Origin of the sequence: Maledivibacter halophilus, from assembly GCF_900167445.1 — a bacterium.
In the GTDB taxonomy this organism is placed as follows: domain Bacteria; phylum Bacillota; class Clostridia; order Peptostreptococcales; family Caminicellaceae; genus Maledivibacter; species Maledivibacter halophilus.
On record NZ_FUZT01000020.1, the window covers coordinates 1 to 57,671 of the forward strand.

Sequence of the window (57,671 nt, forward strand, 5' to 3'; positions counted from 1 at the left end):
AAGAGCAAACTAGACAAAGCAGAAATGACTCAAAGTATGTCTAGAGTATCTCGTTGTATAGATAATGGCCCAATGGAAGCATTTTGGGGGATGTTAAAATCAGAAATGTATTATCTAAAAAAATTTAATTCTTATGAAGAGTTAGAATCTGCAATTATTGATTATATAAAGTATTACAACAATCACCGTTATCAGAAGAGACTTGAATGTATGACACCAATAGAATACCGAAAGCATATTTTAAAACAAGCATCATAAAAAATGACATCAACCATAATTAAATGATTGATGTCATAGTGATTTTTATTTTTTCCACTGTCTACTTGACAGGGGCATGTTCAATACTATGGGGCTTTTAAAATTTTATTAATAAAAAACACAAAAAAGATACATCTTCAACAAAAAAAAGATATATTCATTCATTATAATAACAATTGAAGAAACATAAAAAATAAAAAAAGGAGATGGTATCAATGAAAAAATTAGTAACAGGTGTTTTATTAGGAGCTACGCTAATTGCGTCTACAGCTATGAGCTTTGCAGCAGAGGATCAAAATGTAAAAGTGAAAGGGGAAGAGGTAATACCTGCTATTAAAATAGAAAGACCAAAGAATATGAAAGCTATTTTCTCAGATAATTCAAAAGATGTAATTATAGATCTTACATATGGTAATGAAGCCATAGAATTTGATGAAAATTTTACACAAATCAATTTAGAAGGTTCGAAAGATAAAGCTATCGAAATAAAGGATGGATCGGAAATTATAGAATTTCAAGGAAGTGATTTAGATAAAATAGAAGGAAAATTTTTAAAAATTGATGCTGCAGAAATTGTTCCAGCGAATTAAAAGTAAATAAAATAATTGAATAATTTTAATTTTTATGATTTTGATGCTAAAAATTAAAAACTAAAACAAAAGGATTGATAAAAAAGAGGAATTTTGGAAAAGAAATTTCTCTTTTTTATCTTAGAAAATTGCATAATTGCATTTTTAAAAAAATTATATAATATAGATATTCCAGTAAAACAATTAATTTATACATATCAAAAATCCTTAGAAGCACTGGATATTTTGATACGTATAAATTAAGTTTTACTATGGGAAATCTATATAGATATTTCAGCAAAACAGTTAATTTATACATTCCTTCACTATATGTGAATTTAAGTTTATTGAATCATCAAATCATAAAATATATAATAAAAATAATATATGGGAAAAACGAGGAGATGAATTTATGGGTTATTCTATATTAGTTATAGAAGATGAGGAAAATATTCGAAAAATAATATCGGACTATTTTAAAGCAGAGAATTATAATGTTATAGAGGCCTGTGATGGTAAGGAAGGAATTGAAAAATTTGGAAAAGAAAAGGTGGATTTAATTATTCTTGATATAATGATGCCTAAATTAGATGGATGGACGGTATGTAGAAGAATACGAAAACAGTCTCAGGTTCCTATCATTATGTTAACTGCAAGAACAGAAGAGGATGATGAATTAATGGGATTTGAGCTAAAGGCAGATGATTATGTGAAAAAACCCTTTAGCCCTGCTGTATTAGTGGCAAGGGCGAAGCTATTATTGATGAGAAAAAAGAATGTCATAAAGGAAAAAGAAGGAATAATGAAAAAACAGGGCTTAAAAGTGGATAAATTGGCAAGGGAGGTTTATATAGATCAGGAGAGGGTTGAATTAACTCCTAAGGAATTTGATATATTATGCTATCTAATGAATCATGAGGGAATGGTTTTTTCAAGGGATCAAATTTTAAATAGTATATGGGACTATGATTTTATAGGAGATACAAGGGTTGTAGATAATCATATTAAAAAACTTCGAAAGGCATTAAAGGATAAATCTTATTTTATACGAACAGTTTTTGGAGTAGGATATAAATTTGAGGTGAAGTAATGAAGAAAAATAAAATTTTTATAAAGCTCTTTGCAATGACAGCGGGAGTAGTAATAATTCTTTTACTCATACAATTTGTTGTTCAGTATTTTTGGTTAGAAGAATTTTATGTTTATAATAAGAAAAAAACTATAGGTAATGATTTGATTACATTAAAAAAGAAAATAGAAGAAAATTTAGTAGGTCGAGAAAAAATAGAGGAGTTTTTAAATAGGTATTCTATAGAAAATGATGTGTTTATTGGCATTTTTGATCGTCAAGGTATGCCTCAATATGGGCTTAGTGGAGAAGATAGTCTTTCATATATCCAAATGAAGGATGATAAGACTGGAGTATATAAAATTTATATGGATGCTTTTTCTAGGAATGATGAACTTATAAAGGCATTGAAGATAGATAAGAGTGTTAATGTAAAGGGTTTGCTTAGGGATTCTGGGCAAAAAGAAGTATATCCACAAAGCGTTATTGTAGAAAATCGAGAATTTTCAGTACAAAATTATAAAGAGATTCCTATAGAAAGTGAAATAATAATAGATGATCCAGAGGGAAATGATCTAATAGCTATGGAAGATATTGAAGACTTTGCAGTAACTATAGAAATAGTAGAGGCGGAAGATATTAATTTAAATGGTTCTATTGTAGATATGAATTTAATAAGTAAAGAGAATTATGGTACCTACTATAGAAGAGAACAATTGCTACAGGAAACTTTTTTATTTTTAGGACAAGAGAAAAATTTAAATATTATTTTTAAAGATAATAAAATTATGAATTATATAAAAATAGACCCTTTCACTGGAATAAAAAATATTATCTTTGTACAGCCCATCCTTGTTAGAAACAATGAACCTATGTTCATGTTTGCAGTAAGCTCCCTTCAGCCTATTGAAAAAACAACAGAAATTATGGAAACTTATTTTATATTTGTGTTGATTACAGCAATGATTTTAGCAATTATTGCAGCTTATTTCTATTCGAAAAAGATTACTGCACCACTGATACATCTAAATGGTATAACTAAAAACCTGGCAAAACTGGATTTTTCTCAAAACTGTAAAGTAGAAACAAATGATGAGATAGAGGATTTGGCTGAAAATATTAATAGTATGTCTGAAAAATTAAAAAAGACTTTGAAGGAATTAAAAAAATCCAATGAAAAATTGAAAGAAGATATTTTATTTAAGGAAAAAATAGAAGAGTTTCGAAAAAGATTTATAGCCGATGCATCCCATGAATTAAAAACTCCTCTGACGGTTATTAAGGGTATTTGTGAAGGTGTAGAAGATGGAATTTATGATTATAAAGATAAGGAGCATTTTAAGAATATTTTAAGGGAAATTAATGATATGAGTCAATTAGTATATGATTTATTAGGAATTTCAAAATTAGAGGCAGATGAAGTGCCATTTAAGAAAGATGTTTTTCAATTATGTGATGTAGTATTGAAAGTTCATAATAAATTAAAACCAATTTTAGAAAATAAGAATTTAGAAGTTGAATTGGATCTAACAGAAGATTTTGTATTGGGAGATGAGGATAAAATTGAAAGGGTTATAGGAAATCTTTACTATAATGCTATTCAATACACACCTGAAAATGGAGAAATAAATATTTATATCCATACAATTGAAAATAAATCTTATTTTAATATAGAAAATAAACCAGCTAAAATTCCTAAAGATGATTTAATGAAAATATGGGAGCCCTTTTATCGTGTAGAAAAATCAAGAAACAAAGCCCTAGGAGGATCGGGATTGGGACTTTATATGGTAAAGGAAATTTTAGATAGGCATAGCAGCCAATATGGTATAGAAAATACTGATGTAGGTGTAAAAGCTTATTTTTCCTTGGAAATTAAAATGGATGATGATGAAGAATGGAGTTGGGACAGAGGGAAAATATATAGATGAGGAAATTGCATAATTCTAATTTGGCAAAATTGCATAATATATATGGTATGGCTTTGGAGATTCCAAAACTATATGTCATAGATAGTTTTTGCAGAAGGTAATTATGCAATTTGCTAAGATGATGAAAAAGAAAATAAATGTAGAAAAAAATCGACAAATAAATTTTTTTGTCGATTTTTTTTATATTAAATATTCCTCTAGGACATAGTAAATAAGAGAAGAACTTTAAATTTTCAAATTGTTTCAAAGTAAAGTGAAGTGATTTAAACTGGTATTTGATTAAGTAAAATGCTAATTTAATATTAGGAGTTATAAAGTATATATTATTTAGCTATAGGTTAAGTGTGCAAATGGTGAGATGAGTGAATGATATAGGAGGATAATTGATGGTTTGTATAAATTCAAGGCAGATTGATATTATTGAATGGCTTATAAAAGAGTATAAACCAATTACTATAAAAAAGATGGCATCAAACTATAAAGTTAGTACAAGGACCATTCGCTATGATCTTGAACTGATTGAAAGTTGGTTAAGTGAAAATAAAGCAACCTTAGTTAAGGTACCTAAAAAGGGAATGAAGTTAAAGGCTCTTTGTGAGAGAGATGTTTTATTGGGGAAATTACATTTCTTATCAGTAGAGAATAGGGTGCTTTCCGATAAAGAAAGAATCAAATATATTGTACTGGAACTATTAATGAGTAGTGCACCTCTAACTATAGAAAACTTAAGTGATAAGCTATTTTTAAGTAAAAATACAATTATTAAAACATTAAAGGGTACAAAAAGATATCTTAAAGAATACAGCCTTCAATTGTCTAAAAGTACAAAGGGTGGTTTCTGTATTGAAGGCAGGGAAGAAAATATCCGAAAACTTCAATTATCTATATTTTTAGATATCTTAGATAGTGAGAATATCTCTAAAATTCTAAGGGAAGAGATAGATTATAGAAATATAAATGATTTAATACTTAATTATAATAGCTTTATTAAAATAGATGATATGAAAAGGTTATCCGATTGTTTGATAAATATTGAAGAAGAATACAATTATTTTTTCACTGATGTAGATTTTATTAAATTAATCTTTTATTTAGTAATAATGATCAATAGACGAAAAAGAGGTAATATCATAGGAAAAACAAGCAATTTATTGGAAGGGACTATTGAATATAGTATAGCAAAACGTTTGACCAATAGAATATACCGTAATCCCGTGGGGGTTGAAGATGGAGAGATAAATGAGCTGGCAAAGTATATAATTGAATCTAAGTCATTTAATACTATCAATGAGCTTAAGGAATTATCCGTCGATGAAATTGCCGATAAGAAAACGATTGACAGTACAAAGAGACTAATATCTTATATTGAGGAAGCAATTAATATTGATATAAAAGATGATGCACAATTGTTTAATGGATTAGTTTTACATTTAAAAAGTGCTATAGCTAGAATTCAAAATAATTCTCAAATAAAAAATATCTATACAGATGAGATTAAAACCAATTATCCATTTGTATATCAAGTGGTAAAAGAAACTATAGAAAAGATGTGGGATGTTTTTGGTGATAATGTAAGCGACAATGAAATTGCTTTTATAGCATTACATGTTCGTGCTGCCTATGAGAGGATTAGCGAAAAATCATCAAGGTATACAGCATTATTAATATGTACTGAGGGGATTTCCTTCTTAAGTATTTTATCTACTAAAATAAAAAAAGAAATATCTAATTTGGATTTAATAGAAACCTGTTCAATACATGATTATCAAAACTTTAAAAAGGATATTGACTTTATTATTTCTACAACTCCCCTTAATGTTAATGAAACCGATGTTGTAACAGTCAGTCCTTTTATGAGTAATGATGATATATATAAGATAAACCAACTTATAATACAATTAAACAAATTTAAAGTTATTTATAAATATAGCTATGAGAATAAAGAAAGGAAGATGCTTATGTTGAAGGACGTTCTAAAGAAGGGATCTATTAAGCTTCAAGTTAAAGCAGATGATTGGGAGGAAGCAATTAAAAAAGCTGGGGATATTTTAGTGGAAGAAGATAAAATTGAGAACTTATATGTTGATAATATGATTCAATCTGTTAAGGATTTAGGACCATATATTGTAATTATGCCTGGTATAGCCTTTGCCCATGCAAGACCTGATGAAACAGTGAAAGAGACTTGTATGAGTATGATTACATTAAATAAACCAGTAAAGTTTGGAAGTAAAGAAAATGACCCCGTAAGCATTGTCTTTGCATTTGGTGCCAATAATGAAGAATCACATTTAAAGGCCCTTCAGGATCTAGCGAAATTTTTATCAGTGGAGAAAAATTTTCAGATGCTTATTAATTCTACTGATATTGATGATATATATAAAAGAATTATTAATGAATAATTGAAAAAATGGAGGAATGAAAATGTCAAAACAATTAAAGGTTTTAGCTGTATGTGGATTTGGAGTGGGAACGAGTTTGCTTTTGAAAATGAATATTGCCGATGTGCTAAGAGAGAATGGAATAGACGCTGAAACAGAAAATGCAGATATTACAACAGCGGCCTCCTGTTCAGCGGATATAATTTTTACATCTAATGAACTTTATGATCAACTTGTTAGCAAAGTGGACATCCCTTTAGTAAAAATCAACAATTTTATGGACAAAAATGAAATAGAAGAAAAGGGTATGGATGCTATTAAAAAATTACTTTAAAGGTTTTAGTCTGAACTATTTTAATGAATAAAACCTAATGCCTAAGGGTTTTAGGTTTTGTTATAAATATTACACTAGGAGGAGTTATATGGGAATTATTAGTTACTTAACCAACAATATTTTTAAACAACCACCAATTCTATTAGGGTTAATAGCCTTAGTTGGCCTGTTAGTCCAGAGAAAGAACTTCAGTGACATAATTAAGGGTACCTTTAAGACGATTATCGGAGTTATCGTATTATTTAAAGGTGTGAATATTATTAGTTCAGCAATTTCACCATTAGCAGGGGCGTTTTCAACACTGTATGCTCTACCTAAGGGAAATCAATTTGATCCAAATGCATGGGTAAATTTCATTGGATCCTATGGTAGTGAAATCGGTATAGTAATTCTTTTCGCATTTATAATTAACCTAATCGTAGCAAGAATAACACCAGTGAAGAACATATTCTTAACAGGACATATATTCTTTTGGATGTCTTATATATTCGTGGCAGTAGGCGTTGAATCAGGATTATCGGGAACAGGATTAATTATATTTGCAACCATATTTTTATCAATCTATATAATAGTAACACCAGCTTTGATGAGACCTTTAGTAAAGAAAGTAACTGGAACTGATCAATTTACCGTAGGTCATTCTACTACTATATTCTGTTTTATAGGAGCTGGAATAGGAAAATTATTAGGTAATAAGGAAAATTCCACAGAAGACTTAAAGGTACCAAAATATCTAGACTTCTTTAAGGAAACTACAATTGCAACATCATTGATCTTATTTTTCACCTATATAATTGTAGGTTTAATTATAGGAAGTGAAGCTAGACAAGCTGTCTTTGGTGGAGCCGTAGGAACAATAGGAACTATAGGCGGTATGAAATATGATTTATTTAGTTTCAGCTTAATGGCAGGACTAACCTTCGGAGCAGGTCTTACAGTATTATTAGCCGGTGTTCGTTTAATGCTTGGAGAAATAGTTCCAGCCTTTAAGGGGATATCTGATAAATTAATACCAAATTCAGTTCCTGCATTGGATGTGCCAATGATATTTCCCTATGCACCAAATGCATTAACAATAGGGTTCTTGGCAAGCATGGTTACCAGTATATTAACAATAGTAATAATGGCATCAGCGGGAGCTATGACCTATGCAATAATTCCCCTTACAGTGGCTTGTTTCTTTGATATTGCTCCAAGTGCAATTATTGCAAATGCCTATGGGGGACGTCGAGGTGCAGTAATTGCCAGCGCCATAAATGGTATAGCTATGGTTTTATTAGTTAGTTTTGCAATGCCAGTCATATTCAATACAGTAGCAGGATTTAATCAAGCCTTTGGTGGTAATGACTTTTCATTATGGGCAATAATAGGGTCATTATTTTCTAAGATGTTTTAATTGATATCAATATAAAAATATGACATACACCTGGTGTGTGTCATATTTTTAGCAAAATTTGTGGAGGTGCAGTATGAAATTTGGAATACACTTATCAACTTTTACAAGGGAATGGTCAGAAGATCTATTGCAATATATACCTGTTGTAAAGGAATATGGCTATGATGGAGTGGAAATTCCATTAATGTCGCCGGATGAATTAGATTTGATAAAGATAAAAAAATTATTAAATCAATATAAGCTTCAATGCACCTGTGGAACTGGAATGAATCCCCAGAGGGATATATCATCGGCAAATTGGGAAATTAGACAAAATGGTATAGAACATCTAAAAAAATGTATTAATATATCCAGTGAATTAAATAGTGATTGTCTGGCAGGAGTTCTTTATGCTCCCTGGGGGCAATTAAAAATGAGAAGTAAGGCAAAGGACGATATAAAAAGAAGCTTAGATGCTTTAAATGAAATAGGTAGATACGCAGATGAGAAAGGCGTGGTACTTGCAATTGAGATTTTAAATCGATATGAATCTTATTTTATGAATACAGTTAGGGAAGGAAAGGAATATCTTAAAAAAATTAATAATGATAATATTAAGCTTCATTTTGACACATTTCACTCTAATATAGAGGAAAAGAATATATATCAGGCTATAGTTGAAGGTGGTAAAGATATTTATCATATTCACTTTTGTGAGAATGACAGAGGAATACCGGGTAGTGGAAGCATAAACTGGGAAGAAGTTAAAAGAGGTATAAATGATATCGCCTATGATAGATGGATTATTTTAGAAAATTTCGTTATGCCTGAATGTGGTGTAGGTAGAGACGTTTATATATGGAGAGAAATAGAGAAAAGTGGCAGTAATGCAGCTGAAAAGGGAATAAAATTTATGAAAAATCTCTTTGGGGAGGTATAAGGAAATGCTAAATTCAAATCAAGTTAAAGAAATGCTCATAGATATTGCAGATATGTATATAGAGAAAAAGGAAGAATTATCAAAATATGATGCAGTAATAGGTGATGGTGACCATGGAATTACTATGGCAAGGGGAGCCAAAGCTGCAAAGGAAAAATTGATTAATACAGAGGAAGGAACATGCAGAGATTATTTTAAATTATATGGAAGAACATTAGTCTCTACTATAGGAGGTGCCATGGGGCCATTATTTGGTTCAATTTTCCTAGAGCTATCTAAAGCATGTAAGGGTAATGAAACCTTTGGTATAAATGAATTATCTATTGGGATATCAGAAGCTGAAAAGAAAGTATGCGATTTAGGTGGAGCAAAGGTTGGAGATAAAACTATGGTTGATGCTTTGCATCCTACTGCAGAAGCTTTAATGGAAGCTAAGAAAAATGAAGATGATTTACAAAAAGCTTTAAAGAAGGCAGTAGAGGCGGCAAAGCTTGGGGTTCAATCTACAATCCCATTGGTGGCTAAAAGGGGACGTTCCAAGTATCTTCAAGAAAAGGCTATTGGTCATCAAGATGCTGGAGCCACATCAATTTATTATTTAATTAAAGAAATAGACAGATACCTAGGTAATAAGGGGAGTGATAAAAGTGAAATCTAAGAAATTTATTAATGATCCAGATAATATAGTTGAAGATACAATAGAAGGGTTTATAAACGCCTATGGAGATAGAATAAAAAAACTTTCTAATAGTGATGTAATTATAAGAAAAAACTTAGAAAAGGGTAAGGTTGGTTTAGTCATAGGTAATGGCTCGGGACATGAGCCGGCTTGTATTGGATTTGTAGGCAAGAATATGCTAACTGCCAATGGTTATGGTGGCATATTTGCAGCACCAGGCCCCGATACATTATACGATGCCATAGAGGCAGCAGACACAGGGGAAGGGGTATGTGTTTTAATTTCCAATCATGCTGGGGATGTAATAAATTCTAAAATGGCAATAGATATGGCTCAGGATGATGATATAAATTGTGAGGGTGTAATTTTGTATGATGATATAGCTTCATCGCCTAAGGGACAGGAAGAAGAAAGAAGAGGTACAGCAGGAACCCTATTTAGTTATAAAATTGTAGGCTCCTATGCTGAAGAAGGTCACAGCTTAGAAAAGGTAGTAAAAATGGCAAAGAAGGTTAGGGATAATACGAGAACCTTAACTGTTGCAACGGTACCAGGAACATCTCCTATAACCGGTTATAAAATGTTTGAAATAGATGATGATGAAATAGAAATAGGGATGGGAGTACATGGAGAAGCTGCTGCCCATACAATGAAGATTTCCACAGCAGAAGAAATTGCAAAGGTTATGTGTGAAAGATTAATAGAGGACAAGCCCTATTTAGAAGGGGATGAAATTACTGTAATAGTTAATGGATGTGGACAAACCACTTATATGGAGCTCCTTATTTTCTATAATGAAGTCCAGAAAATTCTTAATGAGAAGGGTATAAAAATTTATAAGCCAGCCATTGGAAATTTTATTACAACTCAAGAGATGGGTGGAATAGCCCTTGGATTTTGTAAACTAGATGATGAAATGAAAAAAATGTGGGCAAAGGAAACTGATGCACCGGGATTTAATATATAGATAACCATAGAATAAGTAGGTGAATATATGAAATTAAATACAATGAAGGCTTTATTGGATGATGCAGAAAAGAAGAAGGCAGGTATTGCTGCAATCAATATCAGTAATATGGAAACTATTAATGCCGTTATGGAAGCAGCGTCGGTGGCTGAGTTTCCAGTTATACTTCAAATTGCACCAATCCAATTGAAGGTACAAAGAATTTCTTACAGAGAAATATTCAAAATAGTGGCAATATTGGGAAAAAAGTTTAATATTGAAACAGCTCTTCATTTAGATCATGCTGAAAAAATAGAAGAATGTATAAAGGCCATAGATGCAGGATTTACCTCCGTGATGTACGATGGGTCAAGTATATCCCTAGAGGAAAATATGGAAAATTCTAGTAAAGTTGTATCCTATGCTAAGGATAGGGGTGTAAGCGTTGAAGCAGAGCTTGGCAGGGTTGCAGGAGCAGAAGGACAGGAAGAAAATTTCCTTAAAGGTCTGATGACAGATCCAAAGCTTGCAGGATCTTTTGTAAAGGAAACTGGTATTGATTCCTTGGCAGTATCAATAGGAAATGCCCATGGTCATTATAAATATGAACCAAAGCTTGATTTTCAAAGATTAGAAGAAATAAATAAAGAGGCAAAGATTCCATTGGTATTACATGGAGGTACTGGTATTCCAGATAAGGATATAAGAAAGGCTATAAAACTGGGAATTAGAAAAATTAATTTTTTTACAGAAATAGATCGTGAGTTTGTTCAGGGCTTTATAGATGCATATAGGGAAAATGAAAATATATATATGATGAATGGTCAAGATGCAGGACAAAATAGGATGTTAAAAAAAGCAATAGAAAAAATTAAGCTTTGCAGAGGTTACTAAAAGGAGGCAAACTATGAAAATCGGATTATTATCATTTGGCTTTCCTAATTTTAGATACGATATTGCCCAAGATTATTTAAATAGTTCAATAAAAAAATTAAGAAGCAAGAAATATAATCTTGTGTACAAAGATACTGTTCTGATTGAAGAAGGGGCAATTGAAAATGGATTAAATGAAATAAGAAAAGAAAATGTGGATTTATTGATTATTCAATGTGGCACCTATTCCCTTGGAAGTGCCATGACAAAGGTAATTGAGTTATTTAGAGAAACACCTTTACTATTATGGGGATTTAGGGAGCCCTACCTTAAGGACTATAGGGGACTGCCCCTAAACTCACTATGTGGATTAAATATGTATGGAAGCTTTTTAAAGAAAGCAGAGAAAAAGTATAGCTATGTATATGGAGATATAGATGAGGATAGGGTTTATGAAAAAATAGATAGAGTAATAAAGGCTATTGAAGTTAAGACAAAATTAAACAAAAGTAAGTTTTGCATAATTGGTGGAAGGGTTCCAGGATTTTACTTATCAAATGTTGATGAACTTCAATTTAGATTTAAAATAGGCCCGGAAATAAAATATTATTCTATAGCAAGTCTTTTAAAGGATGCAGATGAAATAAATGATAAAAGGGTGGAAGAAGAGGTTAAGAAAATTAAAAGTGAAGCAGAGATTAAAACAACCAATGAAATGCTGGAAAAATCCGCTAGAATCTATTTGGCAATAAAGGATTTTAAAGAGGCAAATAAAATAGATGCCTTTACTATAAAATGTTGGCCTGAATTTCAATCCTTATATAATTGCAGTGTATGTGGTGTTGTGTCTAGATTAAACAATAAAGGAATTATGACTTCCTGTGAAGGGGATGTAACAGGATTGGCTACAATGTATATCCAGTATCTAATTACAAATAAACCAAGTTTCTTTGTTGATTTGGTTAATGTCAATGATAAAGGAATTGCCAAGGTATGGCACTGTGGTCCAGCCCCAATATCCCTTGCTAAGGATAGTTGCAGAGCAAAATATATTGAGCACCCAACTATTAAAAATGGAATAGGGTTTGCAACTGAATTCAAAATGAAGCAAGGAAGATTAGTAATGTTAAAGCTTAAAGAAGATAAGGATGGATACGCTTTATTTATGGCTAAGGGTACAGGTATTGAAGAAGACAGAGAGTTAGTTGCTAATCAAGCAGATATAAAATTTGATATACCAGCAGAAAAAGTTATAGATACCATAATGGATAATGGGATAGAGCATCATTATGCCATTGCTTATGATGATATAGAAAAGGAATTGATGGAAGTATGTAAATGGATGGATATAGAGGTACTAAAAAACTAAGAAGGGAGATAATATGAGACAACAAGATAGAATTATTTATGCAGCTGGATATTATCCACTAATGCAGGAAAAACAGGATTGGAAAAAAGATTTAAGATTAATGAAGGAATCGGGCATTCAATTAATAAGAACAGCTGAATTATTTAATACTTGGGATCGTATTGAGCCAGAAAAAGGAAAATTTAAATTTGAGTTTTTAGATGAATTCTTTGACCTATGTCAGGAGTATGGTATGAAGATACTATTAGGGACAGGTACAGCAGCACCGCCATACTGGATTCATAAGGAATATCCAGATTCTAATATATTAAATAATCATGGAGAACAATATCCTAACAATGTGTCGTATACATGGGCATGTATTGATCATAAGGGATATTTAGAAGAAAGTGAAAGATATATAAATACATTAGTAAATCGTTATAAGGATCATCCAGCCCTTTATGCATATCAAATCCATAATGAAATAGGATTTCCCTTTATGCCATTAAAGGATGGAGATATAGATATTTACTGCTATTGTGAGCATACTCAAAAAAAATATAGAAAATGGTTAAAAGAAAAATATCAGTCCTTGGATGCATTAAATTATGCCTATAGATGGGGCGCTACAAATACATGCCATACTACATGGGATGAAATCGAACCTCCAAGGACTAAGCCTACAAGCTGGTCAAGTGTAACGAGATGGCTGGATTGGAGATTGTTTTCAATGGAGAACTACGTGGATTTTGTAAGCTGGCAGAACAAGCTTATTAAAAAGATAGATTCTAAGCATCCAACATCTACAAATATATTCTTCTTAAAATCCCAAGACCCACTGGGAGTTTTAACAGCCCTTGACCAGTTTGAAATGGCAAAGGTTGTAGATCATATAGGTTATGATTTATACCCCGGTAGTGGAAATAAATTAGAGTCAAAACCAGAGTTTGCATCTATGTTTTTAGATATGTCAACAAGTACAGCAAAACCCCTTGAAAAAGATTACTGGCTTCTTGAAACGGAAAGTGGCCCAATTAATGGATGGGTAATGGGGCCCAGTAGAAATGTTAAAGGATTTGATTTAGTTAGAAATGTCTTTGAAGCTATAGCCCACGATGCTAAATTAACACTATATCAAGGATGGAGACAATGGGATTTTCAACCCCTCCATTGGGGTGGTATTGTAGATTTGGACGGCAATCCTACTGAGCGAACAAAGGCAGCAGAAAAAATCGGTTCAATATTAAATAAATATGGCGAAGAAATATTTGATGCAAAGAATCCTGTAGGAGAAGTGGCAATCCTTATATCAAAGGAAAATGCTATAGTTCTTAATGGTATGGGTCAGGAAAAATATCTTTTAGAAGCGATGCGGGGAGCATATAGAGTATTTTGGGAAAAGGGGTATATGGTGGATTTTATAACCCCTGATCAATTTAAAAGCGGCTATGCCAATAAATATAAAGCTGTTTATATGCCTTTAATGGCAGTTATAGATGAAGATTTAAGTAAGGATTTAGAAAAATATGTACAACAAGGTGGTATATTAATTGGAACACCAAGATGCGGAATGTTAGGTAAAAATGGATGGTATAATCATCAAATTCCATGTTTTAATTTATCCCATGTATTTGGCTTAAAAGTAGAAGGTGTCTATGCCAATACAAAACCCAATGTAACATTTAACTCTAAAAACTATTCTGGTATTTGGCATAGGGAGACATTGTCCATAAATTCCGATACTGCTAAAGTCTTAGCAAGATTTAATGATGATACACCGGCAGTCACACTTAATTCATATGGTAAGGGATATGGATTATACTTTGGAACCCATGGAGATGCTGCTTATTTAAAGGAACAATCTTATTTACTATGGGATGTAATCGATAATGTACTATTAGACCACGGAGTAGAACCAAAGCTGCAATTGGAATATACAAATAGAAAATATAAAGAGGTTGATGGTCACTATTTAGAAGGAGATAAGAGGGGCTATATATTTATAACAAACTATGTTACTGAGAATCATCCTAATTTCTTTATAGATGGTAAGAAAAATGTAAGGATATCTTTAAAGGAAAATAGAAAGTTTACTAAAGCTGTAGACCTGATAAATGGTGATATATACCCAATAAATTGTGAAGATGGAAAATTAAAATGTAATGTTACTATAAATAAAAATGAAGTCTTATTACTGAAAATAACATAGATAATTGGGGGCAATTAAATGAAGAATATTGAAGATATTAAATGCTTCGTGCTAGATATGGATGGGACCTTTTATCTAGGAAATGAATTAATAGATGGCTCACTGGATTTTCTAGAAACATTAAAATCTCAAAAAAAAGAGTTTTTATTTTTGACAAATAATTCATCTAAAAATAAATATGCATATGTTGACAAGCTTAAAAATTTAGGCTTAGAGATTGATGCAGATCGTGTATTTACATCGGGGGAAGCAACAACTATATATTTAAATAAGGAAAAACCCGGTGCAAAGGTGTTTTTATTAGGAACAAAGCTTCTTGAAGAAGAATTTATTAAATCTGGATTTAAATTGATTAAGGACAGAAGTGAAGACCCTGATTTTGTAGTTCTTGGTTTTGATACTACATTGACCTATGACAAGTTGTGGACTGCCTGTGACTTTATAAGGGAGGGGGTTGAATATATTGCCACTCATCCTGATTTCAATTGTCCCTTGGAAGATTCTAAATTTATGCCCGATGCCGGGGCTATGATAGAGTTTATAGAGGCATCAACAGATAAAAGACCCTATATTGTAGGAAAGCCTAATAGAACAATAATAGATTCCCTATGTGAAAAGTATGGTTACAAAAAAGAGGATGTGGCTATGGTTGGCGATAGACTGTATACCGATATAAAAACAGGGGAAAATGCAGGTATTACTTCTATATTAGTATTATCCGGTGAAACTACCATTGATAGTTATAATAATTCAAAAATAAATGCCGACTATGTATATCCTTCATTAAAGGAGATAAATGAAGAACTAATGGCTAGGGGTTAAGGAGGTAAACCATGAAGGAATTTCAATTTTTTCTTAATACATTAATTGATTTTGGCTGTGGAAAAATTAAAAATTTGTGTAATTATATAAAAGAATATAATAGTAAGAAGGTTGTTATTGTAACAGATAAAAACTTACAGGATATTGGTCTTATTGAACCTATTATTGATGAACTAAAAAAGTTTAATATTCAATATAGTATTTTTAATAGGGTTGAGCCTAATCCTGAGATTCATATAATTGATGAAGGAGCATCCTTTGTAAAGGAAGATTCCTGCGATATGATTATTGCCCTTGGTGGAGGAAGTAGTATAGATACTGCTAAGGGGATTGCTCTTATGGCAGTTAATGAAGGAAGTGTATCTGACTATTTAGATGGAAGAGGAGAAAATAAGAAGAAAATAGTAAATAAGCCTTTGCCCTTAATAGCAATACCTACTACATCGGGAACGGGGTCGGAGGTATCAATCTATTCGGTTATAACAGATGAAAATACAAGAATAAAGGATTCTTTAACTAGCCCTTTACTATATCCTAAGGCAGCAATTGTGGATCCTCAGCTGACCTTAAAATTACCCCCAAGGGTTACAGCCCATACTGGATTAGATGTATTAGGTCATGCCTTGGAAGCATATACTTCATCAATTCAAAATCCATTAACAAATGTATGGGCCTTAGAAGCAATTAAACTTGTATTTGAAAATTTACCAAAGGCTTGTAATGAAGGAACTAAAAAGTCAAGGGAAAATATGGCCTTTGCATCGGTGATGGCAGGTAGTGCTATGAGTCATTGTGGAGGAACTATACCCCATGGATTGGGATGTCCTTTATCTGGACATTGTGATTTACCCCATGGTTTAACGGTAGGAATACTTCAGATTCCAATGATTGAATATAATAAAGAGGTATTAAAGGATAAGCTTTATAGGGTAGTAAAGTATATAAATCCAAATATAGAAATCACAGAAGAAAATGCAGCAGATAAACTTATAGAAATGATAAAAGACTTATTTACAAAGATAAATGTTAAGGAAATATTAGATGAAAAGGAAATCAATAAAGAAACTATTGAAGCAATGATAAAAGATGCAGAAATTCATGGTTGTACTGGCTTAAATCCACTTCCTTTAAACTACGAAGATATAAAAGAGATTTATGAAAAAATTATTAAATAAAGTATTAGATTGAGTAGAGGAGAGCCATAATCAAAGGGAAATTCCCTATAGTTGTGGCTTTCTTCATTTTAAATAGGAGGTATAGTTTTGTTTGATATTACAATAATAGGTGCTGGAATTATAGGATGTAATATAGCTAGAGAATTAGCTAGATATAAGCTTAATATTTGTGTTATTGAGAAAAAAAGTGATATTGCCGAGGGAACAACAAAGGCAAATAGTGCCATAGTCCACGCAGGACATGATCCAGAGCCAGAGACTTTAATGGGACAGTTAAATGCAAGGGGAAATGCAATGTTTGACAAATTATCCCAGGAACTGGATTTTCCCTTTAAAAGAAATGGATCCTTGGTTTTATGCTTTGATGAAGATGATATAGATAAATTAAAGGAGCTTAAAGAAAGAGGAGAAAAAAACAAGGTTCCGGGATTAAAAATACTAAATAGAGAAGAAGTTCTTAAAATGGAGCCAAATGTAAAGGATAATGTGGTGGTAGCTCTTTATGCTCCTACAGGCGGTATAGTATGCCCTTATGAAATGACCGTTGCTTTAGCAGAAAATGCCCATAGTAACGGGGTAGAGTTCTATTTTGACAATGGTGTAGTGGATATAGTAAAGGAAGATGGTTATTTTACTCTTGTAACAGATAAGAATAAATATGATACAAGGATGATTATAAATGCGGCGGGAGTATATGCAGATGATATAAATAATATGGTAAGTGAAAATAGAATCCATATTATACCAAGGAAAGGTGAATATTGTTTATTTGATAAAGCTGCGGGAGATATGATTAAAAGCACTTTATTTCAACTTCCAACTAAACTAGGCAAGGGTGTACTTATAACCCCAACGGTGGATGGAAATCTCTTAATTGGACCTAATACAGTTGAGATTGAAGATAAGGAAGATGTTCTAACGACTAAGGAAGGTCTGGATGAAATTTTGACTAAAGCAAAAAAATCAATTAAGGAAATACCAATGAAACAGCTTATTACTTCATTTGCTGGATTAAGGGCCCATAGGCCTGAGCATGATTTTTTAATTGGTGAGGCTGAGGATGTTCCTAATTTTATTAATGCTGCTGGTATGGAATCACCGGGATTATCATGTGCTCCTACTGTTGCTGAGATGATAGTTGATATAGTTAAAGAGAGATTAAATCCATCGGACAATACAGAGTTTAATCCCATAAGAAAAGGAATACCTAGATTTAGGGAAATGGATAATGAAGAAAGAAAAGAGCTTATTAATAAGGATTCAAGATATGGAAGAGTAATTTGTAGATGTGAAACAGTTACTGAAGGTGAAATTGTTAATGCTATAAAAAGACCATTGGGAGCAAGGACTCTAGATGGGGTTAAGAGGAGAACAAGGGCTGGGATGGGTCGATGTCAGTCGGGATTTTGTTCAACTAAGATAGTTGAAATACTTTCAAGAGAGCTTAATATTTCTCCAATGGAGGTTACTAAATATGGCAGAGATTCACAGATCCTTATAAGCAGAAATAAAAGAATTAAGTAAATAGATTGGAGGGGATATTATGGAAAATTACGATATAGTTATAATTGGTGGAGGCCCAGCAGGATTAGCAGCAGCAATAAAAGCTAGGGAAGAAGGTATAGAAAACCTAGTAGTATTAGAAAGGGATGATGTTCTTGGAGGAATTTTAAATCAATGTATCCATAATGGTTTTGGCCTTCATACCTTTAAAGAGGAGCTAACAGGTCCAGAGTATGCAGGAAGATTTATAGATAAAGTTAATGAAATGGACATCCCCTATAAATTAAATACTATGGTTATTGATATAAATAAGGATAAAGTTATAACAGCCGTTAATTCAGAGGATGGAATTATTGAAATAAGGGCAAAGTCTATTATATTGGCTATGGGATGTAGAGAAAGACCAAGGGGAGCAATAAATATTCCTGGAATTAGGGGAGCAGGCATATATACGGCTGGAGCTGCTCAAAAGTTTGTAAATATTGATGGATATATGCCTGGCAAAGAGGTTGTTATCCTAGGCTCAGGGGATATAGGTCTTATTATGGCCAGAAGAATGACATTGGAAGGGGCAAAGGTTAAAGCTGTTGTGGAATTAATGCCCTATTCCGGTGGGTTAAAGAGAAATATTGTTCAGTGCTTAGATGATTTTGATATACCCCTTAAACTTTCCCATACCATTATAGATATTGCAGGTAAGGATAGGGTTGAAGGTGTAACTATTGCTAAGGTCGATGGTAATAGAAAACCAATAAAGGGTACTGAGGAATATATAGATTGTGATACCCTTCTTTTATCGGTAGGGCTGATACCAGAGAATGACCTTTCTAAAAATATAGATATTCAATTATCCAATATAACAGGTGGGCCAATAGTTAATGAAAGCCTGCAAACTAATATAGATGGTGTATTTGCTTGTGGAAATGTTCTTCATGTCCATGATCTTGTTGATTATGTAACAACGGAAAGCTATAATGCAGGGAAAAAAGCTGCAAGATATATAAGGGGAGAGATCTTTGACAATAGAGATAGCATAGAGATTAAGGCTGTAGAGGGAGTAAGATATACTGTTCCCAAATATATTAATTTTGATAATATTGAAGATGTATTTGAACTTAGGTTTAGAGTAGGAGATGTATATAAAGATAGTTATATTTCTGTTTACTTTGATGATGTAAGGGAAGTTCATAGGAAGAAAAAAATAATGACTCCCGGTGAAATGGAGACTGTTATATTAACTAAAAAAATCCTTGAAAAATACCCTAACTGCTCAGAAATAACAGTTAAGATTGAAAAAGAATAAATAGAAGGGAGAGAACACAATGGGTGAAAAAAGAGAAATAATATGTATAGGGTGTCCAATGGGATGTGAATTAACTGTTAAAATTGAAGATAAGGAAGTAATCGAAGTAACGGGAAACTTCTGTAAAAGAGGAGAAATATATGCTGAAAAGGAATGTACAAATCCAACTCGTATCGTAACTACAACGGTATATGTGGATGGAGGAAGTATAGATGTAGTGCCTATTAAAACAGAGGATGATGTCCCCCAAAATAAAGTTTTTGAAATAATCACTGCTTTAAAAGAAATTGTAGTTAAGGCACCGGTTAAGACCCGAGATATAATTGTAGAAAATGTTGCAAATACGGGAGTAAATATTATAGCTACAAGGGATGTTCCAGCAAAATAGAGTATATATTGATAAATCAGCATATAAAATAAAATTATGGATGGAATATTAAAAAATAGAGGATTAAATATTCCATCTGTAACAAATTTTCAAGTTTTACTTTCTAATTATAAGACAAGGCTACTTAGCAGTTTGAAGCTTGGGATTTTTTAGCTGTATATCTCCTGATTTCATGAGTGCATATTTAGTAATAGCAGGTCCTATTAGCTCGTATACAATGGTTGCTCCAAGTATAATAGTTCTTACCTTAGCTCCTACCTCAGGAAAATCTAATTGGGCGGTCATGGATAATCCTATTGCCACACCTGCTTGGGGGATTAAAGTAAGTCCTAAATAGTTTTGCACTTTTTTAGGCATATTTGATAATTTACAACCTAAATACGCTCCAAGGACTTTTCCAGCTACTCTAGCTATAATATATCCTATCCCTAATAAACCTACATATTTCATCAATCTTATGTCTAACTCTACTCCAGCTAATGTGAAAAACATAATATAAATAGGTGGGGTAAAGGAGTCAGTAATGGTTATAACCTTCATATTATTAGGAGAAATATTACTGATTACTGCACCAATAGTCATACATAAAAGAAGGGTAGATATATTTAAGAAATTTGCGATACCTATGGACAGACAAATAGTTGCAATTACAATACTCAGCAGTTCATCTCTACCCTTTGCTTTTCGTGAAACCAATGTTAATACAAATCCTATAACAATTCCTAAAACTAAAGCGGCTCCAATTTCCCAAATTGGAGTCAATAATCCACTGGTTAGAGAAAAACCATTGATACTGTTAGATACTTGCTTTGCTATAGATACTACGATCCCAAAAACTATAATGCCTATGGCATCATCTATGGCTACCACAGGTAATAATGTGTCAACTAGTTTTCCCTTGGCCTTGTACTGCCTTATTACCATTATGGTTGCTGCCGGAGCTGTAGTGGCCGCAATGGATGCTAGAATAAGACTGAAGGATAAAGGTTGTTTAAATATTATAAACATAGTAACGAAAACCATTAAAACAGCACCTAGAGATTCTAGTAAAGTTATCAAGAACATGGATTTTCCAAGTTTTTTCATATATTCGATATTAAACTCGCTTCCTATGCTATATGCAATAAATCCCAATGCCATCTCTGAAATTATTAATAGCCCAGTAGAAATGTCCTTTGGGACTAAATTTAAAAAAGAAGGACCTATAATAATTCCTCCTAACAGATATCCGGTTACATAGGGCAAATTTAGCTTAGATATAATTCTAGCCATTATAATACCGGATATTAAGACAATTGATACGTAATATAAAGCATTCATTTTTAGATTCTCCTCTTGCCTTTATATTTATTTGTAATACAGTGAAACAATATCAAAGTTGGATTTATAAATCTTAAAAAATCGCAGAAGATCGATGTTTTAAAGTCTATAAATTAAATTTTAAGATTGTTTCACTATATATATAGATTTCCCATAGTAAAATTTAATTTATACGTATCAAAATATCCAGTGTTTCTAAGGATTTTTGAGATGTATAAATTAACTATTTTACTGGAATATCTATATAATTATTTCAACATACCTCCCTCTACATGGTTAACGGGTATGGTGAATAGAATTCCTATACCAGGTTCATTTATGTCTCCAACTTCTTTTTTTATACAATTGATGGCAGTATCAACCTGGCTATCCTTTAATACCACAAAAATTGTTTTATTAAAGGGGCGATTTTCATTTAAAATCATCCTTATAGAACCAAAGGCAGGTAAATTACTTGGCTCCGTATCGTTTAATACTCTAGCCATACCTATGCTGTCGATTATGGTGGCTCCCATTATACCTGAATTAATGAAATTTTCTAAAATAGATTCCAAACAGTCTTTTTTATTAATTACACATACAAGAACCTGCATAAATCCACCTTCCTTATATTATCTGAAAATATTATAATTTATGTAAATCATTGGATCAGATATCATTATAGCAGAGAAAAAATAAAAGTCAAATATATAGATTTCCCATAGTAAAACTTGATTTATACATATCAAAATATCCAATGCTTCTAAGGATTTTTGATATATATAAATTAACTATTTTACTGGAATATGTATAAGTATGATTTCTTATTCTTTATCATTAATGAAGGAAAATATAATTTTGTATTGAAGATATATGATATATTGTATTAGGTGGTGAGAATAGTGGAATTAAATAAGAAAATACTAAAATTTGGACTTGTGTTAATTACTTTATCATTAATTTTTACTGCAGGCTTTTCATTGATTTATAGTTTAGAAAAACCTGTATTTTTAAAGATGTATGTTGAAGAATATACATCTGGTGATGAAAATTTAAGTGTTTTAGAGAACTTTGAGGTTAGGTACATAACTAATATATCCGATAGTAGAAAAGTTATGGAAATTGAATTTGAAGAAGAACCTGATATTGAAGTTACTGTTTCACATTGGCCTAAGGGCGGCGGGATGTTTTCATTTTTCAATAATAATAACTATAATAATCAAAGTAGAGATATATATGGAAGATACGCCCTTAATACTATATATATTGATATGAATTTGAATAATATAGATAGAGAATTTAATGAAACCGAGCTTAACAATGCCAAAGTAAAATTTAATGATGGAAGCACTCTGGATATAAATTTGGGCAGAATAATAATATATAAGAATGAAAGAAAAAATGATTATATAGATTCTATAAGTTCCGGCAGTTCTTCCGATGGGACATCTAGTTTTGAGGGAAGGGTTACAAAAGCTATAAAACTATTAGAGGTTAAATCTCCATTATTAGAGGATTTAAAGGATTATTTTGATCTGTCTATAGGAGATACAGATTATAGGAAAGTTTCAGGAGTTAAATATGAAAAAGATAAATCTTTAGCTATAAATGCCAAATTTATAGCTCCAAAGGATATAGTTAGCAAATATACATTTTATGATATTAAGCCTAAATTATATTATGAAGATATAGAAGGAAATATATCATATACACGGATATATAATATCAATTACACTCCCTATGATTTTGATTTAAAAGGGATATTTAATTATTTAAGGGCAAGGGGGGAGATTTAGCATGTATAATGGATACAATAAGATATTTTGGGGGATTTTTATTGCAACCTTTAATATAAATTTAGGAGGCATTAAGATATTGCCTTCCTTTATAGGATTTATGATTATTTCAAGTGGGATAGCTTCTTTATATAAAGATACAAATATAGAGCTTTTTAAGACAGCAAGGGTTTTTGCAATTATTACTATTATTACAACTGGCATAGGAGAGCTCCAGGGATTTATTTCCATAGAAGCAATGAATTTTTTTCTATTCAATGAGTTTATGATAGTTCTAGATATTGTTATGGAGATGTTTATGTTTTATAAATGTATTGAAGGAACTATAGAATATCTAAAGATCAATAATCATTTGGATTTAGCCCAATCAAATACAAAGAAATTAAGATTTTATATAATAGTTTTAATAATAGGTATTATATTTTTAAATTTTGCTCTTGTATTTAATATAATTGTTTTGAATACTATAGTGGCTATTATGTTTATTATTTTACGAATATATTTGATGGTGTTGATTCGGGAAATAAGAAATATATTTGTTGAATAGTTAGAAACCAATAGAGAAATAAATGGAAAGTTTAATTTATTTCTAATACTATTTTTTAAATGAATTAGTTTGTAATGGAAGAGGAGTTTAGTATGAACAACATATCAAAACAAAGCAATATTATTTATTTTATAAGTAACAAATGCTCTCAAACTATAGGGGGAGTACAAACTATAATTCGGTTAATAGAAAAGGCAATGCCAGAGCAGAAATTTATAGAAAATGTTTTGATATACAATGAAAAGGATATAAAATTAAGTAAATTGCCAAATGTTGAGGTTGCAACAATTGAAAAAAAGTTAGCTGATAAGGTACAATATTACAAAACCATTATTATGGAGAAAAATGAAAATATATCTAAAAAATCAATTGTCCCGGGGTCAAAAATAATTGTATTTGGTGCACAAAAACTACTTTTATTAACTAAAAGGCAGCTGAGGGAAAATGAGATAATTATATTTCAGTCCGGTAAACCAGATGTAACTTTAGCATCAATGGGAAATACTAAAATACCAATTATTTTAAAGGATAGATTGAAATATATTGATAAGTTTCTATTCTTTACAAAATATGATAAAGAGGAAATTGAAAAAATCATAGAAAATTCAAATATTCATTGTACATATAAATCATATATTGTTCCTAATCCCTCAAAAACATCTAGGAATCAAATATGTAGATATACCAATAATGTAATGTACCTAGGTAGATTCGATATTCTCCAAAAGAATATAATGGAGTATATTGAAGTCGCTGACATAATATACCCGGAATATAAATTAAATGCATATGGATATGGAATAAGTGAAATCCTATTGAGATATTCAAAGGTGAATGTTAAAGGTATTATAGATGATATTACTGAAGTTGCAAAGGAAAATAGTGTATTATTGCTTCTATCCAATTCTGAAGGCTTTGGGAATGTCTTGGTTGAAGCCTTTTCAGTAGGTATGCCTGTAATTGTATATAATTCCTATCCAGCTGCTAAATCAATTGTTGCACCTGGCACAGGGAAATTAATACCCTATGGAGATATTGAAGGGGTAAAAAAAGCCATTAAAGAAATATTAAAAGATAAAAACACCTTTAAAAAATATTCTGATGCAGCTTTTAAGGCATCTAAAAAGTATGTTAAGGAAGATATTGTTGACAAGTATATTAAAGTAATAAAGGATGAGATATAATTTATTATTAAGGGGAGTTTTTTATGGCAGTTAAAAAAATATTGTTATTGGGAAATGAAGATTTATATAAAAAATCTGAGGAGATAAATAGAGCGGAAATAATAGAGGTAAAAGAAATAGCTAAGGATTTACATTATACATTAATGAATTTTAGAGAAAAATATAAAGTAGGAAGGGCCATAGCAGCTCCACAAATTGGATATTTCAAGAGACTGATATATATGAATATTAATGATAGGCCTACAATCTTTATTAATCCTAAATTACAATATTTAGATAATGAAATGATGGAAGTATGGGATGATTGTATGTCTTTTCCAAATTTATTAGTTAAAGTGAAAAGATATAAGAGAATAAAAATATATTATAAGGATTTAGATTGGAAGGATAATATATTGGAATTAGAAGGGGACCTTTCGGAGCTTTTGCAGCATGAATATGACCATTTAGATGGAATATTAGCGGTTTCTAAAGCAATAGACGGTAGGTCTTTTAAAATTAAGGATTCCTTGAATCAATAGCAATTGTAAATAAATTTAAAAAAATTTACCTCCTTTTATTGAACGTTATATTGCACATTGTGCATAATATATGATATAGTGTTTTATAATACAGTTTTTATATACAATATCATCATAGATTCTAAAAGGAGGTTATTTTATGTTTAATCTAGGTGCATTTTTATCTTATGTTTTTGTTGTATCCTTTACGCCGGGACCAAATAATATTATGTCTATGGCAAATGCTAGTAAAGTTGGTTATAAAAAAACACTAGATTTTATTTTAGGAGTTTGTACAGGATTTTTTATAATCATACTGCTAAGCGGTTATTTCAATCTTTTACTTTTTAATCTGATACCTAAAGTTAAAATATTTATGGGAATATTAGGAGCAGGATATATGACATATTTAGCTTTTAAGATTATAAATAGTAAAGAAAAAACTGATAATAACAACGAGGAAGAAATAACCGATGAGAATAACTTAAATTCTTTTCTTAATGGGATATTAATGCAATTTGTTAATCCAAAGGCTATACTCTTTGGTATAACTGTAGTATCTAATTTTATTATTCCTTACTATAAATCAAATGTGGCAATAATTCTCTTTTCGATTTTTTTAGCTTTTGTAGGTTTTTTATCAACTTCATGTTGGGCATTGTTTGGCTCTCTATTCAATAAATTTCTATCAAAATATAGAAGACAATTTAATATGACTATGGGACTATTTTTAATTTATAGTGCATTTTCTATATCTGGTGTTATAGATTTATTTTATAAATAAAAAAATTATATTACTATATACTATCTACTTCAGGTCTTTTTACCATGAAAGTTAATGCGGCACCTAATACAGCAAGTAAAGCGGCTATTAAGAACGTGGGTTTTAAACCACCAGCTCCTGCCACAATTATAGGACCGGCTAGTGCTGCTAACCCATAGGCCTGGTATACTATTCCGTAGTTTGCTCCCAGATTTTTAATGCCAAAGAATTCTCCTGTTATTGTTGGAAAAACTGCCAAAAAACCTCCAAAACAGAAAGCAATACCAGCTAAAGAAGCAAAGAAAGTAATATAATTTAAGGTGGTTACACTCATTATAATCATCGATATGGCAGTTATTATAAACATTATTGTCACAACTCTGATTCTACCTAATTTATCTGAAAGAGTACCCCATATAAGTCTTCCGCCTGCATTAAAAAGAGCTATCATAGCAACTGCATTTGCAGCTGCTGAAGCTTTAAGCCCAGCTAATTGAATACCTATATCCTTAGCTAGTCCTATAACTAATAGACCACTCATACATCCAAAGAAATACATTATCCAAATAATATAAAAGGACTTGGTTTTAATCATTTCTCCAACTTTAAATTCCTGCTTCACAACAGTATTTGAGCTTTCAAGAGGTGAACTATTTTCGGTTGGTGGAAGAATTAGAAATTGGGCGCCAATTAAACCTAAGGCAGTGTAAATTATACCTAAATAAAGAAATGCTGAAGAAACACCGCTATTTTCTATAAAATATTCAATTAAAGATTTAAATACTAAACTTCCAAGTCCAAAGGCACCAACGGCTATACCTGTAATAAAGCCCTTCTTTTCGGGAAACCATTTAACACAAGTGGATAATGGACAAACATAAGCAAATCCAACTCCACTTCCAGCTATAATACCATAATAAAGATACAATTGTATAATTGAAGTGGCAGTAGAGGCTAATATCAATCCTCCTCCATAAAGAATGGCACCAATAGTGGCAATTTTTCTAGGGCCTATTTTATCTTGAAGCCTGCCAGAAAAAATAGTTGCAAAGGCAAAAACAAAAATGGCAATTGAATAAGTGAGAACTACCTCATTACTTTCCCAATTGAATTTATCCATGAGAGGTTGATTGAATAAACTCCATGTGTAAATGGCACCTATACACATTTGTAATAATACAGCTCCAAGAACGACAAACCAGCGATTGATTGCTTTTTTATTCATTAATATAAGCCTCCTTTGTAATAAATAAAAGTATTTGTTGAATAATTGAGGAAATTGCATAATACATGTAAAGAATTTTAAAATTAATAATGTTAATTATGCAAGTTTCTCAATTGAATATAAGTAGAGATTGAGCTTTACTAAAATTAATTTTTTATCATATTAATATAGTTTACTGTATATTGATTTTTTATATATGTGAATTATTGTTTTTGCAATATTATTAAAGAAATAAATTTTTGGAATTAGTGAAAAGCAAATATCCAAATTTCCATGATAGGAATTAGAATTAAAGAGTTATTCAATATTATATGATTTAGTAGGTGTTAGAAGAGAGACAATAAGTCATTTAGAAAAGGGTAAATACAATCCATCTTTAAAATTGGCATTTGATATAGCTGAGGCATTACAAGCTTCCATAGAGGAATTATTTATATATAAAAAAGACTAGTATTTATGATATATAATTCTTATTATGAATCTCCATTATTATTTTGGAGATTTTTTTATGACAATCAGAAGGAAATCTATACTTAAATAGTGAATATATATCAAAAAAGGAGAACTGATGTGATGGCAAATAATTGGCAGGGGAGCATTATATTTTTTGGAACTGAAGATTTAGATAAAACAGATAAGTTTTATAGAGAAATACTTGATTTAAAATTGTATAAAGATCAAAGACTATGCCGTATATATGAAATTGAAGGTGGAGGGAAAATTGGTTTTTGTTCCCATATAGAAATAGTGTTAGGAGAAAAAAGCCCTATTATTACTTTATTGACTGAAAATGTAGATGATATATACGATACTTTAACTCAAAAAGGATATATAATAAAGGAAGGGCCAAAGACTAATGAAAAATTTCAAATCTATCATTTTTTTGTACAAGATCCTAATGGATATACCGTAGAAATTCAAAAATTCTTATAGTAATTATAGAGGTGATAATTATGGGCCAAAGTATGGAGGTTGCTTTATTTAATGGGACTATTGCCACTACAAATGGTATTTATAAGATAAGTGATATAGATATAGACAGTGCTAAAAAACTTATCTATAAAAATGGTTTTATATCTGCAATAGGACACGAATCAACAGCCGAAATAATGTCGGAGTTATTTAAAATTGATATATCTATGAATCGTATACAATTTAGACAGCAGGTTGGTCAAAAAGCAATTGTTTTTAAATTGAACAAAAGACCACCAGAAGGTATTGTCTTAAGTAGAGAAGAAATAGAAAAGATAGGTTATTCCTTTAAACTGATGGAGAGGCTAGAATAAAATTTCAATAAATTATATAACTAAACCCTACAATTTTATTGTGGGGTTTAGTTATATAGAATCTGTAAACGTAAGCTAATACCCATTGGAAATAACAGCAATAAATTTATCATATAAAAAAAATTTATAGTACATTAATTTATATAGATTTTCTTGATTTGAATAAGCAAACCCTTTATGCTAAAATACCATTTGTTAAAGGACTATCATATTTTAGGGTGAATATTATGGATGAATCCAATAAAAACAAAAACGTTTTTGTGTCTTTAAAAAATATTACAAAAAGCTTTGGGAAAATTAAAGCTTTAGATGATGTGTCTATGGAAGTTTTTGAAAATGAAATAACAGCTATTGTCGGAGACAACGGATCAGGTAAAAGTACCCTTATAAAAATCTTATCAGGAACCCTAAGGCCTGACAGGGGAAGTATACATATTAGAAATATAAATTATAGACATCTTACACCTGGATTAGCCTATAAAAATGGAATGGCAACGGTTTATCAAGATTTATCCCTCGATAATCACAGAGATATAGCGGGAAATATATTTCTTGGACGAGAAATCACTAAATTCGGTTTTATTATAAATTATAAAGAAATGTATAAGGAATCAGAAAAATTAATAAAGGCTCTTAATATAAATATTCCATATTTAAAAACACCTGTGGGATATTTATCTGGAGGGCAAAGACAATCCGTTGCAATTGCAAGGGCAATTTTTCAGGGACAAAAGTTAATTATATTTGATGAGCCAACAGCCGCTATGGGAATAAAGGAGTCTGGAGCAATTAATTCTTTGATTAAATCTTTACCAAAAAAAGGATTTTCTGTTTTAATAATAAGTCACGATATTTATCAGGTCTTTGATATTGCTGACAATATAAATATTATGAGACATGGAAAAATAGTAGAAAATGTTATGAAAGAAGAAACGACACCTACAGATCTAATGAAAAAAATTAGCAGTAGTCTGTAAAGCTAGTTTAAAGAAAGAGTGAAGACTTTGATTAAAAAATATATTAAACAGGATAGTAAAAAATCCAAGGGAATTGATAAACCATTTACCCAATTGTTTTTATTATGCATATTGATAATAATGGTTGTTTTTATTTCAATTAACTCACCCTTTTTCTTTACATGGAATAATATCCGTAACATATTAGATCACTGTTCACTTAAGCTGATATTAGCTATAGGAATGACATTTGTAATTGCCACAGGAGGAATAGACTTATCCATTGGAAGTATGGTTGCCATAATTGGCATAGTAATGGGACTATTACTTAAAAATAATTTTTCTATAGAATTGTCTATAGGCCTAGGAATTTTAACAGGAGCGATTTTAGGCATTATTAATGGAATGATTATTTCACTATTTAAAATAGCACCCTTCATTGTAACTATAGGTACAATGTCCCTTTATCGGGGACTAGCCCTTGTTATTACAGAAGGTACGCCGATATATGGATTTCCTTTAGAATTTACATATTTTGGAAAAGGAGATTTTGGTAAGATAAATCCACCGATAATATTATCTATAGCTTTAATAGTCCTTTCATTGTTTTTATTAAAGTATACAAAATGGGGACAGTATACTCTTGCCCTTGGAGGAAATGAGGAATCTCTAAGACGTGTTGGAGTCTATGTAAAATTTTATAAGACAACGGTGTATATGTTCTCAGGATTAACAGCTGCTTTAGCAAGTTTAATTATGACCTCAAGGCTTAATGCAGCTGAGCCAAATGCTGGCTTTATGCTGGAAACAGATATTATTGCTGCAGTAATTTTAGGAGGAACCTCTATGAAAGGAGGCAAAGCTAGCATAGGAGGGACTATTATTGCTTGTATTCTTTTATCGGTTATGAGAAATGGATTAACCATATTGAGTATTTCTTCCTATTACCAGCAGCTGTTTATAGGACTTATTATTATTATTTCTGTAACAGTGTCAGAGATTCGGCAGCGAAGACAAGTGCAGATATAATAATTTTAGTAAATGAGAAACTTGCATAATTAAAATTTTTCACATGTATTATGCAATTTCCTCAAATATAAATTATATTTTAAAGGAGATGTACAAATTGAAGGGAAGAAAAATTTTAGCAATAGTTCTCATCTTAACTCTATGTACTAGCTTACTTTTTGGATGTAGTGGAGAAAAAAACACACAGGCAACTACAGAAAAACCTAAAGTAGATAGTTCAGAGGAAACTAAAGATAAAACAGAAAAGAATGAAACAGAAAAGGAAAATACAAAGCTTGCTCAGATGGAAGAAGCTTTAACTAATCAATTAAATCCTATGCCTGAGCTTAACAAGGGAGAAAAAATTGGAGTTCTTATTATTTCTTTGACTAATCCCTTCTGGGCCAATATGAAAAGCTGCTATGAAGAAGCCGGAAAAGAATTAGGAATTGATGTTGAGGTTATGGCTGCTCCTAGCGAAGGGGATACTACTTCTCAGCTTGAAACTTTAGATAGTATGGCTGTAAAGGATTATAATGCAATTGTCTTTTCTCCTATTGATGGAAACAATTTAATTCCCGGTATAATTAGAGCAAACCAGGCAGGTATACCAGTGATAAATTTAGGGCCTGGTGTAAATAAAGAAGCCCTTAAAAAGCAAGAGGGACATCTTGATGGTGTTATAACAGTTGATTTTGAAAACCAAGGAAAAATGGTTGCAGAGGATATGTTAAAAAATATGCCTGATGGAGGAAAAGTGGCTATAATACAAGGAATTCCTGGAGCAGGTCAAAGTGAAGGTCGTACAAAGGGAGCAAAGGAAACCTTTGAAGCTACAGAAGGTGTTGAACTTGTAAGTATCCAGCCTGGAAATTGGGATCGCAATACGGCTTATAATATTGCTACCGACCTTATTCAAGCAAATCCGGACTTAAAGGGTATTTTTTGCTGCAATGATGTTATGGCTCTTGCGGCGGTAGAAGCCCTTGAAACAGCTGGAAAAAGAGATGGAATAATAATTTATGGTGTTGACTTTACAAAGGAAGCTCAAGAAGCAATAAAAGAAGGTAGACTTGATGGTTCTATTACATATTCGCCAAAGATATATACAAAAGCGGCTCTTCTTTTAGCACTTAAATTGTCACAGGGACAAGAAATAAAAGAACCAGTATATTCTCCTCTAATTGTTGTAAATAGGGATAATGTAAATGAATTCGATGGCTGGAAATAATAAAAAAAATTATCTTGTGGAAACGGCATTATTGGGACATGGTCTTATATCTGTAAAAAGTGATGATATAATTTCACAATGGCCTAAGGGTGCAGTTCTGGCGTGGATTGAAGGTGGACAGCCTAAGATAGGTAATATAGAGGAGTTTCTTTTAGCAAAAGAAAGTATAAATAATTGGAAAAGATTTGATGGCCTTAAATTGAAGGAAAAATTTAATAAAAATACAAATGCATATCTAACTGCTTCGGGTACCATGGTAATTGCAAAAAAAACTGGATATCCTGTTGTTGTAACTGCTGGTATTGGCGGTATAGGAGATATTAAAGCTGAAAGACTTTGCTATGATTTACCTGCATTGTCTCAATTGGGAATTACCCTTGTGGCAACATCTCCAAAGGATATGCTTGATATTCCAGCAACTTTAAGCTGGCTTAAAGATAATGGGGTGAAAATCTTTGGCGTAAATACAAAGTATTGTAATGGATATATAATGAAATTAGATGATTATAAACTTTCAGTTAATTTAAGTTATGAGGATTTAAATAAAATGCCATATGGTTGTAATTTAATTCTTAATCCTATTAAAGAAGAAAAACGCCTTAAAAATAAATATTTCTTAGATGAAGCAATTAAATCTGGGAAAAAAGCTGAATTGGAAGGAACTCATTATCATCCAGTAGCCAATGCTTGTTTTGACAGATTAAGCTTAGGATTATCTTCTAAAATACAGTTTGATGCTTTAATTTCAAATATTGAAATTGCAGAATTAATAACAAATAGGAAGCTAAAATTCAATGATTAAAGATTTTATTACATGACTTTATCATAAGAAAATAACGTCTATATATGGGATATACTATATTGTAGACGTTGTTTTTTTATAAAAAAACTCCTTTCTCATTTAATAAAATTAAAGGCAATACAAAATGAGAAAGGAGACTTTTCTTATACTGGAGCTTCTTCAGGTAAACAAATTAAAATTCCTTCAACAAACTCTCCGGGAGCTAGCGTAGGATTTAATTTTAATATTTCTGTGGCAGATACTACAAAGTTTTCTGCTATGCTGGATAAAGTATCTCCTCTTCTAATAATGTAGGTTCTACCACCAGGACAGCTTATACTTGGAGTGAAAGGTGGAATGCATATTTGCTGCCCAACTCTTAAGTTATCAAAGTCAACATCTGGATTTGCTTCACTCAAAGCATTAAAGGAAACGTTATAGGTTGTTGCCAGTGTTAATAAAGTGTCTCTTTCATTAACTGTATGAACTCTACCGCCAGGGCAGCTTATTTGCCTTCTAGGTATACATAGCACATCTCCAACGATTAGATTGAAAGGATCTAATGAAGGATTAGCATTTTGTATTTCCCTAACTGATACATTGTATCTCCTTGCAATTGAGTATAAAGTATCTCCAGACTGAACGGTATAGTAAAAACCATTTGGACAAGGAGGTCTCCTTCTTCTTGGAACACATATCGCATCGCCAACTACTAGGAAAAATGGATTTATAGTTGGATTTAAAAATAATAAAGTTTGAACGTTAGTATTATATTTTAATGCTATTCCATACAAGGTATCTCCTGCCCTTATAGTATAACTCATTGTACCCCTAGGACATTGTATTCTGTACATTATTTTAAACACATCCTTCTTTCTAAGATAATATTATAATATGATTATCTATTTAGAAAAGTGAATATTTTTTAGATATAAATTGAAGAAAAAAGGAAGAAATAAATAAGGAGGCAGTTCTGTTGTATCAGAACTATTTTCATAGTATAGTAAAGCTGAGGAGATATAACGCCAAGAATAAGAAGAGAAAAAAGTGATTTGATTGACAAATATAATTGTATATAATATCTTATATTCATAATTACAATCTTGGATTTTGGAGGGATTAAGTTGAATAGAAATATAGGTAACTATTATTTTAATATATTCTTAAACTTAATGAGAGCTAATTATATGAATATACAAAAAGATTGGGAGAAAGTTGCAAATGAAGTGGGTTTGACACACGCTCAACAACATGCTCTTTGGATATTACACCTTGATGATGGATTGACATTAAATGAGTTAGGAAACATAGCTTTTTGGAATAAGTCAACCACTTCTGCCCTTATAAGTAGACTTGAGAAAAAAGGCTATGTGAGAAAAGAAAAGTATTTAGATAATAGTAGAACTATTAAAATTTATATAACAGAAGGAGGTAAAAGAATATTAGAAGAGAGTGTAAATACTAAATTAGCATTTGAATTCATGGGACTTCTTAGAAGCTTAGATATAGAAGAAGTAGAAAAATTTCTTGAAACTCTAGAAAAAATATATGATCTTATGGGAAATGGTGACTCTACTGATTTTAAAAGTTATTTACGGGTTTCATCAAATAAAATGTTAAAAAGATAACATAATCTATTGACACTTAATAATTAATAATATACAATAAAGCCACAGAATAAATTCGTTAACGAATTTCATGATTGATTAACAGATCATTTTTTTACACATGTAATTCGCTTACGAATATTATTTTATAAAATGAGGAGGAAAAAATATGTCAAAACTTTTTACACCCATAAAGATTGGTAATTTAGTATTGAAAAACAGATTTATGATGGCGCCTATGGAAAATGGACTTGCCCAAATTGGTGGAGAAATGAGTGAAGGTCTTATAGATTTTTTTGTTGAAAGAGCTAAAAATGAAGTATCTATTATTATAACCGGTTCTATTGCAGTTTCTCCTGAAGGTAGAGGGCTTCCTACCCAGCTAAATATATATGAAGATAAGTTTATTCCAGAGCTTAAGAGAATGACAGATGCCGTTCATGAAGCTGGTGGAAAAATAGGTGCGCAGCTCTATCATGCTGGGAGACAAGCAAGTCAAGGAGTAACAGGAATTCAGCCAATTTCACCTAGCGCCATTCCATGTGAAATACTTGGAAACAATCCAAGGGAAATGACAAAAAAAGATATTGATGAAATGCATAGGAAATTTGTAAAAGCAGCAGAGAGAAGCATAGAAGCTGGATTTGACTTAATTGAAGTACATTTTGCCCATGGATATCTGCTCCATAGTTTTCTATCACCTCATAGTAACAAAAGAACAGATGAATATGGCGGAAGTCTTGAAAATAGGATGAGATTTCCAATGGCAGTTTTAAGGGACATAATAAAGGTATGTGGTGAAAAGGTCCCTGTTACAATTAGAATAAGTGCCGATGAATACCTTAAAGATGGTTTGGGTTTTGAAGAAGTTAAGACTATATGCAAAGAAGCAGAAAAAGCAGGGGTTAAGGCTATAAGTTTAACAGCTGGAAGCTATGATTCTGTAGAATATACAATTCAACCTATGTTTGTAAAGCAAGGATTCATTGTACCCTTTTCTGAAAAACTTAAAAGGAATATTAAGGTTCCAGTGATAGTTGCAGCAAGATTGAATAATGCAGAGCTAATAGAGGATATAATTGAAAATGATAAAGCTGATATGGTAGCTATAGGTAGAGGTCTTATAAGTGATGAAGAGTTGGTAATTAAAATGAAAAATAAGCAGTATAAAGATATTAGATACTGTGTTGCTTGTAATCAAGGTTGCATAGATAAGGTTTTTATAGGACAAGGAGTACAGTGTCTTGTAAATGCAAGGGCAGGTCGTGAAAAGGATAGAAAAATTCAAAAGGCTGAGGAAATAAAAAATGTGGTTATAGTAGGAGCAGGACCAGCTGGACTAGAGGCTGCAAGGGTAGCTAAGTTAAGAGGGCATAATGTTGTTTTAGTAGATAAAGATGATAAGATAGGCGGAAAGTTAGAGACCTTATCTTCTCCACCAGAAAAGGAAACCTTTATGCTTTTTAAAGAATATCTATATAATCAAATGACAAAACTAGATATTAAGTTTGTACAAAAGGAAATTAAATCAGCAAAAGATCTTGAAGAATTTAGTCCTGATTCAGTAATTGTAGCCACTGGATCCTTCCAAACGGTTCCCCAAATTAAGGGTATTAATTCCAAAAATGTGCTAATAGCTGAGGACGTTTTAAATGAAAAAGTTAAAGTTGGACAAACTGTTGCAATAATCGGCGGTGGGCTTGTAGGAACTGAAACCGCAAAATTCCTTGCTTATAAGGGAATAAAGGTTCATATCATAGAAATGATGGATGCTATAGCAAAGGATATAGGTGCTACTTTTGTAGGTCATCTCTTTAAATTATTGAATGAATATGGAGTTCAGCAACATGTAAATGCTAAGGTAGAGGAAATAAAAGAAGATCTAATTATTCTTGAAGATAAAGAAATAAAAGTTGATAATGTAATAATTGCCACAGGATATAAGCCAAACGATTCAATTGTCGAGAATATTAAAGACAGCTTTAAGGAAGTTTATCTTGTTGGAGATGCCAATAGCCCAAGGAGGATAATAGAAGCCGTTGAAGAAGGTTTTCTTGTTTCTAGTGAAATATAAAAAATCAGGTGGATTATAATATCCACCTGAAAGATAAGGGAAATTATATGTATTTTCTATGTGTTTTATAGTTAAAAAAATAACAATATATTATAGGTATGGTTATAGGGAATTATCTATAAATTTCGAAAAAATAGTAAATTGAAAGTTATACAATAAAAATTATAAAATATAGAAGGTAGTAAACTAGCCAATATAGAAAGAACATGATTTCAATAATATATTTTAAAAGTGTAAATACAAAATTTTATAAAGAATAAAAAACAAAATTATTAATTTATTATAATAATACTTGAATGAAAGTAATAAAAATGATATACTGTTCGAAGTAAACATACATTAAGTAAAATATATCCTAAATATCAAAATAATTCATTTTGGATTTTGAACTAAATGATCAATGTATTTTCAATAATGATAGACTTTATAATTTCAAAAAAACATTTTTGAGGCCAGAAAGATATTGTACGCATACAGAAGACAAAAATGTTTTTAGAAATTGTTTTTTTTTTAACAATATCTAATTCTGAAATATTTATCCTATATAAATTATCAGATTAATTTTGATATTGTTTTACTATAATAAGATAAATTACAAAGAAAGGCTGTAGAAACATTGACTATTTTCTTTGTAATTTGTTTTATAAATACTATCAAGTGTAAAAGATTACAACTGTAAAAAGGAGAGGAGTTCATTTTATGAAGAAGTTAGGTTTGCTTCCAAGACTCATTATTGCTATTATATTAGGGATTGTAATAGGTAATATAGCATCAGAAGGGTTTATCAAAATATTTGTTACTTTTAGCGATATTTTTGGAAGTTTCTTAGGATTTGCTATTCCCCTTATTATTATAGGTTTTATTGCTCCCGGTATAGGAGATCTTGGAAAAGGAGCAGGGAAACTTTTAGCTTTTACTGCTGGATTAGCGTATTTGTCTACAATTGTATCTGGATCATTGGCCTATTTTACAAGTTTAACTGTACTGCCTAGAGTATTGAACCTAAGGAATTTAGCCGTGGATACCAGAAATCCGGCTGAAGCTCTTTTGAAACCGTTTTTTGAAATAGACATTCCACCTATTATGGGAGTTATGACAGCCCTTATAATTGCCTTTATATTGGGACTTGGAATAGCAGTTATAAAGGGAGAAATTATAAAAAAATTCATGCATGAATTCCAAGAAATTATAGAGAAAGTAATATCTAATATAATCATACCCCTTCTTCCAATTCATATATTAGGTATATTTGCCAATATGACCTATGCAGGGGAAGTTGCCACTATAATTTCTGTATTTGCAAAGGTTTTTGTTATGATTATTATTCTACATATTATTGTTATTCTAGTTCAATATTTTATTGCAGGGACTATTACAGCTTCTAATCCCTTTAAATTAGTTAAAACAATGATTCCAGCATATTTTACAGCAATTGGAACCCAGTCATCGGCTGCAGCTATTCCGGTTACATTAAGACAAACAAAGTTAAATGGAGTAGATGATGGAATTGGGGAATTCGTTATCCCACTTTGTGCAACTATACATTTATCAGGAAGCACAATTACTATTACAAGTTGTGCTATGGCTGTAATGATGCTAAATGGGATGGCCACTCCATTCAGTAGTTTATTTCCCTTTATTTTAATGCTTGGAGTTACAATGATTGCAGCTCCAGGAGTGCCAGGAGGAGCTGTTATGGCAGCCCTAGGACTCTTAGAAACTATGCTTAATTTTTCACCCACATTATCATCTTTAATGATGACTTTGTATCTTGCCCAAGATAGTTTTGGAACAGCATGTAATGTTACAGGGGATGGAGCAATAGCTATTATAATGAATAAAATATCCGGTAAAAAGTTAAAAAGGAAAGAAAATCTTGCAGCCTAAGTTTTAGGTTAATAAGGGGTTGTCTCAGAATAGAAAATACACTCTATAACTGAGACAACCTTTTTTATTGGAAACAAGGAGGACGATTAGAATAGGAGAGGAGATACTTATGGATAATAATTTATTTGAGTTTCAAATTACAACAAAAAATTCTCAAGAATTTGTGGACATAACCTATTTAGTAAATGATATTTTAAAAAAATCCGGTGTTGAAAATGGTATTGCAGTTGTCTATTGTCCTCATACTACAGCGGGGATTACAATTAATGAAAATGCTGATCCTGATGTAGTGAGAGATATGATATTAGCTCTTAATAAGGTGTTCCCAATAAAGGGTGATTATAAACATTTTGAAGGAAATTCTCATGCTCATTTAAAATCTTCCTTTATGGGATCGGAAAAGACAATTATAATAAATAAAGGAAAACTTCTTTTAGGAACTTGGCAGAGTATATATTTTTGTGAATTTGATGGCCCCAGAAGTAGGAAAGTATTTATTAAGGTTATGAGAGATTTAGGTTAAGAAAATAAAGGAAATTTAAAAGAAATATAGAAACAGATTATTTAAAGAGAATTAAAGAAATTGGACAACTTGGGTTGCTGTTGACTAAATAAAATAACTATAAGGGGGAAAAATCATGTTTATTTCTTCTAAAAACCATGTCTATGAGATGAGTAAAAATAATGAAGTGGTTACTAGTGTTGATTTGCCTAGTCATTTAACATTTGAAACCTTAGATTGTTTTGAGGGGCAAATTAAAAGTGAAAAGGACAAATTAGAAAAATTAAGCTTTGACAGAATAAATCCTGCAACGGGTCCAGTTTATTTAAAAGGAGTTAAGCCTGGGGATGTAATAGCTGTACATATAAAGGATATAAGGGTAAACTCTCCAGGGGTTATGATTGCTGCTCCTAAATCTGGCGTTCTTGGAGATATTATTAAGGAATCTCAAACTTTGATGATACCAATTGATAATGGTTTTGCCAAATTTAAAGGATTAGCCATACCAATAAATCCTATGATAGGGGTTATTGGCATAGCACCCTCTGGAGAGGATATCCCCTGTGGTACTCCAGATACCCATGGAGGGAATATGGATACAAAGCTAATCTCTAAGGGCAGCACCATATATTTACCTTCACAGGTAGAGGGTGGTTTATTGTCGATGGGAGATCTTCACGCAGCAATGGGTGATGGGGAAATAGTAGGTACTGGAGTAGAAGTGGGAGGAGAAGTTGATGTAAGTATTGAAAAAGCTTCCAATATAAAGCTAAAAAATCCATTAGTAGTTACTTCTTCGGCTATATCAGCAATTGCTTCTGCAAAAACTCTTGATGATGCTGTAGATATTGCCACAAAAGATATGGCTAGCTATCTTTTGAAATGGACGGACCTTACATTAAATGAAGCAGGTATGTTAATGAGTGCTTGGGGTAATACAGAGATATCCCAAATAGTAGACCCGCTGAAAACCGCAAGATTTTCTATGCCTAGAGATTTAATGAAGAAACTAGGGGTAGGAATAGCTTTTTAGAATCATAGATTTTAAAAGCCTGATTTGAACATATAGAATATAAAAGCATTTAAAAATATATAATTGTTAAGTAAAGAGCTTTTCTTGTTTTATAGAAAAGCTTTTTGCTTCAAAAAAGAGGAGAAAAAATGAAAAGTGATATTAGAAATTTAACATTTTTAGGTATTATAACAGCTGCATTATTAGTGGGAGGATATTTTTTGTATATTATTAGTAAGACGTTGCCAATACCAGGATCAAAATTTGTCTTCATGGCTCCTTATCTATCGATTTTTATGTATATTGCAATTTCAAAAACAAAAAAGCTATGGACTATGACTATAGTTAGTTTTATATTTGGTGGAATTATGTTTTTTATTAATCCATTTATGACTATGTCAATATTTTTATCAGGGGTATTAGCAGACTTAATTACAGTAGTATTTATTAGAAACTATGGAACCGAAAGAAATATTAGTATTTCTGCATCTTTATACCCAGTATGGAGCTTTATTATAGGGGTAGGGGTTACAAATTATATTACAGGGAATTATATGTATAAATTATTTGGAATAAAACTTTTTGCATTACTTATTTTTATAATATATATTTTAGGCTTTATTGGAACTAAGGTTGGTTTTAAATTAAAGAGCAGATTTATTATTTATGGTAAGAATAAAATGAATTAGTCAAATAAAAATAGACCTTGACTTTCTTTGACCTTAGGTATAAAATATTATTAGAAGTTAAATAATATTAATAAAGGAGGAGTTCTAAATGTTTAACTTGATGCCATTTGACAAAAGAGGTAGAAGAATGTTGGATGCAGCTGAAGAAGTGTTTAGGGACAACTTCTTTTCTGGTTTAATGACTGATAATTTCTTTAAGGATTTTTCTTTTGGGTCTATTAAGGCCGACATAAAGGAAAATGATAAAGAATATATAGTAGAAGCAGAAGTCCCAGGATTTACAAAGGATCAAATCAATTTGGAATATAGAAATGACCATTTATATTTAAGCATTAATCAAAATGAAGAAGTAAATGAGGAAAGAGATAACTATATTAGAAGAGAAAGAAGAGTTGGTAAAATAAGTCGTTCATTTTATATTCCAAATGTAAAGGAAGATGCAATTGCTGCAAAGGCACCTGAAAATGGGGTTTTAAAGGTGGTTCTTCCAAAGGAAAAACCATCAAAGGGTAGTAGAAAAATTGATATTCAATAATTAAAAATTGAGCAAGCAGGCTTAAATGCCTGCTTTTATTATATAAAATAATGTCTATGTATAGTATATTTATACATAGACATTATTTTTTGTAATATACATGAAAAATCTTTGTTTTAAGTGAAAATTTAATTATAGGATTATTGATATTTCATATAAACTGAATAGAAATTTTGAGAGAAAAAAGATAATCAAAGCGTAGTAATATATGAAAGGGGGGTTAAATATCTTGGAATATTCACAGAGTGCACTTGTGGAAGGAATAAAAAATAAAGATACACTTGCTTATGAATATATGATAAGCAAATATACAAAAACAATTTATTGCTTAGCTTATAATATTTTATACAAATCACTTAAGAAAGAAGATATTGAAGAATGTGTATCTGATGTTTTTCTAGAGGCCTGGCTTAAAATTAATGAATTTGATCAGGAAAAAGGAAATTTTAGAACATGGCTTTTGATTTTAACAAAATATAAAGCCCTTACATATAAGCGAAAAAGAAAAGTAAAGAATGTTATTAGTATTGAAAAGCTTCAACTAGAGGACAATTATAATCTAGAAAAACAATTTTTTTTGAGACAGGATCAAGAAAGAGTTATAAAAATAATTAATTCCTTTAATGAAATTGATAAAGAAATATTTTTCAGAAGGTATTTCTTTGGTGAAAAAATAAGTGATTTGGCAAATGCCTTTAATTTATCTAGGCCTGCTGTAGATAACAGGCTTTTAAGGGGGAGAAAAATCATAAAGGAGGCGTTAAATTATGAATGAAGACAAATTAATTAAACTATTAAATAATATGGATGATGATTTAATTGAAAAAGAAATTGATAAGTTGATGGAAGGAGTAGAAATAGACATGGATTCCATAAAGAAAAAGGCTTGTGAAAAATTGAATAATAGTAAAAAAGTTAAAAGTAAAAAGAGAATAAAACTTCCTTATGTGGCTGTTGCATGCATATGTTTGTTAACTATAACTACTGTATATGCCGATGATATTTCCCAGGTTATTAAATCATTCTTTAATAAAACTCCAGTATATTCAACTATTGTTGATGGAAAGGCCTATTACTTGAGGGAAGGTTATGAGTTGGATGAAGATATTAAGCTGGAAAGTGTGATGGTTTCTAAGGGAAAACTGGAAATGGAATTAACTACAGATTTAAGTGAAAGTGAATTGGAGGATATAAATATTATACCTAAAAATGATCCTAATGTTGTCTATTATCCTGGTGGATATGGATATTCCCAATTTGGAGAAAAGAAAGGATATAGCTTTAGCTTCATGAACAAAAATGAAGAAAATTATAATATAGATCCCTTTAAAGACTTTGAGCTTAAGATTGCAGGGAAATCCTATGACATTTCATTGGAAGAAGCTGAAAGCCTAGATTCAAATGATGAAATTTATATTTCAAAGGCCTCAGATAATGAAATTAAGGGTGTAAATATTGGGGCTAAAATTATTGAAGGAAATGAAAAATTGACTATACAATTAATTGCGTCATTTGAAGATGAAAAATTAGAATTAAGTAGATTTGGAAAGCCGAGTGAAATAAAGGTATCATCTGGATTTGAAGATTTAGGTGAAAAAGGTACTATGTCGTTTTCTTCGGGTAATAAAACTGACAGTATTTATATATTTGATGAGATGGATAATAAATATGAGCTAGAAATTCCTAAAGATACAAAGGGAAGTCCTGTAACTGTATTTGAAACAGAAGCACCAAAAGACAAAAATTTTATATTGAAATTACCAGCTATAATTGCTTCTTACCATGAGAGTATAGATTCAATTTCACTTAATATTCCAGATGAAGGAGAAGTAAGTTTAAATAAAGAAATTGATTTTAAAATTCAAAAGGCTATCATTAAGAATATAAAAAGAGTATCTCCTACATCTGCTGAGGTAGAATTTGATTTAAATACCGATTTAGATAAAAATATAAATATAAGGTCTTTTAATTTATATAGCGATAATATAAGGAAAATATCTACTGAATTTATTAATGACAAAGCAGTTATGAAGCTGGAATTTGACAAAGATATTAATGCTGCTAATATCAATATATCATATCCAAAATTTGTAATTAATGGAGACTGGGTAATTGATTTAAAATAGATATAAGATATAGATGTAGGCTCTTAAAAGCTTAATTTATTGGAAATTTTAGAATCACAAATAACGTCTATACAGAGTATTTATAAAGGATAGACGTTATTTTTTATTTCGAATTTGATACAAAATATAAAAAATCTATAAAGCAGCATTAAAGCATTAACTAAGTATAGAAAAAATATGTATTTTATTATACAATTGAAATGTCAGTTGAGCAAATAATAGGCATTTATTGAGGTGAGAAAATGAATACAACAAAAAGGACACAGAAAGAAGCCTTCTATATTTGGTAATAAATTTACAAAAAGTATAAATGAAGAGTATAGGAGGCGTTTTATATGAAAAATAATATTTTTGAAAGCTGGCAGCATAGCTATATTATAAAGGATTATATTACAAATAAAAATATTGAAGTGGGAGATTTCACCTTTTATTCTGGCTATTATCATGCTAAGCATTTTCAGGATTATTGTGTAAGATATTTATCACCGGATAGGGATGATGTTGATAAGCTTAAAATAGGAAAGTTTTGTTCTATAGGTTCTGGTGCCGTATTTATTATGGCTGGAAATCAGGGACATAGATATGATTGGATAACAACCTATCCCTTTTACTATTCTAAAATTAATGATAATTCCAAAGATGGATATAAACAAGCTGGAGATACTATTGTGGGAAATGATGTTTGGATAGGAACTGAAGCAGTTATAATGCCGGGAGTGAAAATAAATGATGGTGCTGTAATAGGGACAAGGGCTGTTGTTACTAAGGATGTAGAGTCCTATACTATTGTTGGTGGTAATCCGGCTAAGCCCATAAAAAAAAGATTTTCGGATGATGAGATTAAAATGCTATTGGAAATGAAATGGTGGGATTGGCCTATTGAAGAAATTAGGGAATTCATACCACTTCTATGCAGTGAAAATATTAAAGCATTGTATAAAAAATTTTTAAACAAAAAAATTTAAAATATAGTTATTTTTAAATAGGAAGCTCTTCCATTTGTCTTAGACAAATGGAAGAGCTTTTGGTTTTATATTGAAATATTTTTACAAATAGTTTTTCTTCCATAAAGGATTAAAAAATAAGAGAATTATTCAGTTGTATTTTTATGCATTTTAAATTGTCTATTAAATTTAATAGACAATTTTTTATAGTGCGCCCAGCATGGGCGTAATCTAACAGGTGAAAGTCCCGAGCGCGGGTTGATAGTGCTAAGCGCATAGCTTAAGGCAAGGGTGTCCACCGTGAAGTGGAATCTGAAGGAAGCCAGCAGCAAACTTTCGGTCTGACGAACAGAAACTACATAAAAGGCATACATATGCTGGGTAAGGTTGCTAAACAAACTGAGGTACGGTGGTGTGAGAGGTCGGTAGATAAATTAATTATCTACCTCCTACTCGATTATTATTTTTTAGAGTATCCCAAGCTAGTCTTTGGGATACTCTAATTTTTAAATACTATTTTAAGCCTGTGTCAATTATTTTAACTAATTCATTTGATCTTCCAGCATCATTGTTATACCACATTAAATATTTTTCTTTATCCCCATTTCCTTGATTTTTAAATTCTTCAATAAATTTCTGTATATCTTTAAATGTTTTTAAACTTTTTCTTTGACTTTCTACTATCTTATTTTTTAATATTTCTATTTCTTGTTTATTTCCATTTTCCTTAATGAGTTTATATAAATTTTTGTAGTCTTTTTCCATGTTGTCGAGAAAAGAAATTAACTGAGTAAAGCTTGATGTTCCTATGTTTAATGAATGCCTTGTCGTATCTATTACCGTGATTGATTTTGCTAAATTTATTTCATTTATGTATTCACTGTTTGAAGAATTATCAAAATTTAATATATGTGTTGGTAAACCTAAGGCATCAATTACCATAATAGAAATTCTTTCTCCAAATTCTGTTTTCATTTTTAAAGTATTTTTATATTGATAAATATTGGATATACCTAAAACAATTATTAGTAAAATTAATACTATGGTTATTAATTTTTCTTTTATAATTCACATCTCCTTTTTAATCTATAACTTTTATATCAAAATTTTCTTCTGCTTTTTCACTTTCATAATAAATATAAACATCACCATCGCCTGGAATACGATATCTTTCTCGGTATTCCATTTCGGCATAAAAAGTACCTTCTGCTCTTTCTCTATTTCCATCTATACCAATAACAAAGAATGGTACATACTCATCATCAAAATCTAAATCTAAACGTGATCCTGCCCTCATTTTTAAATAAGGTACAATATTAGATTCATAAACTTTTAAATACCCTTTAGAACCATTGATAGCAGAGTCAAGTATATCTGCAAATGTATTTGTTGGTAAACCTAAGGCATTAAGAGCATCGTATATAATAGAAAAAACATCTACTCTAGAACCATCTTCTTCTTCTGGGGGATGCCATCCGTCACATTTCCCTTTAGCAAGTTCAAATCCAGCTTTAACTTCATATAATTCTACTTCTCTACTAAAAGGATCTTTATCGTTTAATACATTTTGAATGTCTTCTGCGTATGATCTAAGTCTTAATAAGAGTAATTCTCCATCATCTTCCTCTTGATATAGCTTTACTTTTACTCCACGTTCATCATCTATCTTAGAGGATTCCATATTTGCATTTGCGGAATCAACATAATCAAAATATCGTGTTACCTTTCTAAGAGTAGGCATTTTATCATTTTGTAAAGAAGGAGCAATGTTTACATTTTTTCTTTTTGAACTGATTTGCTTTTCACGTTCTATCTTTTCCATATCATTTTCAGATATAACAGGTTTTCCAAATATCATAACTATAGAATTGACTCCATTATATATATTCATAGAGAGACATATTTGATTATTCTTCTTAGAAAATCCAACTAATAGTTTATGTTTTTCTCCTCCAATTGTTATATTACCATGGAGAGATCCTTCTATTAAGTTGCTGTCTTTAAGGATTTCTTCTACTTCTCCTTTAGCTTGAAATTTATAAGTATCCCCTTTATTTTCAAGTTCTCCAGTTAAAGTAACTATTTGACAATCTTCATCAAAATCAATAAAATACTTATATGCTATTTGAGTATCTACTTTGTTACTAAATTCATTACCTATGTTAAATTTTTGATTAAAACTATTTAATGATAGAGAGTTACCATGAATTTTATACAGTTGAGATACATTTTTATTTGATACTGCATATGAGCCTTGAAAACTTCCAAATAGTAAAATTGTTACTAATGTAAAAATTAATATTTTTTTCATATTAAACCTCCTTATAGTTAAAAGATTTTATTTAACATAATATTGATGATGGTAATAAATAACAAATAGACATCTTTTAATATTTATAAGATATAATTTGTTAAAATTTGTACGCGTACAAGATAATTATACCACAAAAAATGGAAATATAAAGAATAAAATTAAAATTTAACATTTTAATTACATTAAACCCTTTATTTTACTTTAACATGTATTTCGTTTTATATTTTTAGTACTATCTACTTAGAAGATGTGCTTTTCCTAAAATGAAATGTTTTATATATCTAAAGAGGAATTAAAGCATTAACTAAGTATAGAAAAAATATGTATTTTATTATACAATTGAAATGTCAGTTGAGCAAATAAAAATATTGAAGTGGGAGATTTCACCTTTTATTCTGGCTATTATCATGCTAAGCATTTTCAAGATCATTGTGTAAGATATTTATCACCGGATAGGGATGATGTTGATAAGCTTAAAATAGGAAAGTTTTGTTCTATAGGTTCTGGTGCCGTATTTATTATGGCTGGAAATCAGGGACATAGATATGATTGGATAACAACCTATCCCTTTTACTATTCCAAAATTAATGATAATTCCAAAGATGGATATAAACAAGCTGGAGATACTATTGTGGGAAATGATGTTTGGATAGGAACTGAAGCAGTTATAATGCCGGGAGTGAAAATATTAAAGCATTGTATAAAAAATCCTTAAACAAAAATATTTAAAATCTATTGAAATTATTTTGTTGAAGATAAAATGCCTATATAAAGTATTTACTTTTCATAGGCATTTTTAATATTATTTTTGTATATTTGTATTATACTGATACATCCTTCAAAACAGCCTTTGGATTTCTCTCAGCCACTTTATTTATTGACCATTCATTTTGAAATAATAATACAGGCTTTTCATTCATGTCTTCAACTATCATAGTATCCATAGTAATAGAAAAAGTACTTGGATCAAAATTATCCATTTCAACCCATCTAATATAATGAAAAGGCAATCTTTCATTTAAAAGGTCTACTCCATATTCATTTTTAAGACGATATTCTAATACTTCAAATTGGAGAACTCCTACTACGCCGATAATGAGTTCTTCCATACCAGTATGAGGTTTTTTATAGACTTGTATTGTACCCTCTTCTGCCAACTGTTTAATCCCCTTTAAAAAATGCTTTCTTTTAAGGGAATTTTTAGTGGATATTTTGGCAAAATGTTCAGGAGCAAATTGTGGTATTCCTTCGTATTGTAATTTTGATTGATCTTCACATAATGTATCTCCAATCTTGAAAATACCCGGGTCATGAATCCCAATAATATCGCCGGGATAGGCAGTATCTACTATTGCTCGATCTTGAGCTAAAAACTGTTGGGGCTGTGCCAGTCTTACTTTTTTATTTTTCTGAACATGATTTACAGTCATACCCTTTTCAAATTTGCCGGAGCAAATTCTAAGAAAGGCTATTCTATCTCTATGGGCGCGGTTCATATTAGCTTGTATTTTGAAGACAAAGCCGGAGAAATTTTTTGATTCGGGATTAATATCTCCTAAATTGCTTTTGCGAGGCTTTGGAGGAGTAGTTATATCCAAAAAGGACTTTAAAAATGGTTCAACTCCAAAGTTAGTAAGAGCACTTCCAAAAAATAGGGGGGTTAATTCACCCTTTAAAATTTCTTCTAAATTGAAATTATCGCCGGCAATATCTAATAGTTCAATTTCGCTTTTTAATTCTTCATGGAGGTTTTCGCCAAGCAAATCAGAAAATTTTTCATCGGTTATATCTCCAGTTATTGTATTAGCAATATCTTGTCCGTGGTTACCACCATGGAAGAGTTCGATTTGTTTCTTTTGTCGGTTGAAAACTCCTTTGAAATTATTATCTTTACGAATTGGCCAATTCATTGGATAGGAGCGAATACCTAAAACTTTTTCAATATCTTCCATTAAGTCAAAGGGGTCTTTTCCTGCGCGGTCCATTTTATTTATAAAAGTAAAAATTGGAATTCCTCTCATTTTACAAACATGGAATAATTTTTTTGTTTGATCTTCAACACCCTTTGCACAGTCAATGACCATAACGGCGCTATCTGCAGCCATTAAAGTCCTATAGGTATCTTCACTAAAATCTTGATGGCCAGGTGTATCTAGGATATTGATACAGAAATCATCATAATTAAACTGAAGTACACTGGATGTAACGGAGATTCCTCTTTTCTTTTCTATTTCCATCCAATCCGATACAGCATGTTTATTAGATCTCCTTGATTTAACTGAGCCTGCTGAACGAATAGCTCCACCATATAATAGAAATTTTTCTGTTAAAGTGGTTTTCCCAGCATCGGGGTGGGAGATGATTGCAAAGGTCCTTCTTCTTCGGACTTCATCAATAAAGCTATAATTTTCTTTTGTCATTTTTAATCTTCCTTTATCTAAAAATTATTGATTGAGATAATTTCATAGTTGACATTTAGGGAAATTGTATAATATATAGTGTAACCCTAAAGATTTTAAATCTATCTGAAATAATTATATAGTAAAACAAATTCAAAAGTAAATAATGAATGCTTCTGCATTTTTTATTTCAAATTCATTGGTTTTCAAAGGTATTTGTTTTTAGTTTTTAAAATGAGGTAATTATGTAATTCCCTCGATTATAATCATTACATTAAAAAATATAACATTTTGATATTATACTTTTATTATGGATATGTCAATTATTATTCATCAAAATTAAAGATTTATAATTTAAACAGATTTGGAGATAAATAATTTTAACCCAATCATTAATACATTAGTATAAAGGAGGATTTTCATGTTAAATCAAAAAGAACAGGAATTAATTGAATCAATCTTCTATCGATTAGTGGCCGTTAGAAGTGATAGTAATTCTTTTTATGAGCCTATCATAGAAGACATAATTTTAAATTGGTTTAAACAATGTGATTATTTTAGTAAAAATCTCAATTATGTTGGAACCCATCCTTTAGATGAAGATCGATTTCAAAGAGAGGTAGTATGGGCTTTGGTAAAGGGAGAAGGTGATGAGACAATTGTATTAATAAATCATCATGATGCTGTAGATATTGAAGAATATGGGAAAATTAAAGACTTGGCATTTAGACCAGATGAATTAAAAGAAGAATTGAAAAAGAAAATTAAACAGAAAAGTATATTAAAGGACTTAAACGATGACAAGTGGATATTTGGTAGAGGAACTGCTGATATGAAGGCAGGAGTTGCCCTACAAATGGGAATCATGGATAAAGTTTCCAGAATGGAGTCTTTTAAGGGAAACCTTTTATTCTTATCGGTTCCCGATGAAGAAACTATTTCTAAAGGAATGCTTGCTGCAGTAACATTGATGAATGATTTGAAAAGTAAATTTGGATTAAATTATATTTTAGCTGTTAATTCCGAACCCTATTTTAATCATGTGAAGGATAAGGCAATAATGTACGAAGGTTCAGTCGGAAAGGTAATGCCGATAATTTATGTTAAAGGTGTTAAAAGTCACATAGCTGACCCTTATGGCGGTGTAAATCCTTCCCTTATTCTTGCAAGAATTCAGCAAAAGACAGAAATAAATCCAGAAATGTCCGATGTATATGAAAATGATGCAACTCCTCCACCAGTTTGGGTTAACCTAAAGGACCGTAAAAAAACCTATGATGCTTCTATTCCTGAAGCAGCCGTAGGATACTTTAACTGGCTTACATTTACTAAGAGTCCTATAGAAATTATAGATAAACTTAAGGTCTTATGCTCAGAGGCCATGGATGAGACACTTAAACATATTGAGTCATGCTATAAAGTATATTGTGAAATGAATCATGATGAAGTTGAACCCTTTGATTATGAACCAGAAATTTTAACCTTTTCCCATGCCTATGAATTAGCTTGTAAAAAGTATGGGGAAGAGTTTATTAATGGTTATGAAGAATATTTAGATGAGACAAAGGATGATTACTTAGATGGAAAAATCACATTGCCAGAAGTTGCTGTGAGGTTAATTGAATATACCGGGGAACAATTGAGATCAGGTGATCCTTTAATCATAATTGGAATCTCTGGGCCCTTTTATCCCCATATTAATAACAAATTGATTGAGAAGGGTGAAAGATATGATCTTGAAAAGAAAGTCAATGAAATTTGTTCAAAGTATTATAATGTGAAATATCAGTCTAACCAATATTTTATGGGATTATGTGATTTAAGCTATTGTGGATTTATTGGAGACTTAAGAGACATAGAGACTATCAAAGAGAATAGTCCCGGTTGGGATGATGTTTACAAAATACCATTCGATGAGTTAGATAAATTGACAATGCCTGTTGTCAATATAGGTCCTTGGGGTAAAGACTTACACGAAATAGCAGAAAGAGTTTATAAACCCGATGTATTTGAAAGAGTTCCAACTATAATTTTTGATTTGATTCAAGAAATATTAAGTTAGTTCTACTATAATATCAAAATTGTAATTTAAGGTAAATTCAAAAAAATAAAATATTTTTGGAATATTGCTCTAAAATTTCCGAAGACATATAATATATATTATATAATTTTGACAAATTAAAATCATGTAATTTCCTCAATTGTTATAGATAAACAATTGTAATTCTGATATTTAATATATAGGATAGAAAATCGTTAAAATAGACTTGGCTATTTTAACGGTTTTTTTATTGTATAGGAACTCAAACATTTTTTAAAGAAATTTTATGTGTTAGACAAAGTGATTTCAAGTGATACAAGAAATTATAAACTATTACCAGTAAAATATTGGTTCGAATTATTTTCTCTTAAAACTTACTAGAAAGACCCTAGTACTTGGAACATGTAATTTGCAACTCAAAACGCGTCGAAGACGCTTTTGTTCTATGAAAACATAAAGCATTAATTGCAAAAAAAGAAGGAAAACATCAAAATATGTCGAAATTCAAATTTAATAATAGAAATTTATAACATTGAAATACTCTGCTTGGAAATCTAAAAATGAAGATCGTTTATTAAGGATAATATTATATTGTATAGGAGAGACGATTTAATGGATAGTAAATTAACAGAATCTAAAAGAGTAGAGGATGAAAGCAGTAATAAAAATAAAAAATTAAAAAACAAAAGGAAATTTGTATTTAAGTACATAAAATTACATAGAAAGATTTTTATTATTTTTGGTACAATTACTATCATAATGCTTGGCGGAGTATATTTAGTTGCACATACAATATTTTTAGATAGTTTTGAGATTATAGAAGAAAACGAAACAAAAAAACAGATTCGGCAGGCCACTAATGTATTATCCCAGGAAATATTTCAGTTAAAGAGTTTTAATCAAGATTATGCAGTCTGGGATGCAACCTATAAATTTATTAAGGATAAAAATTCATTCTATATAGAAGAAAATCTCATAGATGAAACATTTTTAACCAATGAATGGAATGCATTTATACTGATTGATATACACGGAAATTTTATATATCAAAAGGGCTTTGATTTAGATAATAAAAGAGAAGCCAGCATATCTCCACATTTTTTGAATCAACTTAAATTACAGTCACCCTTATTTAGGCTTGCAAAGCCAACTGATTGTGTTACAGGAACTATATCTTTGCCAGAAGGATATATGATGGTCTCTTCTCATCCCGTTGTAACAAGCTATTTTAAAGGACCGATCCGGGGATGGCTTGTTTTGGGTCGATATATAAATTCTCATAAGATTAATCAACTATCAAAGGAATCTAAAATTTCTTTTGCTTTGGAAAAATTTACCCAAGATCTAAAAGCTAAAAATACTGAAGTTTTTGATTTATCTTTAATTAACAAATCAATTATATGGGCCGAAAGTAAAAATGAAGATTATATATCAGGATATTCTCTTATATATGATATATACGGTCAACCAGCTTTTGTTTTAAAAGTCAATAAGCCTAGAGACATATATAACCAAGTAAATTTAAGTGTTAAGTATTTTATGGGGATTGTTTTTCTTATAGGAGGGACATATTTTTTGGCAACATGGTTTTTTATGAATAAATTTATCTTTAATCGTTTGAAGATACTTATGTCTAGTGTAAGTGAAATTGGGAAAAATAGAGATTTATCAACTCGTGTTTCTATTCTATTAAAGGATGAATTTTCATCATTGGAAAGTGAATTCAATACTATGTTAGAAGCCTTAGAAGAATCCCAAAAGAAGCTTATATATCAATCCCATCATGATGATTTAACTCATTTATTCAATAGACATTATTTTTATGATCAGGTAAAGCAATGGCTTATACAGGTTAAGGGTGAGAATAGAATAGCCAGTATATTGTTTTTTGATATTGATAAATTTAAAGGGATTAATGATTCATTGGGACATGAAACGGGAGATCTTATAATAAAATCTGTTTCTAAGCGTATAAAAGATTATCTTTATAAGGATAGTATTATTTCTCGAATAGGTGGAGATGAGTTTATTGCTTTTCTTCCTGACAAAGGGAAAAAAATTGTAAAATATGTGGCGGAAAATATTGTTGAAGAAATAAAAAAACCTTTTTTTATTAATGACAAGCAGATATTCTTAACTGCAAGTATTGGTATTAGTTTATATCCCTTTGATGGGGATAATGTTGAGACATTGATTAATAATGCTGATATTGCTATGTATGGTGCTAAAAAAGAAAGTAACAGGAGATTTAAATTTTATACATCGGATATGAGAAATAGAGTATCAAGTGATATGCTCCGCAGCGCGTTAGAAAAAAATGAATTACAATTATATTATCAACCTAAAGTAAATGCTGTTACAAAAACTATAGAAGGTATGGAGACATTACTTCGCTGGTCAAATAGCAAATATGGAGCCATATCTCCAATGGAATTTATTCCACTAGCAGAAGAAACCGGCCTTATTATACCTATTGGAGAATGGGTGCTAAAAAGAGCATGTCTTCAAAATAGAAAATGGCAGGACTTAGGATATAATCCAATACGAGTAGCAGTTAATATATCAAGTATTCAATTCATGCAACCAGATTTTACTAGGGTAGTTAAAAAAACATTAGAGGAAACAAAATTAAATGAGAAATATTTAGAATTGGAGATAACAGAGAGTGTGGCATTAAACAAAGAGGAAGAAGTTATAGAAAAATTACTTATGCTCAAAGATATGGGCATACAAATTTCAATTGATGATTTTGGTACAGGATATAGTTCTCTTAGCTATCTCCAAAGATTACCCGTTGATAGTTTAAAAATAGATAGATCTTTCATAAAGAATATTGGCAGCGATTCTACTATTATTAAAATGATTATTGGTATGGCTCAAAGCTTAGAGCTTTCAATAGTAGCTGAAGGTGTTGAAACAAAGGAACAATTGGATTATTTAATGAATCTTGGTTGTAAATATATGCAGGGATATTTGTTTAGCAGGCCTGTTCCAGCTGAAAAATTCGAAAAACTACTGGCTGATAATGGTATTATTAATAATTGAGGAAATTGCATAATTCTAATTTAATTGGGTTGCATAATATATATGGTATAGCTTCGAAGATTTTAAAACAATATGTGGTATTTAGTTTTTTGAGAAGGTAATTATGCAATTTCCTCAATTAGTTAAAGTAATGCTTTAAAGGAATTGAATAATTTAGATATAAGAGAATTATAATTATAAAGAAGCAAAAAGAAAATTTCAGGTAGACTAGGAAAAACTATTTGTATTATACTATATACTAAAGGAAACTCTAGAAAGCAAAAGGTGTTTACAGTGTAAAATTATGGTTTTTTTAAAGTTTATGATTTCTTAATATAAGATACTGGGTATATATGATTATGAGTATTTATAGAGAGTTCTTAGTAAAGTTCAATTTATGCATATGAAAATACTCAGCTCTTCTTGGATTTTTTGATGTGTATGAATTAAAGTCTTTATTAGAATCTCTACAAAATATGCTATACTGTAATAAATACATTTTTGTTTAAATTTTGAAATTGTGTACTTTTATAATATAGAAAAAATATGGAGATGATTTACATGAAGTTATGTTCCGTTTGCAAGAAAAATGTTGCAATAATATTTACAACTAAAGTGGAAAATGGAAAAACTGAGATGAATGGTTTATGTATAGAATGTGCAAAAAAAATGGGTATTCCTGTTATAGACCAATTAATGAAGCAAACAGGAATGTCAAAAGAAGATGTTGATAATCTCACCAGTCAAATGAACGATATGTTTGAAGATATGGATATGGATGATTTGGGTATGGATGATTCAGATTCTGATAATATGTTTATGAATTTCTTAAACGGGTCATTTTCTCCTAAAAACCATATGGAAAATAAAGAAAGCGAGCCTAAGGATCAAGAGCAGCCTTCAAATATAAAAGATAAAATAAAAGATAAAAAGAAAAACAGAAAGGGTAAAAAGAAAAGAAAATTTTTAGAGCTATATGGAATAAATTTAACAGAAAAGGCAAAGAACAATGAAGTAGATAAAATTATAGGGAGACATAGAGAGATAGATAGAGTAGTCCAGATTTTAAATAGACGAACAAAGAATAATCCTATATTAATTGGTGAGCCTGGAGTTGGTAAAACAGCAATTGCAGAGGGATTAGCTGTGAGGATTATGGATAAACAGGTTCCAGCAAAATTATTTAATGCTGAAATTTATCTTCTTGATTTAACTGCTATAGTGGCAGGAACTCAATTCAGAGGTCAGTTTGAAGGACGTATGAAATCAATATTAAAGGAAGCTGCAGAGTGTGGTAATATTGTTTTAGTAATTGATGAAGTTCATAATATTATGGGAGCTGGAGAAGTTCATGGCGGAGTTATGAATGCAGCTAACATTCTAAAACCGGCTCTTGCCAGGGGAGAGATACAGGTAATTGGTGCTACAACCCTTGATGAATACAGAAAACATATAGAAAAGGATTCTGCTCTTGAAAGAAGATTTCAGCCTGTTATGGTTGAAGAGCCTACTATGGAAGAATCAATTGAAATTTTACATGGGATAAAAAATTATTATGAAAATTATCATAAGGTTAAAATATCAGATGAAGTTATTGAGTCGGCAGTAAAATTATCTCAGAGATATATAACCGACAGATATTTACCAGATAAGGCAATAGATGTAATTGATGAAGCTGGTTCCAGAGCAAATTTAAAGAATCAGGGACTTGTTGAACTGGAAGCTATGAAGGAAGAATTAAATAAAATTCAGGATGAAAAAGAATTGGCAGCAAGCAATAATGACTATGAAAAAGCTGCTGAGTGTAAGATGAAGGAATGCAAATTACAGGAAGAGATAAAAGCTATAGAAGAAGAATGTAGTAACGTTAAAATAACAGTAGAAGATATTGCATTTGTTATTGAAGCTTGGACTAAAATACCGGTAAGAAAGATTACTGAAGAAGAAGCTCAGAAGCTATTAAATCTGGAAGAGAGACTCCACAGGAGAATTGTTGGACAACAAAAGGCTATCGAAAGTTTATCTAGGACAATTAGACGTAACAGATCAGGATTTAGAAAAAAGAAAAAACCATCATCCTTTATTTTTGTAGGACCTACAGGAGTAGGAAAGACAGAAGTGGTTAGGGCACTTGCCGAAGAGCTTTTTGGAAGTGAAGAAGCCATGATTCGTGTAGATATGTCAGAATATATGGAAAAACATACTGTATCTAAGTTAATTGGAGCTCCTCCAGGATATGTAGGATATGACCAAGGAGGACAATTGACGGAGAAGGTAAGAAGAAAACCTTATTCAGTTATTCTTTTGGATGAGATTGAAAAGGCCCATCCAGATGTATTTAACATGCTTTTGCAAATACTTGAAGATGGAAGACTTACCGACAGTCAAGGTAGAACAGTTTTTTTTGAAAATACAGTTATTATAATGACATCAAATGCAGGCACAAATTTAAAATCATATGGAATTGGCTTTAACAAGGATGGATACCTGGCATTAGAAAGTAGAATGAAGGAAAGTCTTGCAGAAATATTTAGACCGGAATTTTTAAATAGAGTTGATGAAACCATAGTATTTACTAAACTTTCACAAGAAGAACTTAGAAAAATTATAGATCTTATGATTGGAGAAGTAATCGAGGAAGTACAGGAAAAGGGAATGACTCTAGAAGTGTCAGATAGTGCCAAGGAATTTATATTAAAAGAAGGATATGATGAAAAATATGGTGCTAGACCTCTAAGAAGAACTATTCAAAGATATATAGAGGATGAGATAGCAGAGAATTACCTTCAAAATAAGTTTGTTAAAGGGGATCACATTAAGGTTGATTTTCAAGAAGGGAAAATTGTATTATAGAGATTTGAGGAAATTGCATAGTATATGTAAAAATTTTAATAAAAAGAATCAGTGTATAAAATAATACCTGATTCTTTTTTTGCATTTCAACCTACTTTACTAATAAATTAAAAACAAAGTCTATAGAGGATACACTATATTCGATATAAAGGCATAAAATGTTTTATAGGTGTGTGTTTATAGAATATAAATTTATTCATATTTAGTTTCAAAAATAAAAATATAGAGCTAATTATATTGAAATAATTGCATAATATATATTGTATTGTCTTGAAGATTTCAAAACCATATATAGTAGTCAGTTTTCTCAGAAGGTAATTATGCAATTTCCTCAATTAGCATATGATTTTCGGAGGTGAAAAATATGAATATAAATGAATTGATTAGTAAGATGACCATAAAAGAAAAAGCAGCTCTTTGTATAGGGGCTAGTGCCTGGTGTACTGCTTCAGTTAGAAGATTAGGAATTCCTCAAATAGTAATGACTGATGGTCCCCATGGAGTTAGACGAGTAGAAAATATAGATGAAGTTCAAAATATTTTTTCTTTGACTAAAAGTTTGCCTTCCACTTGTTTTCCTACAGCATCTGCTGTGGCATGTACATGGGATACTGAGCTCTTACAAAGGATGGGGGAAGCTATTGGGCAGGAGTGTATTTCACGTGGAATAGATATACTTTTAGGTCCAGGAAACAATATGAAGCGTACACCACTGTGTGGTAGAAATTTTGAATATTTTTCTGAAGATCCATATCTAAGTGGAGATTTAGCAGCTGCATTTATTAAGGGGGTACAAAGTAAGGGAGTTGGTGCTGCCTTAAAACATTTTGTGGCCAATAATCAGGAACATAAAAGACACACAATTAGCGCTGAAATAGATGAGAGGACCTTAAGAGAAATTTATCTTACAGCATTTGAAACAGCAGTAAAAGAGGCAAAACCATGGGCTGTAATGTGTGCGTATAATAAAGTGAACGGAACA

51 protein-coding genes and 1 pseudogene (1 of these 52 running past the window's edge) are annotated in these 57,671 nt (G+C 30.8%); 45 read left to right on the forward strand and 7 right to left on the reverse strand.

The window, feature by feature from the left end; genetic code table 11:
- From B5X81_RS24370 to B5X81_RS24455, 18 genes are all read left to right on the forward strand, one after another.
- The coding region (locus B5X81_RS24370) for an IS3 family transposase (protein WP_139380462.1) at positions 1-258 on the forward strand (258 nt) is incomplete at its 5' end.
- A gap of 215 nt (positions 259-473) precedes the next feature.
- Entirely contained in the window at positions 474-848 is a 375-nt protein-coding gene (locus B5X81_RS24375) for a hypothetical protein (RefSeq protein ID WP_079495640.1), read from the forward strand.
- 391 nt (positions 849-1,239) lie between these two features.
- Positions 1,240-1,917 carry a response regulator transcription factor gene (locus tag B5X81_RS24380; RefSeq protein WP_079495641.1) on the forward strand — a complete coding sequence of 226 codons (678 nt, stop codon included), beginning with the start codon at positions 1,240-1,242 and terminating at the stop codon, positions 1,915-1,917.
- Positions 1,917-3,827: a sensor histidine kinase gene (locus tag B5X81_RS24385; protein WP_079495642.1), complete on the forward strand. Its 1,911-nt coding sequence runs from the start codon at positions 1,917-1,919 to the stop codon at positions 3,825-3,827. The genes B5X81_RS24380 and B5X81_RS24385 overlap by 1 nt, the downstream gene beginning before the upstream one ends.
- Positions 3,828-4,213: 386 nt before the next feature.
- Positions 4,214-6,229, forward strand: coding sequence for a BglG family transcription antiterminator (locus B5X81_RS24390; RefSeq protein WP_079495643.1), 2,016 nt, complete (start codon positions 4,214-4,216; stop codon positions 6,227-6,229).
- 22 nt (positions 6,230-6,251) lie between these two features.
- Complete coding sequence (locus tag B5X81_RS24395; RefSeq protein WP_079495644.1) at positions 6,252-6,542, forward strand: PTS sugar transporter subunit IIB; 291 nt, start codon at positions 6,252-6,254, stop codon at positions 6,540-6,542.
- 88 nt (positions 6,543-6,630) lie between these two features.
- Entirely contained in the window at positions 6,631-7,938 is a 1,308-nt protein-coding gene (locus B5X81_RS24400; RefSeq protein ID WP_079495645.1) for a PTS ascorbate transporter subunit IIC, read from the forward strand.
- A 73-nt stretch (positions 7,939-8,011) separates the two neighbouring features.
- Positions 8,012-8,857 carry a sugar phosphate isomerase/epimerase family protein gene (locus B5X81_RS24405; protein ID WP_079495646.1) on the forward strand — a complete coding sequence of 282 codons (846 nt, stop codon included), beginning with the start codon at positions 8,012-8,014 and terminating at the stop codon, positions 8,855-8,857.
- A 4-nt stretch (positions 8,858-8,861) separates the two neighbouring features.
- Positions 8,862-9,515, forward strand: a complete 654-nt coding sequence (gene dhaL / locus B5X81_RS24410) for a dihydroxyacetone kinase subunit DhaL (protein WP_079495647.1) — start codon at positions 8,862-8,864, stop codon at positions 9,513-9,515.
- Positions 9,505-10,503, forward strand: coding sequence for a dihydroxyacetone kinase subunit DhaK (locus B5X81_RS24415; RefSeq protein WP_170917596.1), 999 nt, complete (start codon positions 9,505-9,507; stop codon positions 10,501-10,503). Before dhaL ends, B5X81_RS24415 begins: the two co-directional genes overlap by 11 nt.
- A gap of 27 nt (positions 10,504-10,530) precedes the next feature.
- Entirely contained in the window at positions 10,531-11,376 is an 846-nt protein-coding gene (locus tag B5X81_RS24420; protein ID WP_079495649.1) for a class II fructose-bisphosphate aldolase, read from the forward strand.
- A gap of 13 nt (positions 11,377-11,389) precedes the next feature.
- The gene (locus tag B5X81_RS24425; protein ID WP_079495650.1) at positions 11,390-12,724 is read left to right on the forward strand and encodes an L-fucose/L-arabinose isomerase family protein; all 1,335 of its coding nucleotides are present in this window, start codon (positions 11,390-11,392) and stop codon (positions 12,722-12,724) included.
- 13 nt (positions 12,725-12,737) lie between these two features.
- Entirely contained in the window at positions 12,738-14,915 is a 2,178-nt protein-coding gene (locus tag B5X81_RS24430) for a beta-galactosidase (protein ID WP_079495651.1), read from the forward strand.
- Between the two features lie 18 nt (positions 14,916-14,933).
- Positions 14,934-15,737, forward strand: coding sequence for an HAD-IIA family hydrolase (locus tag B5X81_RS24435; RefSeq protein ID WP_079495652.1), 804 nt, complete (start codon positions 14,934-14,936; stop codon positions 15,735-15,737).
- 11 nt (positions 15,738-15,748) lie between these two features.
- Complete coding sequence (locus B5X81_RS24440; protein ID WP_079495653.1) at positions 15,749-16,912, forward strand: iron-containing alcohol dehydrogenase; 1,164 nt, start codon at positions 15,749-15,751, stop codon at positions 16,910-16,912.
- 87 nt (positions 16,913-16,999) lie between these two features.
- A complete protein-coding gene (locus B5X81_RS24445) occupies positions 17,000-18,436 on the forward strand; it encodes an NAD(P)/FAD-dependent oxidoreductase (RefSeq protein WP_079495654.1) in 1,437 nt (478 codons plus the stop codon).
- Positions 18,437-18,455: 19 nt separating this feature from the next.
- Positions 18,456-19,718: an NAD(P)/FAD-dependent oxidoreductase gene (locus B5X81_RS24450; RefSeq protein ID WP_079495655.1), complete on the forward strand. Its 1,263-nt coding sequence runs from the start codon at positions 18,456-18,458 to the stop codon at positions 19,716-19,718.
- Between the two features lie 19 nt (positions 19,719-19,737).
- Positions 19,738-20,106 (forward strand): DUF1667 domain-containing protein, encoded by a 369-nt coding sequence (locus B5X81_RS24455; protein ID WP_079495656.1) that lies wholly within the window; start codon positions 19,738-19,740, stop codon positions 20,104-20,106.
- 120 nt (positions 20,107-20,226) lie between these two features.
- On the opposite strand, the gene B5X81_RS24460 is transcribed toward B5X81_RS24455, so the two are convergent.
- Together B5X81_RS24460 and B5X81_RS24465 are read right to left on the reverse strand one after the other, a co-directional pair.
- Entirely contained in the window at positions 20,227-21,426 is a 1,200-nt protein-coding gene (locus B5X81_RS24460; protein ID WP_079495657.1) for a cation:proton antiporter, read from the reverse strand.
- A gap of 248 nt (positions 21,427-21,674) precedes the next feature.
- Complete coding sequence (locus B5X81_RS24465; protein WP_079495658.1) at positions 21,675-22,019, reverse strand: hypothetical protein; 345 nt, start codon at positions 22,017-22,019, stop codon at positions 21,675-21,677.
- A gap of 288 nt (positions 22,020-22,307) precedes the next feature.
- Here B5X81_RS24465 and B5X81_RS24470 point away from each other — a divergent pair, with 288 nt between their 5' ends.
- The 5 genes from B5X81_RS24470 to B5X81_RS24490 all read left to right on the forward strand — a co-directional run bounded on the left by B5X81_RS24470 (position 22,308) and on the right by B5X81_RS24490 (position 26,216).
- Positions 22,308-23,201: a hypothetical protein gene (locus tag B5X81_RS24470; protein WP_079495659.1), complete on the forward strand. Its 894-nt coding sequence runs from the start codon at positions 22,308-22,310 to the stop codon at positions 23,199-23,201.
- Between the two features lies 1 nt (position 23,202).
- Positions 23,203-23,748, forward strand: a complete 546-nt coding sequence (locus tag B5X81_RS24475; protein ID WP_079495660.1) for a hypothetical protein — start codon at positions 23,203-23,205, stop codon at positions 23,746-23,748.
- Between the two features lie 92 nt (positions 23,749-23,840).
- A complete protein-coding gene (locus B5X81_RS24480; protein WP_170917597.1) occupies positions 23,841-24,932 on the forward strand; it encodes a glycosyltransferase in 1,092 nt (363 codons plus the stop codon).
- Positions 24,933-24,955: 23 nt separating this feature from the next.
- The gene (locus tag B5X81_RS24485) at positions 24,956-25,453 is read left to right on the forward strand and encodes a peptide deformylase (RefSeq protein WP_079495662.1); all 498 of its coding nucleotides are present in this window, start codon (positions 24,956-24,958) and stop codon (positions 25,451-25,453) included.
- A 139-nt stretch (positions 25,454-25,592) separates the two neighbouring features.
- Complete coding sequence (locus B5X81_RS24490; RefSeq protein ID WP_079495663.1) at positions 25,593-26,216, forward strand: LysE family transporter; 624 nt, start codon at positions 25,593-25,595, stop codon at positions 26,214-26,216.
- Between the two features lie 13 nt (positions 26,217-26,229).
- On the opposite strand, the gene B5X81_RS24495 is transcribed toward B5X81_RS24490, so the two are convergent.
- Positions 26,230-27,420 carry an L-lactate MFS transporter gene (locus tag B5X81_RS24495; protein WP_079495664.1) on the reverse strand — a complete coding sequence of 397 codons (1,191 nt, stop codon included), beginning with the start codon at positions 27,418-27,420 and terminating at the stop codon, positions 26,230-26,232.
- Between the two features lie 304 nt (positions 27,421-27,724).
- On the opposite strand from B5X81_RS24495, the gene B5X81_RS24500 reads away from it, so the two are divergent.
- From B5X81_RS24500 to B5X81_RS24530, 7 genes are all read left to right on the forward strand, one after another.
- Positions 27,725-27,871, forward strand: a complete 147-nt coding sequence (locus B5X81_RS24500; RefSeq protein WP_079495689.1) for a helix-turn-helix transcriptional regulator — start codon at positions 27,725-27,727, stop codon at positions 27,869-27,871.
- A gap of 122 nt (positions 27,872-27,993) precedes the next feature.
- Positions 27,994-28,353, forward strand: a complete 360-nt coding sequence (locus tag B5X81_RS24505) for a VOC family protein (RefSeq protein ID WP_079495665.1) — start codon at positions 27,994-27,996, stop codon at positions 28,351-28,353.
- Positions 28,354-28,373: 20 nt separating this feature from the next.
- Positions 28,374-28,706 carry a YddF family protein gene (locus tag B5X81_RS24510; protein WP_244282239.1) on the forward strand — a complete coding sequence of 111 codons (333 nt, stop codon included), beginning with the start codon at positions 28,374-28,376 and terminating at the stop codon, positions 28,704-28,706.
- Between the two features lie 227 nt (positions 28,707-28,933).
- A complete protein-coding gene (locus tag B5X81_RS24515; protein ID WP_079495666.1) occupies positions 28,934-29,683 on the forward strand; it encodes an ATP-binding cassette domain-containing protein in 750 nt (249 codons plus the stop codon).
- Positions 29,684-29,710: 27 nt separating this feature from the next.
- Positions 29,711-30,691: an ABC transporter permease gene (locus B5X81_RS24520; protein ID WP_079495667.1), complete on the forward strand. Its 981-nt coding sequence runs from the start codon at positions 29,711-29,713 to the stop codon at positions 30,689-30,691.
- A gap of 97 nt (positions 30,692-30,788) precedes the next feature.
- The gene (locus B5X81_RS24525; RefSeq protein ID WP_208985133.1) at positions 30,789-31,901 is read left to right on the forward strand and encodes a sugar ABC transporter substrate-binding protein; all 1,113 of its coding nucleotides are present in this window, start codon (positions 30,789-30,791) and stop codon (positions 31,899-31,901) included.
- On the forward strand, positions 31,879-32,703 hold the full coding sequence (locus B5X81_RS24530) for a pseudouridine-5'-phosphate glycosidase (protein WP_079495668.1): 825 nt from the start codon (positions 31,879-31,881) through the stop codon (positions 32,701-32,703). The genes B5X81_RS24525 and B5X81_RS24530 overlap by 23 nt, the downstream gene beginning before the upstream one ends.
- A gap of 143 nt (positions 32,704-32,846) precedes the next feature.
- Here the strand turns inward: B5X81_RS24530 and B5X81_RS24535 are convergent, their stop codons facing one another.
- The gene (locus B5X81_RS24535; protein WP_079495669.1) at positions 32,847-33,536 is read right to left on the reverse strand and encodes a LysM peptidoglycan-binding domain-containing protein; all 690 of its coding nucleotides are present in this window, start codon (positions 33,534-33,536) and stop codon (positions 32,847-32,849) included.
- A gap of 270 nt (positions 33,537-33,806) precedes the next feature.
- On the opposite strand from B5X81_RS24535, the gene B5X81_RS24540 reads away from it, so the two are divergent.
- From B5X81_RS24540 to B5X81_RS24585, 10 genes are all read left to right on the forward strand, one after another.
- Positions 33,807-34,310, forward strand: coding sequence for a MarR family winged helix-turn-helix transcriptional regulator (locus B5X81_RS24540; protein WP_079495670.1), 504 nt, complete (start codon positions 33,807-33,809; stop codon positions 34,308-34,310).
- Between the two features lie 148 nt (positions 34,311-34,458).
- Positions 34,459-36,363 carry an oxidoreductase gene (locus tag B5X81_RS24545; RefSeq protein WP_079495671.1) on the forward strand — a complete coding sequence of 635 codons (1,905 nt, stop codon included), beginning with the start codon at positions 34,459-34,461 and terminating at the stop codon, positions 36,361-36,363.
- 699 nt (positions 36,364-37,062) lie between these two features.
- The gene (locus B5X81_RS24550; protein WP_079495672.1) at positions 37,063-38,250 is read left to right on the forward strand and encodes a dicarboxylate/amino acid:cation symporter; all 1,188 of its coding nucleotides are present in this window, start codon (positions 37,063-37,065) and stop codon (positions 38,248-38,250) included.
- Positions 38,251-38,359: 109 nt separating this feature from the next.
- Positions 38,360-38,773 carry a secondary thiamine-phosphate synthase enzyme YjbQ gene (locus B5X81_RS24555; RefSeq protein WP_079495673.1) on the forward strand — a complete coding sequence of 138 codons (414 nt, stop codon included), beginning with the start codon at positions 38,360-38,362 and terminating at the stop codon, positions 38,771-38,773.
- Positions 38,774-38,888: 115 nt separating this feature from the next.
- Positions 38,889-39,785: an acetamidase/formamidase family protein gene (locus tag B5X81_RS24560; RefSeq protein WP_079495674.1), complete on the forward strand. Its 897-nt coding sequence runs from the start codon at positions 38,889-38,891 to the stop codon at positions 39,783-39,785.
- A gap of 128 nt (positions 39,786-39,913) precedes the next feature.
- The gene (locus B5X81_RS24565; RefSeq protein WP_079495675.1) at positions 39,914-40,453 is read left to right on the forward strand and encodes a hypothetical protein; all 540 of its coding nucleotides are present in this window, start codon (positions 39,914-39,916) and stop codon (positions 40,451-40,453) included.
- Positions 40,454-40,541: 88 nt separating this feature from the next.
- Positions 40,542-40,988, forward strand: coding sequence for an Hsp20/alpha crystallin family protein (locus tag B5X81_RS24570; RefSeq protein WP_079495676.1), 447 nt, complete (start codon positions 40,542-40,544; stop codon positions 40,986-40,988).
- Between the two features lie 229 nt (positions 40,989-41,217).
- The gene (locus tag B5X81_RS24575) at positions 41,218-41,763 is read left to right on the forward strand and encodes a sigma-70 family RNA polymerase sigma factor (RefSeq protein WP_139380463.1); all 546 of its coding nucleotides are present in this window, start codon (positions 41,218-41,220) and stop codon (positions 41,761-41,763) included.
- A complete protein-coding gene (locus B5X81_RS24580) occupies positions 41,756-43,114 on the forward strand; it encodes a hypothetical protein (RefSeq protein WP_079495678.1) in 1,359 nt (452 codons plus the stop codon). The genes B5X81_RS24575 and B5X81_RS24580 overlap by 8 nt, the downstream gene beginning before the upstream one ends.
- A gap of 335 nt (positions 43,115-43,449) precedes the next feature.
- Positions 43,450-44,079: a CatB-related O-acetyltransferase gene (locus B5X81_RS24585; protein ID WP_079495679.1), complete on the forward strand. Its 630-nt coding sequence runs from the start codon at positions 43,450-43,452 to the stop codon at positions 44,077-44,079.
- A gap of 492 nt (positions 44,080-44,571) precedes the next feature.
- Here the strand turns inward: B5X81_RS24585 and B5X81_RS24595 are convergent, their stop codons facing one another.
- Both B5X81_RS24595 and B5X81_RS28265 read right to left on the reverse strand, forming a co-directional pair.
- Positions 44,572-45,033 (reverse strand): hypothetical protein, encoded by a 462-nt coding sequence (locus tag B5X81_RS24595; RefSeq protein ID WP_079495681.1) that lies wholly within the window; start codon positions 45,031-45,033, stop codon positions 44,572-44,574.
- A 106-nt stretch (positions 45,034-45,139) separates the two neighbouring features.
- Positions 45,140-46,369 (reverse strand): hypothetical protein, encoded by a 1,230-nt coding sequence (locus B5X81_RS28265; protein ID WP_244282240.1) that lies wholly within the window; start codon positions 46,367-46,369, stop codon positions 45,140-45,142.
- 361 nt (positions 46,370-46,730) lie between these two features.
- On the opposite strand from B5X81_RS28265, the pseudogene B5X81_RS24605 reads away from it, so the two are divergent.
- Positions 46,731-47,060: pseudogene (locus B5X81_RS24605) on the forward strand (acetyltransferase); the annotation flags it as partial.
- 133 nt (positions 47,061-47,193) lie between these two features.
- Here B5X81_RS24605 and B5X81_RS24610 read toward each other — a convergent pair.
- Positions 47,194-48,792, reverse strand: a complete 1,599-nt coding sequence (locus B5X81_RS24610) for a peptide chain release factor 3 (protein WP_079495682.1) — start codon at positions 48,790-48,792, stop codon at positions 47,194-47,196.
- A 400-nt stretch (positions 48,793-49,192) separates the two neighbouring features.
- Between B5X81_RS24610 and B5X81_RS24615 the strand changes: the two genes are divergently transcribed.
- The 4 genes from B5X81_RS24615 to B5X81_RS24630 all read left to right on the forward strand — a co-directional run.
- Positions 49,193-50,833, forward strand: coding sequence for a M20/M25/M40 family metallo-hydrolase (locus B5X81_RS24615; protein WP_079495683.1), 1,641 nt, complete (start codon positions 49,193-49,195; stop codon positions 50,831-50,833).
- A 591-nt stretch (positions 50,834-51,424) separates the two neighbouring features.
- Positions 51,425-53,857, forward strand: a complete 2,433-nt coding sequence (locus B5X81_RS24620) for a bifunctional diguanylate cyclase/phosphodiesterase (RefSeq protein WP_079495684.1) — start codon at positions 51,425-51,427, stop codon at positions 53,855-53,857.
- A gap of 540 nt (positions 53,858-54,397) precedes the next feature.
- Positions 54,398-56,689 (forward strand): ATP-dependent Clp protease ATP-binding subunit, encoded by a 2,292-nt coding sequence (locus B5X81_RS24625; protein WP_079495685.1) that lies wholly within the window; start codon positions 54,398-54,400, stop codon positions 56,687-56,689.
- 364 nt (positions 56,690-57,053) lie between these two features.
- Positions 57,054-57,671: the 5' portion of a glycoside hydrolase family 3 C-terminal domain-containing protein gene (locus tag B5X81_RS24630; protein WP_139380464.1), read on the forward strand. It continues 1,668 nt past the right edge of the window; 618 of the gene's 2,286 nt are visible here — the first part of the coding sequence; its start codon is at positions 57,054-57,056; its stop codon lies off the right edge, out of view.

Bases quoted from the DNA above. Each gene is read 5' to 3' on its own strand.
- B5X81_RS24515 (WP_079495666.1), top strand. From the start codon at position 28,934: ATGGATGAATCCAATAAAAACAAAAACGTTTTTGTGTCTTTAAAAAAT.
- B5X81_RS24505 (WP_079495665.1), top strand. From the start codon at position 27,994: ATGGCAAATAATTGGCAGGGGAGCATTATATTTTTTGGAACTGAAGAT.
- B5X81_RS24380 (WP_079495641.1), top strand. From the start codon at position 1,240: ATGGGTTATTCTATATTAGTTATAGAAGATGAGGAAAATATTCGAAAA.
- B5X81_RS24565 (WP_079495675.1), top strand. From the start codon at position 39,914: ATGAAAAGTGATATTAGAAATTTAACATTTTTAGGTATTATAACAGCT.
- B5X81_RS24555 (WP_079495673.1), top strand. From the start codon at position 38,360: ATGGATAATAATTTATTTGAGTTTCAAATTACAACAAAAAATTCTCAA.
- B5X81_RS24615 (WP_079495683.1), top strand. From the start codon at position 49,193: ATGTTAAATCAAAAAGAACAGGAATTAATTGAATCAATCTTCTATCGA.
- B5X81_RS24510 (WP_244282239.1), top strand. From the start codon at position 28,374: ATGGGCCAAAGTATGGAGGTTGCTTTATTTAATGGGACTATTGCCACT.
- B5X81_RS24405 (WP_079495646.1), top strand. From the start codon at position 8,012: ATGAAATTTGGAATACACTTATCAACTTTTACAAGGGAATGGTCAGAA.
- B5X81_RS28265 (WP_244282240.1), bottom strand. From the start codon at position 46,369: ATGAAAAAAATATTAATTTTTACATTAGTAACAATTTTACTATTTGGA.
- B5X81_RS24465 (WP_079495658.1), bottom strand. From the start codon at position 22,019: ATGCAGGTTCTTGTATGTGTAATTAATAAAAAAGACTGTTTGGAATCT.
- B5X81_RS24570 (WP_079495676.1), top strand. From the start codon at position 40,542: ATGTTTAACTTGATGCCATTTGACAAAAGAGGTAGAAGAATGTTGGAT.
- B5X81_RS24535 (WP_079495669.1), bottom strand. From the start codon at position 33,536: ATGTACAGAATACAATGTCCTAGGGGTACAATGAGTTATACTATAAGG.
- B5X81_RS24375 (WP_079495640.1), top strand. From the start codon at position 474: ATGAAAAAATTAGTAACAGGTGTTTTATTAGGAGCTACGCTAATTGCG.
- B5X81_RS24530 (WP_079495668.1), top strand. From the start codon at position 31,879: ATGAATTCGATGGCTGGAAATAATAAAAAAAATTATCTTGTGGAAACG.
- B5X81_RS24460 (WP_079495657.1), bottom strand. From the start codon at position 21,426: ATGAATGCTTTATATTACGTATCAATTGTCTTAATATCCGGTATTATA.
- B5X81_RS24480 (WP_170917597.1), top strand. From the start codon at position 23,841: ATGAACAACATATCAAAACAAAGCAATATTATTTATTTTATAAGTAAC.
- B5X81_RS24580 (WP_079495678.1), top strand. From the start codon at position 41,756: ATGAATGAAGACAAATTAATTAAACTATTAAATAATATGGATGATGAT.
- B5X81_RS24425 (WP_079495650.1), top strand. From the start codon at position 11,390: ATGAAAATCGGATTATTATCATTTGGCTTTCCTAATTTTAGATACGAT.
- B5X81_RS24455 (WP_079495656.1), top strand. From the start codon at position 19,738: ATGGGTGAAAAAAGAGAAATAATATGTATAGGGTGTCCAATGGGATGT.
- B5X81_RS24550 (WP_079495672.1), top strand. From the start codon at position 37,063: ATGAAGAAGTTAGGTTTGCTTCCAAGACTCATTATTGCTATTATATTA.
- B5X81_RS24560 (WP_079495674.1), top strand. From the start codon at position 38,889: ATGTTTATTTCTTCTAAAAACCATGTCTATGAGATGAGTAAAAATAAT.
- B5X81_RS24495 (WP_079495664.1), bottom strand. From the start codon at position 27,420: ATGAATAAAAAAGCAATCAATCGCTGGTTTGTCGTTCTTGGAGCTGTA.
- dhaL (WP_079495647.1), top strand. From the start codon at position 8,862: ATGCTAAATTCAAATCAAGTTAAAGAAATGCTCATAGATATTGCAGAT.
- B5X81_RS24490 (WP_079495663.1), top strand. From the start codon at position 25,593: ATGTTTAATCTAGGTGCATTTTTATCTTATGTTTTTGTTGTATCCTTT.
- B5X81_RS24485 (WP_079495662.1), top strand. From the start codon at position 24,956: ATGGCAGTTAAAAAAATATTGTTATTGGGAAATGAAGATTTATATAAA.
- B5X81_RS24450 (WP_079495655.1), top strand. From the start codon at position 18,456: ATGGAAAATTACGATATAGTTATAATTGGTGGAGGCCCAGCAGGATTA.
- B5X81_RS24475 (WP_079495660.1), top strand. From the start codon at position 23,203: ATGTATAATGGATACAATAAGATATTTTGGGGGATTTTTATTGCAACC.
- B5X81_RS24400 (WP_079495645.1), top strand. From the start codon at position 6,631: ATGGGAATTATTAGTTACTTAACCAACAATATTTTTAAACAACCACCA.
- B5X81_RS24440 (WP_079495653.1), top strand. From the start codon at position 15,749: ATGAAGGAATTTCAATTTTTTCTTAATACATTAATTGATTTTGGCTGT.
- B5X81_RS24435 (WP_079495652.1), top strand. From the start codon at position 14,934: ATGAAGAATATTGAAGATATTAAATGCTTCGTGCTAGATATGGATGGG.
- B5X81_RS24585 (WP_079495679.1), top strand. From the start codon at position 43,450: ATGAAAAATAATATTTTTGAAAGCTGGCAGCATAGCTATATTATAAAG.
- B5X81_RS24395 (WP_079495644.1), top strand. From the start codon at position 6,252: ATGTCAAAACAATTAAAGGTTTTAGCTGTATGTGGATTTGGAGTGGGA.
- B5X81_RS24385 (WP_079495642.1), top strand. From the start codon at position 1,917: ATGAAGAAAAATAAAATTTTTATAAAGCTCTTTGCAATGACAGCGGGA.
- B5X81_RS24430 (WP_079495651.1), top strand. From the start codon at position 12,738: ATGAGACAACAAGATAGAATTATTTATGCAGCTGGATATTATCCACTA.
- B5X81_RS24420 (WP_079495649.1), top strand. From the start codon at position 10,531: ATGAAATTAAATACAATGAAGGCTTTATTGGATGATGCAGAAAAGAAG.
- B5X81_RS24610 (WP_079495682.1), bottom strand. From the start codon at position 48,792: ATGACAAAAGAAAATTATAGCTTTATTGATGAAGTCCGAAGAAGAAGG.
- B5X81_RS24545 (WP_079495671.1), top strand. From the start codon at position 34,459: ATGTCAAAACTTTTTACACCCATAAAGATTGGTAATTTAGTATTGAAA.
- B5X81_RS24595 (WP_079495681.1), bottom strand. From the start codon at position 45,033: ATGAAAACAGAATTTGGAGAAAGAATTTCTATTATGGTAATTGATGCC.
- B5X81_RS24625 (WP_079495685.1), top strand. From the start codon at position 54,398: ATGAAGTTATGTTCCGTTTGCAAGAAAAATGTTGCAATAATATTTACA.
- B5X81_RS24390 (WP_079495643.1), top strand. From the start codon at position 4,214: ATGGTTTGTATAAATTCAAGGCAGATTGATATTATTGAATGGCTTATA.
- B5X81_RS24620 (WP_079495684.1), top strand. From the start codon at position 51,425: ATGGATAGTAAATTAACAGAATCTAAAAGAGTAGAGGATGAAAGCAGT.